This is a genomic window from Thioalkalivibrio sp. ALRh, assembly GCF_000381425.1.
GTDB lineage: Bacteria > Pseudomonadota > Gammaproteobacteria > Ectothiorhodospirales > Ectothiorhodospiraceae > Thioalkalivibrio.
Genome location: NZ_KB906520.1, coordinates 111383 through 167385, shown reverse-complemented (window position 1 = coordinate 167385; position 56003 = coordinate 111383). Strand labels below are relative to the sequence as shown.

General features: G+C 66.7%; 52 protein-coding genes and 1 tRNA gene (2 of these 53 running past the window's edge). 30 read left to right on the top strand and 23 right to left on the bottom strand.

Annotated features, from left to right (window positions below; translation table 11 throughout):
- Positions 1 to 187, bottom strand: partial view of a 50S ribosomal protein L27 gene (gene rpmA / locus F791_RS0108605; RefSeq protein WP_012983372.1) — the 5' portion only. It extends 74 nt beyond the left edge of the window; only the first 187 of its 261 coding nucleotides appear in the window; its start codon is at positions 185 to 187; the stop codon falls past the left edge of the window.
- Between the two features lie 33 nt (positions 188 to 220).
- Positions 221 to 532, bottom strand: a complete 312-nt coding sequence (gene rplU / locus F791_RS0108600) for a 50S ribosomal protein L21 (protein WP_012983371.1) — start codon at positions 530 to 532, stop codon at positions 221 to 223.
- 202 nt (positions 533 to 734) lie between these two features.
- Here rplU and ispB point away from each other — a divergent pair, with 202 nt between their 5' ends.
- From ispB to spoT, 5 genes are all read left to right on the top strand, one after another.
- Positions 735 to 1703, top strand: coding sequence for an octaprenyl diphosphate synthase (gene ispB / locus F791_RS0108595; protein ID WP_018175413.1), 969 nt, complete (start codon positions 735 to 737; stop codon positions 1701 to 1703).
- Positions 1704 to 1831: 128 nt separating this feature from the next.
- A tRNA-Pro gene (locus F791_RS0108590) sits at positions 1832 to 1908 on the top strand.
- An 85-nt stretch (positions 1909 to 1993) separates the two neighbouring features.
- On the top strand, positions 1994 to 2644 hold the full coding sequence (gene gmk, locus F791_RS0108585) for a guanylate kinase (RefSeq protein ID WP_018138640.1): 651 nt from the start codon (positions 1994 to 1996) through the stop codon (positions 2642 to 2644).
- Positions 2645 to 2678: 34 nt separating this feature from the next.
- The gene (gene rpoZ, locus F791_RS0108580) at positions 2679 to 2954 is read left to right on the top strand and encodes a DNA-directed RNA polymerase subunit omega (RefSeq protein WP_017925738.1); all 276 of its coding nucleotides are present in this window, start codon (positions 2679 to 2681) and stop codon (positions 2952 to 2954) included.
- 13 nt (positions 2955 to 2967) lie between these two features.
- Positions 2968 to 5139: a bifunctional GTP diphosphokinase/guanosine-3',5'-bis pyrophosphate 3'-pyrophosphohydrolase gene (spoT, locus tag F791_RS0108575; RefSeq protein WP_018649274.1), complete on the top strand. Its 2172-nt coding sequence runs from the start codon at positions 2968 to 2970 to the stop codon at positions 5137 to 5139.
- Between the two features lie 28 nt (positions 5140 to 5167).
- Here spoT and mutM read toward each other — a convergent pair whose 3' ends face one another.
- Genes mutM through F791_RS0108560 form a run of 3 tightly spaced genes read right to left on the bottom strand, consistent with a single transcriptional unit; the run spans position 5168 to position 8138 of the window.
- Positions 5168 to 5983, bottom strand: a complete 816-nt coding sequence (gene mutM / locus F791_RS0108570; protein ID WP_019592460.1) for a bifunctional DNA-formamidopyrimidine glycosylase/DNA-(apurinic or apyrimidinic site) lyase — start codon at positions 5981 to 5983, stop codon at positions 5168 to 5170.
- A complete protein-coding gene (locus F791_RS0108565) occupies positions 5976 to 6920 on the bottom strand; it encodes a hypothetical protein (protein ID WP_018138643.1) in 945 nt (314 codons plus the stop codon). The genes mutM and F791_RS0108565 overlap by 8 nt, the downstream gene beginning before the upstream one ends.
- 3 nt (positions 6921 to 6923) lie before the next feature.
- The gene (locus tag F791_RS0108560; protein WP_019592459.1) at positions 6924 to 8138 is read right to left on the bottom strand and encodes an EAL and HDOD domain-containing protein; all 1215 of its coding nucleotides are present in this window, start codon (positions 8136 to 8138) and stop codon (positions 6924 to 6926) included.
- Between the two features lie 74 nt (positions 8139 to 8212).
- On the opposite strand from F791_RS0108560, the gene F791_RS0108555 reads away from it, so the two are divergent.
- The gene (locus F791_RS0108555) at positions 8213 to 8404 is read left to right on the top strand and encodes a hypothetical protein (protein WP_026333017.1); all 192 of its coding nucleotides are present in this window, start codon (positions 8213 to 8215) and stop codon (positions 8402 to 8404) included.
- Between the two features lie 133 nt (positions 8405 to 8537).
- Here F791_RS0108555 and rpmG read toward each other — a convergent pair whose 3' ends face one another.
- From rpmG to F791_RS0108540, 3 genes are all read right to left on the bottom strand, one after another.
- Positions 8538 to 8708: a 50S ribosomal protein L33 gene (gene rpmG / locus F791_RS0108550; protein WP_012983362.1), complete on the bottom strand. Its 171-nt coding sequence runs from the start codon at positions 8706 to 8708 to the stop codon at positions 8538 to 8540.
- A gap of 10 nt (positions 8709 to 8718) precedes the next feature.
- Complete coding sequence (gene rpmB / locus F791_RS0108545) at positions 8719 to 8955, bottom strand: 50S ribosomal protein L28 (protein ID WP_012983361.1); 237 nt, start codon at positions 8953 to 8955, stop codon at positions 8719 to 8721.
- Positions 8956 to 9029: 74 nt separating this feature from the next.
- Positions 9030 to 10766, bottom strand: a complete 1737-nt coding sequence (locus F791_RS0108540; RefSeq protein WP_018994091.1) for a bifunctional diguanylate cyclase/phosphodiesterase — start codon at positions 10764 to 10766, stop codon at positions 9030 to 9032.
- A 182-nt stretch (positions 10767 to 10948) separates the two neighbouring features.
- Between F791_RS0108540 and F791_RS0108535 the strand changes: the two genes are divergently transcribed.
- The 11 genes from F791_RS0108535 to F791_RS0108485 all read left to right on the top strand — a co-directional run bounded on the left by F791_RS0108535 (position 10949) and on the right by F791_RS0108485 (position 27748).
- Positions 10949 to 11908, top strand: a complete 960-nt coding sequence (locus F791_RS0108535; RefSeq protein ID WP_018649277.1) for a LysR family transcriptional regulator — start codon at positions 10949 to 10951, stop codon at positions 11906 to 11908.
- Positions 11905 to 12648, top strand: a complete 744-nt coding sequence (locus F791_RS0108530) for a type 1 glutamine amidotransferase (protein ID WP_018138648.1) — start codon at positions 11905 to 11907, stop codon at positions 12646 to 12648. Before F791_RS0108535 ends, F791_RS0108530 begins: the two co-directional genes overlap by 4 nt.
- A 14-nt stretch (positions 12649 to 12662) precedes the next feature.
- Entirely contained in the window at positions 12663 to 13139 is a 477-nt protein-coding gene (locus F791_RS0108525; protein ID WP_018138649.1) for a hypothetical protein, read from the top strand.
- On the top strand, positions 13136 to 14254 hold the full coding sequence (locus F791_RS0108520; RefSeq protein ID WP_018138650.1) for an AI-2E family transporter: 1119 nt from the start codon (positions 13136 to 13138) through the stop codon (positions 14252 to 14254). The genes F791_RS0108525 and F791_RS0108520 overlap by 4 nt, the downstream gene beginning before the upstream one ends.
- Before the next feature lie 81 nt (positions 14255 to 14335).
- Positions 14336 to 15862 carry a ribonuclease G gene (gene rng, locus F791_RS0108515; protein WP_018138651.1) on the top strand — a complete coding sequence of 509 codons (1527 nt, stop codon included), beginning with the start codon at positions 14336 to 14338 and terminating at the stop codon, positions 15860 to 15862.
- A 153-nt stretch (positions 15863 to 16015) separates the two neighbouring features.
- Complete coding sequence (locus F791_RS0108510; RefSeq protein ID WP_019592457.1) at positions 16016 to 19918, top strand: YhdP family protein; 3903 nt, start codon at positions 16016 to 16018, stop codon at positions 19916 to 19918.
- Positions 19919 to 19929: 11 nt separating this feature from the next.
- Positions 19930 to 20760 carry a carbon-nitrogen hydrolase family protein gene (locus F791_RS0108505; protein WP_038038394.1) on the top strand — a complete coding sequence of 277 codons (831 nt, stop codon included), beginning with the start codon at positions 19930 to 19932 and terminating at the stop codon, positions 20758 to 20760.
- Positions 20761 to 20863: 103 nt separating this feature from the next.
- Complete coding sequence (gene tldD, locus F791_RS0108500) at positions 20864 to 22306, top strand: metalloprotease TldD (RefSeq protein WP_018138653.1); 1443 nt, start codon at positions 20864 to 20866, stop codon at positions 22304 to 22306.
- Between the two features lie 46 nt (positions 22307 to 22352).
- Positions 22353 to 22616, top strand: coding sequence for a hypothetical protein (locus F791_RS0108495; protein WP_012983351.1), 264 nt, complete (start codon positions 22353 to 22355; stop codon positions 22614 to 22616).
- An 86-nt stretch (positions 22617 to 22702) separates the two neighbouring features.
- Complete coding sequence (pmbA, locus tag F791_RS0108490) at positions 22703 to 24076, top strand: metalloprotease PmbA (protein ID WP_018138654.1); 1374 nt, start codon at positions 22703 to 22705, stop codon at positions 24074 to 24076.
- A 183-nt stretch (positions 24077 to 24259) separates the two neighbouring features.
- A complete protein-coding gene (locus F791_RS0108485; RefSeq protein WP_019592456.1) occupies positions 24260 to 27748 on the top strand; it encodes an EAL domain-containing protein in 3489 nt (1162 codons plus the stop codon).
- A 254-nt stretch (positions 27749 to 28002) separates the two neighbouring features.
- On the opposite strand, the gene F791_RS0108480 is transcribed toward F791_RS0108485, so the two are convergent.
- Genes F791_RS0108480 through F791_RS0108445 form a run of 8 tightly spaced genes read right to left on the bottom strand, consistent with a single transcriptional unit; the run spans position 28003 to position 36439 of the window.
- Positions 28003 to 28833, bottom strand: coding sequence for a symmetrical bis(5'-nucleosyl)-tetraphosphatase (locus F791_RS0108480; protein WP_018994085.1), 831 nt, complete (start codon positions 28831 to 28833; stop codon positions 28003 to 28005).
- Between the two features lie 8 nt (positions 28834 to 28841).
- Entirely contained in the window at positions 28842 to 29234 is a 393-nt protein-coding gene (gene apaG, locus F791_RS0108475; protein ID WP_012983348.1) for a Co2+/Mg2+ efflux protein ApaG, read from the bottom strand.
- A complete protein-coding gene (locus F791_RS0108470; RefSeq protein WP_019592455.1) occupies positions 29231 to 30217 on the bottom strand; it encodes an ROK family protein in 987 nt (328 codons plus the stop codon). The genes apaG and F791_RS0108470 overlap by 4 nt, the downstream gene beginning before the upstream one ends.
- A gap of 40 nt (positions 30218 to 30257) precedes the next feature.
- Positions 30258 to 31049, bottom strand: coding sequence for a 16S rRNA (adenine(1518)-N(6)/adenine(1519)-N(6))-dimethyltransferase RsmA (gene rsmA, locus F791_RS0108465; RefSeq protein WP_018175425.1), 792 nt, complete (start codon positions 31047 to 31049; stop codon positions 30258 to 30260).
- Between the two features lie 8 nt (positions 31050 to 31057).
- Positions 31058 to 32122 carry a 4-hydroxythreonine-4-phosphate dehydrogenase PdxA gene (gene pdxA / locus F791_RS0108460; RefSeq protein ID WP_019592454.1) on the bottom strand — a complete coding sequence of 355 codons (1065 nt, stop codon included), beginning with the start codon at positions 32120 to 32122 and terminating at the stop codon, positions 31058 to 31060.
- Positions 32088 to 33515 (bottom strand): peptidylprolyl isomerase, encoded by a 1428-nt coding sequence (locus tag F791_RS0108455; protein WP_026333016.1) that lies wholly within the window; start codon positions 33513 to 33515, stop codon positions 32088 to 32090. Before F791_RS0108455 ends, pdxA begins: the two co-directional genes overlap by 35 nt.
- Positions 33499 to 35754, bottom strand: coding sequence for an LPS-assembly protein LptD (locus F791_RS0108450; protein WP_019592452.1), 2256 nt, complete (start codon positions 35752 to 35754; stop codon positions 33499 to 33501). The genes F791_RS0108455 and F791_RS0108450 overlap by 17 nt, the downstream gene beginning before the upstream one ends.
- 37 nt (positions 35755 to 35791) lie before the next feature.
- Positions 35792 to 36439, bottom strand: coding sequence for an adenylate kinase (locus tag F791_RS0108445; RefSeq protein WP_018649281.1), 648 nt, complete (start codon positions 36437 to 36439; stop codon positions 35792 to 35794).
- A 262-nt stretch (positions 36440 to 36701) separates the two neighbouring features.
- Between F791_RS0108445 and ppa the strand changes: the two genes are divergently transcribed.
- The 9 genes from ppa to lipB all read left to right on the top strand — a co-directional run bounded on the left by ppa (position 36702) and on the right by lipB (position 45549).
- The gene (ppa, locus tag F791_RS0108440; RefSeq protein ID WP_018138663.1) at positions 36702 to 37238 is read left to right on the top strand and encodes an inorganic diphosphatase; all 537 of its coding nucleotides are present in this window, start codon (positions 36702 to 36704) and stop codon (positions 37236 to 37238) included.
- Positions 37239 to 37342: 104 nt separating this feature from the next.
- Positions 37343 to 39223: a penicillin-binding protein 2 gene (gene mrdA, locus F791_RS0108435; protein ID WP_018138664.1), complete on the top strand. Its 1881-nt coding sequence runs from the start codon at positions 37343 to 37345 to the stop codon at positions 39221 to 39223.
- Positions 39220 to 40338, top strand: coding sequence for a rod shape-determining protein RodA (rodA, locus tag F791_RS0108430; RefSeq protein ID WP_018138665.1), 1119 nt, complete (start codon positions 39220 to 39222; stop codon positions 40336 to 40338). The genes mrdA and rodA overlap by 4 nt, the downstream gene beginning before the upstream one ends.
- On the top strand, positions 40335 to 41360 hold the full coding sequence (mltB, locus tag F791_RS0108425) for a lytic murein transglycosylase B (protein ID WP_019592451.1): 1026 nt from the start codon (positions 40335 to 40337) through the stop codon (positions 41358 to 41360). The genes rodA and mltB overlap by 4 nt, the downstream gene beginning before the upstream one ends.
- The gene (locus F791_RS0108420) at positions 41317 to 42321 is read left to right on the top strand and encodes a septal ring lytic transglycosylase RlpA family protein (RefSeq protein ID WP_038038390.1); all 1005 of its coding nucleotides are present in this window, start codon (positions 41317 to 41319) and stop codon (positions 42319 to 42321) included. Before mltB ends, F791_RS0108420 begins: the two co-directional genes overlap by 44 nt.
- 104 nt (positions 42322 to 42425) lie before the next feature.
- Complete coding sequence (locus F791_RS0108415) at positions 42426 to 43673, top strand: D-alanyl-D-alanine carboxypeptidase family protein (protein WP_018138668.1); 1248 nt, start codon at positions 42426 to 42428, stop codon at positions 43671 to 43673.
- Positions 43674 to 43685: 12 nt separating this feature from the next.
- Positions 43686 to 44570 carry a D-amino acid aminotransferase gene (locus F791_RS0108410; RefSeq protein WP_026333015.1) on the top strand — a complete coding sequence of 295 codons (885 nt, stop codon included), beginning with the start codon at positions 43686 to 43688 and terminating at the stop codon, positions 44568 to 44570.
- Complete coding sequence (locus tag F791_RS0108405; RefSeq protein ID WP_017925710.1) at positions 44567 to 44836, top strand: YbeD family protein; 270 nt, start codon at positions 44567 to 44569, stop codon at positions 44834 to 44836. The genes F791_RS0108410 and F791_RS0108405 overlap by 4 nt, the downstream gene beginning before the upstream one ends.
- On the top strand, positions 44833 to 45549 hold the full coding sequence (lipB, locus tag F791_RS0108400; RefSeq protein ID WP_018994080.1) for a lipoyl(octanoyl) transferase LipB: 717 nt from the start codon (positions 44833 to 44835) through the stop codon (positions 45547 to 45549). The genes F791_RS0108405 and lipB overlap by 4 nt, the downstream gene beginning before the upstream one ends.
- A gap of 834 nt (positions 45550 to 46383) precedes the next feature.
- Here the strand turns inward: lipB and lipA are convergent.
- The 6 genes from lipA to F791_RS0108370 all read right to left on the bottom strand — a co-directional run bounded on the left by lipA (position 46384) and on the right by F791_RS0108370 (position 51165).
- Positions 46384 to 47340, bottom strand: coding sequence for a lipoyl synthase (gene lipA / locus F791_RS0108395; protein WP_018138068.1), 957 nt, complete (start codon positions 47338 to 47340; stop codon positions 46384 to 46386).
- Between the two features lie 66 nt (positions 47341 to 47406).
- Positions 47407 to 48606 (bottom strand): HDOD domain-containing protein, encoded by a 1200-nt coding sequence (locus tag F791_RS0108390; protein WP_019592449.1) that lies wholly within the window; start codon positions 48604 to 48606, stop codon positions 47407 to 47409.
- 11 nt (positions 48607 to 48617) lie between these two features.
- A complete protein-coding gene (locus F791_RS0108385) occupies positions 48618 to 49829 on the bottom strand; it encodes an HDOD domain-containing protein (RefSeq protein WP_026333014.1) in 1212 nt (403 codons plus the stop codon).
- Positions 49830 to 49924: 95 nt separating this feature from the next.
- Positions 49925 to 50509 (bottom strand): hypothetical protein, encoded by a 585-nt coding sequence (locus F791_RS13780; RefSeq protein ID WP_018175436.1) that lies wholly within the window; start codon positions 50507 to 50509, stop codon positions 49925 to 49927.
- Entirely contained in the window at positions 50506 to 50910 is a 405-nt protein-coding gene (locus F791_RS0108375; RefSeq protein ID WP_018994079.1) for a hypothetical protein, read from the bottom strand. Before F791_RS0108375 ends, F791_RS13780 begins: the two co-directional genes overlap by 4 nt.
- 15 nt (positions 50911 to 50925) lie before the next feature.
- Entirely contained in the window at positions 50926 to 51165 is a 240-nt protein-coding gene (locus tag F791_RS0108370; protein WP_018138073.1) for a BolA family protein, read from the bottom strand.
- Positions 51166 to 51395: 230 nt separating this feature from the next.
- Between F791_RS0108370 and F791_RS0108365 the strand changes: the two genes are divergently transcribed.
- From F791_RS0108365 to F791_RS0108355, 3 genes are all read left to right on the top strand, one after another.
- Positions 51396 to 52148: an MBL fold metallo-hydrolase gene (locus F791_RS0108365; RefSeq protein ID WP_018138074.1), complete on the top strand. Its 753-nt coding sequence runs from the start codon at positions 51396 to 51398 to the stop codon at positions 52146 to 52148.
- A gap of 96 nt (positions 52149 to 52244) precedes the next feature.
- On the top strand, positions 52245 to 53072 hold the full coding sequence (gene mazG, locus F791_RS0108360) for a nucleoside triphosphate pyrophosphohydrolase (protein WP_018175438.1): 828 nt from the start codon (positions 52245 to 52247) through the stop codon (positions 53070 to 53072).
- The gene (locus F791_RS0108355) at positions 53069 to 53797 is read left to right on the top strand and encodes a ferredoxin--NADP reductase (protein WP_018138076.1); all 729 of its coding nucleotides are present in this window, start codon (positions 53069 to 53071) and stop codon (positions 53795 to 53797) included. The genes mazG and F791_RS0108355 overlap by 4 nt, the downstream gene beginning before the upstream one ends.
- A gap of 143 nt (positions 53798 to 53940) precedes the next feature.
- On the opposite strand, the gene nadB is transcribed toward F791_RS0108355, so the two are convergent.
- On the bottom strand, positions 53941 to 55581 hold the full coding sequence (gene nadB, locus F791_RS0108350; protein ID WP_018138077.1) for an L-aspartate oxidase: 1641 nt from the start codon (positions 55579 to 55581) through the stop codon (positions 53941 to 53943).
- 144 nt (positions 55582 to 55725) lie between these two features.
- Here nadB and rpoE point away from each other — a divergent pair, with 144 nt between their 5' ends.
- On the top strand, positions 55726 to 56003 hold the 5' end (the start) of the coding sequence (gene rpoE, locus F791_RS0108345; protein ID WP_018138078.1) for an RNA polymerase sigma factor RpoE. It continues 304 nt past the right edge of the window; only the first 278 of its 582 coding nucleotides appear in the window; its start codon is at positions 55726 to 55728; its stop codon lies beyond the right edge, outside the window.

Below are 56003 nucleotides of genomic sequence, written 5' to 3'. Positions count from 1 at the left end.
CCTTCGCGAACAGCGTGTGGTCCTTGCCACAACCCACGTTCTCGCCGGGATGATACTGCGTCCCGCGCTGACGGACGAGGATGTTGCCGGCGCGCACGACCTGGCCGCCAAAGCGCTTTACGCCCAGGCGTTTGCTCTCGGAATCGCGCCCGTTGCGGGTACTCCCGCCTGCCTTTTTATGTGCCATGGATTCGTTCTCCTGAAAAAGTGCGCCGGCGCGTCAGCCGGCGATGCCGGTGATGCGCACGGTGGTGTAGTGCTGGCGGTGCCCCATCTGCTTCTGCGAATGCTTGCGGCGCCGGAATTTCATGATGTGGACCTTCTTGGCACGGCCATGGTCCTCGACCTTCGCGGTCACCTTGCCGCCGTCGACCAGCGGGGCCCCGACGCGAACATCGTCGCCCGAACCGACCATCAGCACCTGGTCGAACTCGACCTCGGAGCCGGCTTCGGCCTCAAGCTTTTCGATGCGGATCACGTCACCTTCGGCGACGCGGTACTGTTTACCACCTGTTGCGATGATCGCGTACATTTCCCTGGGACTCCGTTGCGATACCTGTGTGGACCGGCCCGTAAAGTCTGGAACTGAAGACCGGTCTCGCGAAAGGGCGGAAATGCTAGCAGCGAGTCGCGTTCGGGTCAATGCCATTCGGCGGTGCGCGCTTGACACCCCACCGGGGCCTTCCTAGCATGCCAGCGCCTACCAACTTCCTCATACTGGCGCGCCTACCCGCATGTCCATCAACGCAATCCGAGAGCTGGCTGCAGACGACATGCAGGCGGTCGACCAGTGCATCCGTGACCGGCTCAGTTCGCCGGTGGTGCTGATCAACCAGCTGGGTCACTACATTATCCACTCCGGGGGCAAGCGCCTGCGGCCCCTGCTGGCGACCCTGTCGGCGCGCGCCTGCGCGGTCGAGGGCGAGGAGCCGGTGGTGCTGGCCGCAGTGGTGGAATTTATCCACACCGCGACCCTGCTGCATGACGACGTGGTCGATGCCTCCGAGATGCGCCGGGGCAACGAGACTGCGAACCACATCTTTGGCAACGAGGCCGCGGTGCTGGTCGGCGATTTTCTCTACTCGCGCGCGTTCGAAATGATGGTCGAGGTCGGTTCGATGCGGGTGATGGAGATCCTGGCCCACGCGACCAACGTGATCGCCGAGGGCGAGGTGATGCAGTTGATGAACTGCCACGATGCCGATGTCGACGAGGCGCGCTACATGAACGTGATCCAGTCAAAGACGGCCAAGCTGTTCGAGGCCGCCTGCCAGCTGGGCGCCATCCTGGGCGAGCGTCCGCGGGCCGAGGAAGAGTCGCTCGCCCGCTATGGTATGCATCTGGGTACCGCCTTCCAGCTGATCGACGACGTGCTCGACTACTCCTCCGACGATGCCGTGACCGGCAAGCGCATGGGCGATGACCTGGCCGAGGGCAAGCCGACGCTGCCGCTGATTCAGGCGATCCGGGTCGGTACGCCGGAGCAGCAGACCATTGTGCGCCAGGCGATCGAGGACGGCGGGCGCGAACAGGTGGATGCAGTGCTCGAGGTTGTCCACGCCACCGGGGCCCTGGACTACGCCCGCGAACGCGCGGCCGCGGAGACCGAGGCAGCGATTGCCGCGGTGTCCGTGCTCCCCGAGTCGCCACACCGCCAGGCCCTGATCGACCTCGCGCGCTTCGCGGTGGGCCGCGATCACTGACCGGGCGCGGCCGCGGGTCGGTGCACTCGCGGCCGCGCAAGCGCATCGGGCGTTGCCCGGATCACGTATTCCGTTGGCCGAGGGCATGGACACGCCCGGAGTGGCTCGGCATAATAGCGGGCTCGGTTCGGAGTGTAGCTCAGCTTGGTAGAGCACTGCCTTCGGGAGGCAGGGGTCGAAGGTTCGAATCCTTTCACTCCGACCAACTCTATTTCCCTGGTGTGCCGGGTCGTATCTGGCCGGCAGCCAGCCGATGATTCCATTCCTGTTCTGCTCCTGCGGACGCGTTCATGACCGCCACTTCCCAGGCCGTTCGCGGCACCCTCTACATCGTTTCCGCGCCATCGGGCGCAGGCAAGACCAGCCTGGTCGCCGCTTTGCTGGAGCGGGTGGAGCAGGTCGAGGTCTCGGTCTCGCATACGACGCGCAAGCCGCGCGCTGGCGAGGTTGACGGCGAGCACTATCACTTCGTCTCGGCCGAGGAATTCCTCGGCATGATCGAGGACGGCCAGCTGCTGGAACACGCGAAGGTGTTCGACAACTTCTATGGCACCGCACGCGCCAGCGTCGAAGAGCGCCTGGATGCCGGCATGGACGTGATCCTGGAGATCGACTGGCAGGGTGCGCGTCAGGTGCGTGCGGCGGTGCCGGATGCGCATTCGATCTTCATTCTGCCGCCGTCGCGCGACGAGCTGGAACGCCGCCTGCGCGGACGCGGGCAGGACAGCGAAGAGGTTATCCAGCGGCGCCTGCGCGACGCGGAGTCTGATTGCACGCATTTCCGCGAATATGACTACACGGTCGTCAACTCGGATTTCGAGCGGGCGGTCAGTGATCTGGCCAGCATCTTCCGTTCCAACCGTCTGCGCACGGTAGAGCAGGAGATACGCTCCGCATCGACGATACGGAATCTGTTGGCGAGCACGCCGGGCACGGCGTAACATGCAGTATTAACGACTCATAACCGGAGTACCCATGGCACGCGTCACCGTCGAGGACTGCCTCGAAAAAGTGGACAATCGCTTCGAACTGGTGCTGATGGCGGCCCGCCGGGCCCGTCACATCGCACACGGCAAGGAGCCCCGTGTATCCGAGGACAACGACAAGCCCACGGTCATCGCCCTGCGCGAGATCGCCGAGGGGCTGGTCGGCACCGAGGTGTTCGACGAGCACGATGAACGGCCCCAGAACCAGATGCTGGACTTCAGCACGATCCGCCATCTGGAGCAGCTGGAAGCCGACGAACGCTAGGGGTCGATAACTCATGGCCGCTGGGCAGCCAGCCGCGCCCGGGGCCGCATCGCCGGTTCCCGGTGACTCGACCCGATTCCTGATCAGCGATCTGTGTTCCGAGCTCGAGTCCTATCTCGAGCCGGACGAAGTCGAGGAGGTCTATCGCGCCTATCTGCTGGGCGCGGAGGCCCACGAAGGCCAGACCCGCAAGACCGGCGAGCCGTATATCTACCACCCGCTGGCCGTGGCCCGGACCATGGCCGAGATGCGGATGGACCACAAGGCCATCTGCGCCGCGATCCTCCATGACGTCATGGAGGACACCGCCACCAGCAAGGACCGTATCCACGCCGAATTCGGCGAGGAGGTGGCCGAGCTGGTGGACGGCGTCTCCAAGCTGACCCACCTGCAGTTCCAGTCCAAGGCCGAGGCGCAGGCGGAGAACTTCCGCAAGATGATGCTGGCGATCACCCGCGACATCCGGGTGATCCTGATCAAGCTGGCCGACCGCCTGCACAATATGCGCACCCTGGGCGTGATGCGCCCGGACAAGCGCCGCCGCATCGCCAAGGAAACCCTGGAGATCTACGCGCCGATCGCCCAGCGCCTGGGGATGAACGCGATCCGCCGCGAGCTGGAGCAGCTCGGCTTTTCCGCCAAGCATCCCTGGCGCGCCGCCGTGCTGGAGCGCGCCGTGCAGCGGGCCGGGGGCAACCGGCGCGAGCCGATGAAGAACATCGAGCAGGCCATCTGCTCGCGCATGGAGGCGGCGGGGATCGTCGGGCGCATCTCCGGGCGCGAAAAGAGCCTGTACAGCATCTATCGCAAGATGCGCGACAAGCACCACTCGTTCGAGGAGGTGTTCGACGTCTTCGCCATCCGCATCATCGTCGACGATGTTGACACCTGCTATCGCTCGCTGGGCGTGGTGCACAACCTCTACAAGCCGGTGCCGGGGCGCTTCAAGGACTACATCGCGATCCCCAAGTCGAACGGCTACCAGTCGCTGCATACCATCCTGTTCGGGCCGCAGGCCATCCCGATCGAGGTGCAGATCCGCTCCACCGAGATGGATCGCGTGGCCGAGAGCGGGATCGCCGCGCACTGGCAGTACAAGGCCGGGGGCGAGTCCGCGCGAACCGCGCAGAGCCGGGCCCGCGAGTGGCTTAAGGATGTGCTGGAGATCCAGAACAGCGTCGGCAACTCCATTGAGTTCCTGGAGAACGTGAAGGTCGATCTGTTCCCGGACGAGGTCTACACCTTCACCCCCGGGGGCGACATCTTGGTTCTACCGCGCGATGCGACCCCGATCGACTTCGCATATGCGGTGCATTCCGATGTCGGCAACCGCTGCGTGGCCGCGAAGATCGATCGCCAGCTGGCGCCGCTTTCGGTACGCCTTCAGAGTGGACAGACGGTCGAGATTGTCACCGCGCCTGGCGCGCGCCCCAACCCTGCCTGGCTGTCCTTCGTCGTCACAGGAAAGGCCCGCTCTGGTATTCGGCATTGCCTGAAGTCGATGCAGTCGGATGAGGCCCGTGCCCTCGGCGAGCGCCTGTTGGAGAAGGCCCTGAGCGCGCTGGACGCTACGCTCAAGCAGATCTCGCCGGCGCGTCTGGATCAGCTGCTGGACGCGATGCAGCTACAGGACCTGGACAGCCTGCTGGTGGATATTGGGCTGGGCAACCGCATGGCCTCGCTGGTGGCCCGCCAGATGGTGGGCAAGGAAAGCGCGGACGCCGACAACACGACTCAGACTACCCTGGCGGTCAAGGGTACCGAGGGTCTGGTGCTGAACTACGCCCGCTGCTGCCACCCGATCCCGGGTGACCCGATTATCGGCCAGTTGAGCGCGGGGCGTGGGCTGGTCGTGCACCGGGAGAGCTGCCGCAACGTGCTGCACGAGAGCCGCGACCGGGCGGACAAGACGATCGCGCTGGAGTGGTCGCACGAGCCGGAACTGCAATTCACCGCGGCGGTGCGCACCCGCACCGCCAACCGGCGCGGTGCGTTGGCCGACATGGCGGCCGTGATCGCCGATCACGGCTCGAATATCGAGCACATCTCGTTCAACGAGCAGGATGGCCACTCCACCGCGATGACCTTCCTGTTGACCGTCAGTGATCGTCAGCACCTGGCCCAGATCATGCGCGGCCTGCGGCGTCTTCCGGATGTGCTGCGGATCGCGCGTCAGCGCGGCTAGTTAGCGTTTCCCGGGCGTGTGCGGCTCGCTACCGTTGGCAGGTCGGGCAGTACGCCGAGGTGCGCTGCCCGATGCGCCGGTTGCGCAGCGGTGTCGCACACTCCAGGCACGGCTCTCCGGCGCGCCCGTAGACCCGCAGTGATTGGCGAAAATACCCGTGTGTCCCGTCCTCGCGCAGGAAGTCGCGCAGGGTTGTGCCGCCCTGTTCGATCGCCGCGCCCAGCACCGTGCGGATGAATCCGGCCAGTCGTTCGTATTCCGCCCGGGTTACGCGCCCGGCGGCCCGCCCCGGACGGATCCCGGCCAGGAAGAGCGCCTCGGTCGCATAGATGTTGCCCACCCCGACCACGATATCCTGATCCATGATGAAGGCCTTGACCGGGCCCCGGCGCCCGCGGCTGCGGTGGAACAGGTAGTCGCCGTTGAATGTGGCATCGAGTGGTTCCGGCCCCAGGGCGGCCAGCAGAGGGTGCACCTCACCGGTCTCCGGCAGCGGCAGACAGCACCCGAAGCGGCGAGGATCGTGAAAGCGCACCTGCGAGCCATTCGTCAGATGCAGGATCAGGTGATCGTGCGTGCGCAGCGGGACGTCGGGCGTGCAGTGGCGCAGCGAGCCGGACATACCGAGATGCAATAGTGCCCCGCCACGGTCGGTGTCCAGCAGCAGGTATTTGGCTCGTCGCGCCAATGTCGTGATGCGGGCCCCGGCCAGACGCCCGGGCAGCTCCTCCGGCACCGGCCAGCGCAGGCGTCCATTGCGTACCTCGAGCCGTTCGATGGTCTGGCCTTCAAGAAGAGGTGACAGGCCCCGCCGGGTGGTCTCGACCTCGGGGAGCTCAGGCATGAACGCCCTCGATTTCCAGCAGGAGTTCTGGCCGGCAGATGTCGCCCCGGGCCCACTGGATGACGGGGCCCGGCTTCATTGCCTTGTAGTGGTCGGCGATCACCCCTGCAACGGCGGTGCGATCTTTGGGACGCCGCAGGTAGACCCGCAACCACGCGGGGCCGGGGAGTTCGCGCCCTGCCGTGTCGTGCAGGGCCTGGAGGTTGGTTACCGTCTCGCGCGCCTGGGCCACCACATCGTCCGGGTGGCGGCTTTCGTGACCGACGATACTGGCCGTGCCGGAGACCATCAGCATGGGCCCGGTCGCGGTCAGCAGCAGCGTGGCGCGCGCGAAGGCCGGGCTTCTCGGGCTGTAGCGTTCGGGGTAGTGGTAGGCGCTGACCTGGCGCGGATTTTCGATCGCACGGGCCGGGGCACGGGTGGCAAGCAGGTAGACGAACAGGCCCGGTTGCCGGGTGCCGATTGCGGTGGCTGCAGGCATGCTGCCCAGCGGGACTTCGAGCGCCCCCAGCGCCTCGGCGCGCCCGATACAGAAGGCCTGGTAGCGTTCCTGGCCCTGTTCGTCACCGTGGATGTCGGAAAAATAGTTCCAGATGCGTGCCGGGTGCTCGAAGCCGCGTTCCCTGCAGGCGTTCAGGAGCTGGCGGTAGGCCTGCTCGGTTTGTTCGCGCAAAGGTCGGTCCGGGCCCTGCCAGGCGGCGAACAGAACATCATCGAACTCCAGCAGATGCAGGGGCGTGGCGTTCGTGGAACGTGCTGGGCCGTTTCCACACCAGCTCTCGATATAGAGATCCGGGGCCAGGGCCTCGAGGCCGGGGGCGACCTCGATCCGGCCGGCCCCGGCCTGGATCCCCACGGGGGCATCCAGTCGCACGTGGAGGCCGTCCTGGAGCGTCGTCCCGGGCGAGACGAGTCGGTTGTACAGGTGGGGTGCCATCAGTCAGGTCCTGGACAGCGCGTCGAGTATGTCCTCGGTCCAGCGTACCGATTCCAGGTAGAGCCGGCTGGCAACCTGTGGCGCCACCGGGGATTCGCCGGCGGGGGGCGGGTTTGCCGGTCCCTCGAACGCCTCGATGGTCTCCAGCCAGGGGGCGAGCGGGCCTTTGTGTTCGATCAGCGCCTGTTCCGTCTCTGGCACCAGATGCAGTTCGTTCAGGATGCGACGCAGCGGGATGCCCAGTACGCGGTCCAATCCCGAGAGCATCCCCAGCGAGAAGTGGCACTCGCACTCCGGGGCTGTCAGGTTGCACGCCCGGGCGAGCAGCATCCCCATGCGGGCGCGGATCATGACCTGTTCGACCGCGGCCGAGGGTCCGGCCGCATTGTTGAGCACCAGCAGCATCCCGATGCGGCGGATTCGCCCCTGTCCCAGACGCTCGATCGCCGAAGCCAGATCGACCGTGGGCTGTTCCGCGCGGTACGCGGGGCTGTTGGCGATGCGCAGGATCTGGGCGGCCAGATCGGGTTCAGCGCCAATGAGACGTTCCAGTTCCGACGGTTCGGGATCGCGGTCCTGCAGTGTCTTCAGCAGCTTCAACAGCGCGACTTCCAGGCTCTCCAGGCGCTGGCCTTCGATCACGTGCGGGTGTGACAGGTGGTAGCCCTGGAAGTAGCGAAAACCCAGTTGCTGGCAGTGGTGGTAGCACTCGGCGGTTTCGACCTTCTCTGCCAGCAGCTCTACGCCGAATGCGCGCAGCGTCTCGACCTCGCGCGCCAGTGCCTCGGTGGACAAAACCAGCACATCGAGCTTGACGATGTCTGCCAGTGCCACCAGCGGCGAGTGGTGGACCTGAAACTGGTAGTCATCCAGCGCGATGCGAAAACCGCGTTGCTTCAGCCTTTGTACCGCGGCGACGACCTCGGAATCGATCTCGATGTCCTCGAGGATCTCCAGGACCACCTGTTCGGGCGGCAGGCTGGTAATGATGTCGTCGTCGAGAAAGGACCGCGTCAGGTTGACGAAGGCCAGATGCGGACCGACAAGATGGGGCAGGCCGATATCCACGAACGCGCTTCGCAGCAGGTCCGAGGTGGCCTCGTCGCCATTGGTCACCGCCGCTTCGCGACGGTGGCCGGCGCGAAACAGGAGTTCGAAGCCGACCAGGTGCTCGTGCGCATCGAAGATGGGTTGCCGGCCGACAAAAATAGGGTGCATGCTTGCGCTTTGCCAGTTGATGAACGAGGCGGCCCGATCTGCGCGTGGCCGGCCCGGGAGAGAGCGAACACATCATGGAGTCGATTGATGCGCCGTTTGGTGAGGTCGTGGAGTTGCGGCAGATCCTGCACGACTCGGGAGTCCCTCTCCTGAGAGTTATTATCCGCGATGGCGGCCGTTACACCAAGATCGAACTGGATCCGTCAACCGCCCATCAGTGGGGACGCATGATGATGCGCTGGGCCGAGACAGCGTCGCAACAGTGAGGTGCCGGGGGGATCGGTTCCCCCGTGAGGTGTAACCTCGATGATGCGCCGTTTCGAGGCCACAGGAAATAAAAAAGCCCGGCCAAGCCGGGCTTATAGCTCTGCCATCAGGCGCTCTCGCGCCGGGCAGGGACTACTTGATCTTGGCTTCCTTGTACATCACGTGCTTGCGGATGACGGGATCGAACTTCTTGATCTCCATCTTTTCGGGCATGTTCCGCTTGTTCTTCGACGTGGTGTAGAAGTGACCGGTGCCGGCGGAGGACACCAGGCGGATCTTGTCGCGTGCGCTCTTCGCTGCCATGGGTAGCTCCTTACACCTTTTCGCCGCGTGCGCGGCAGTCCGCGAGCACCGCATCGATGCCCAGCTTGTCGATGATCCGCATGCCCTTGCTGCTCACGCGCAGCCGCACGAAGCGGTTCTCGCTCTCCACCCAGAAGCGGTGGGTGTGCAGATTGGGCAGGAAACGCCGCCGCGTCTTGCGGTGGGCGTGGGATACGTTGTTACCAGTCGCCGGGCGCTTGCCGGTCACCTGACATACTCGGGCCATCTCGGGGACTCCGGAAATTGGGTCTAGCAAAAGACGGCGGATCTTAGCCCAGTCGGCGGCCGGGCGCAAGATCATCACGGATCGTCCTGCTCCAGTGCGCACTCGCGCCGCAACGAGGGCTCGACCGTCTGATGGCGTGCCCATTGCAGTGCCTCGCCGAAGGGCATGGGGCGGGCGACCCCGAAGCCCTGGACGGCGTCGCAGCCCAGTTCGCGCAGCATGGCGAGGGTCTGGCTGTCTTCCGCGCCTTCGGCAATCACCTTCAGGCCAAGGTCGTGTGCGAGGCCCACGGCCGCGCGGGTGATCTGCTCGTCCACCCTCTGAGTGGCCATGTGGGAGACGAAGGTTTGATCGACCTTGAGGGTCGTCACCGGGAGTCGCCTCAGGTAGGCAAGAGAGGAATATCCGGTGCCGAAGTCGTCGATGGAGAGTGCGAGCCCGCGCTCTGTCAGACGCCGCAGGGCCTCGATGACTTGATCAGGATCGGCCATCAGGGCCGTCTCGGTGAACTCGATTTCCAGCGCGCAGGGCGGGAGACCGGCGGCTTCTATGCGCTCGATAATGGTTTGTGCAAAGTCGGGATCGAGGAAGTTGCGCGCCGAGACATTGATACTGACCGGGGCCTGGATGCCTTGCTCGCGCAGCACGAGGAGGTCGGCGATCGCCAGGTCCAGCACCTTGAGCGTCAGGGCGTGGATGAGCCCGGTGCGTTCGGCTTGTGCAATGAACCGGTCCGGCGGTACCTGTCCTCGGTGCGGGTGCTGCCAGCGTAACAGGGCCTCGAAGCCGCACAATTCGTCACGCCGCAGGGTGACCTTGGGCTGGTAGTACAGCTGGAACTGGTCGTCCTCCAGGGCGCTTTGCAGCTCGCCCAGAAGCTCCACGGTCTGGCGGCCGGCGTCGTTGCTGCGTCGGTCGTAGGTGCGGTAGCGCCGGCCCGACTGACTGGCCTCGTGCATCGCCATCCAGGCCTTGGTCAGCAGGCTTTGCGGGTCGTCCTGTTCGTGGAACGGAAAAGAGGACACCCCGGCGTGGGCCCCGACGTAAACCGGCAGCCCGAGCACCTCGAACGGCGCCTGCAACTCTTCCACGGCCTCCTGTGTGGTGGCCAGGCACTCCTGGCGGCTGCGGTGGGGCAGCAGCAGGGCGAAGTGGTCGTCGTGGATATGGTAGACGAGCGTGTCCGGACTCCCGGCGACGGCCTGAAGTCGTTCGGCAATCCCCATCAGCAGGGGTCTCTCCGCGGCGAAGCCCAGGGCGCTGATCGTGTCCGCATAATTGTCCATTTGCAGGCTGATCACGAATACCCGGGTCGCGGGCTGCTCCGAGCCCTCCGCCTGGGCCATCAAATGGCGGATATGCTGTTCCAGTGACTCGCGATTGGGCAGGCCGGTCACGGGGTTGTGGTAGGCCTGATCGAACAGCCGCGCTGCGTGCTGGCGCAGCTGGGAGAACAGCCAGCCGCTGAACCCGCCCAGCACCAGATAGATCCCTGCCCGCGTTGCCCAGTTGAGGGTCGGCTGTGCAATACCTTCGTCCACGTTCAGGGGCATGAGAGGCCCCAGCAGAAGCCCGGCGAGCAGGCCGAAGGCCAGTCCGCCCCACAGGCCCATCAGGGCGGCGCCCAGCAGTACCGGGATCAGGATGAAGTTGAGATAGGCCGTGCTGGTGCCGCCAGTCTGATAGACCAGCAGTGTGATGCCGGCCATCAGGATCAGGACCAGGCCCACGCCGGTCAGGCGCCAGGCGCCGGTTACCCCGAGCCAGGATTCGGGACGCCAGGGTCGGTCAAACTCCGAAAGCTGCTCCATGCGCGTTCCTTGCTGGAATGAGTTTTGTCAGCCTGTCCCTCTTTAAAAATTGATTCCCGTGAGACTGGTGAGTTCATTCCCCGGTCACTGGTGGGTGCCAGTCGCTCATGGGTGTGCGTCTGGCTGTCCCCCTTGCGAGTGGCTTGGTAGCATGCCGAATCGTACGGGTTGCGGAGTGGTGCATGGCCGATAGACGCTTGCAGGTCTTTCTTACGGTGGCGCGCCTCCTGTCCTTTACCAGGGCGGCCGAGGTCCTGCATATGACCCAGCCGGCAGTCACCTTCCAGGTGCGCCAGTTGGAGGAGCAGCTGGAGACGCGGCTGTTCGACCGTAACCACAATCGGGTGACCCTGACCGAGGCCGGGCGTCTGGTGCAGCGCTATGCCGAGCGCATCTTCGATACCTACGGCGAGCTGGAGGCCGCGCTGCGCGAGCTGAAGGGTGCTGACGGCGGGGCGATCGTGATCGGCGCGAGCATGACGGTGGCCGAGTACATGCTGCCGGCCCTGCTCGGCGCCTTCCGTCGGGCACACCCGGATATCGGTATCCGGCTGCGTGTCGGCAACACCGAGAATGTCGTCGCGATGGTTGAAGAGGGCAGTGTTGACCTGGGGATCGTCGAGGCGCCGGTGAGCCATCGCACCCTGCTGGTACAGCCCTGCACGGTGGACCAGTTGCGCCTGATTGTGCCGCCGGAGCACGAACTGGCCAGCCGCAAGAATGTGCGGGTCGCGGAGTTCGTCGAGCAGCCATTCATATGCCGCGAGGAGGGTTCCGGGACCCGCGAGGTCATCATGGAGTACCTTGGGCGGTCCGGTTACGACCGCAATACCCTGCGCGGGTGTATGGAACTCGGCAGCCCGGAGGCCATCAAGGGCGCCGTGGCGGCGGGCATGGGCGTGTCGGTACTGTCCGAGGCCGTGGTCGCCAAGGAACTGACACTGGGCGAGCTGGCGGCGATCCCGCTGGACCCGCCGCTGGAACGCCCGATCTCGCTGGTGCATGCGCGCCAGCAGTTCCGCGTGCCGACGCTGGAGGTGCTGATGCAGTTCCTGCGCGGCTACTGCACGGGCCTGGGGCCCGGCGCTGCCGAGGGTGACCCCGCGAACACAGAATCCAATCGAATAGAAGACGCGACATGAAGAATTACTGCGTAGTGCAGCATAGCTATTCCGAGTTTCTCGGCCTGATCGAATCGCAGCTCGAAAAGCGCGATATCGGCTTTTCCTATTACCGGCCTTTTGTCGGCCAGGACCTCCCCGGGTCGGCGGCCCAGTTTGACGGCCTGTGGCTGCTCGGTGGTGCCTGGCCGACCGCGGACCATGAAGAAAACCCGCAGGTCCCCGACGAGCTGGCGCTGATTGATATCTTCCGCCGTTCGCAGCGCCCGGTCGTGGGGCTGGGCATGGGCGGGCTGCTGGTAGCCGAACAGGCTGGCGGCACCGCGCATGAGGACCCGATGTACCGGGCCCGTTTCGTGACTGCGCACAAGACCGCGGCCGGCGAGGGCGACGACCTGGCCGAGGCCCTGGACGGGCGTCGCGTGCTGCAGCTGGTCAACGGCCGCGTGGATCTGCCGGAGGGGCTGGAGCCGGTCCTGGTGGACGACGATGGTGACTGGCTGGCGGTCCGGCCGGACAAGCTGACCTACGGCCTGCTGTTCCGGCCGGAAATGAAGCCGGGCATGCTGGAAGACATCATCATGGAGGCCAAGCACAACCCGCCGCCGAACATGGGCGAGTTGCTGGGCGAGGCGCGCATGGAATGGGGTGACATGCAAAAGGTCACCGAGGACGTGATCGTTGCCCTGGTGAAGGAGCTCGGCCTGATGCAGGAGCGGCGCAAGATGCCCGTGTTCAGCCTGAAGATCGAGAACGAGTAGGCATGCTCCCTCCGATGGGCAGTCCCGGCGGGCTGGGCGGGGGCGATGTCGCCTCCGCCCTGGCCCGTGGCAAGAAGAAAAAGGACGACCCGGCGCGCGAGCTGGCCGAGATCGCGTCACGCTTGTCGCCCGAGGATCAGGCCAGCCTGCTGAAATTCGCGCGATTCCTTGAACAGGAGTCGCCGGCCCCGGCACCGGAACCGGTGCCCGAGCCGGAGCCGATTCCGCGCCCGGAGCAGGAGTCGGTGGTCAAGGCGATGCGCCGGCTGTCGGCGACCTATCACATGCTGGATCGCTCCAAGCTGCTCAACGAGACTTCGGCGCTGATGGCCCAGCATGTGATGCAGGGGCGTTCGGCGGTGGAGGTGATCGACGAGCTGGAGGTTGTGTTCCAGACCCACTACGAAAAGGTACTGGCCGAGGACCCGATGCGCCAGGGCGAGGATACTCAGGCGAACGGTGGTTCGGCTGACGGGGACGAGTCGCGATGATCGACGTCCTGCGCGAGTGGTACCGGCGGCACTTCACCGACCCTCAGGTAGTGATCCTGGCGTTCCTGCTGCTGGCGGGGTTCCTGATTATCGTCTTCGCCGGGCGCATTCTCGCGCCGCTGCTCGCTTCGCTGATTATCGCCTACCTGCTGGAGGGGGCGGTGCAAAAGCTGATACGCCTGCATGTTCCACGCCTGCTGGCGGTCACGATCGTGCTGATCGTTTTCCTGGCGCTGACGGTGGCTGCCCTCTTTAGTGTCGTGCCGCTGATGTCGGCCCAGGTGACGCAACTGGTGCGCGAACTGCCGGGCATGATCCGCGAGGGGCAGGCGCTGCTCCTGCAGCTGCCCGAGCGATATCCGCAACTGATTACGGACGAGCAGGTGCGCGATCTGATGGGCGCCATCCAGGCCGAGGCCACCATGCTGGGACAGCGCGTCGTCTCGTTCTCGCTGGCCAGCGCCCGGCATCTGGTGGATGTTGTGATCTACCTGATCGTGGTGCCGCTGATGGTCTTCTTCATGCTGAAGGACCGCGACCTGATCCTCGACTGGGTACGCAGCTTCATGCCGCGCGACTCGCACCTGGCCAGCGAGGTGTGGCGCGAGGTCAACGTGAAGATCGCCAGCTACGTGCGCGGCAAGTTCATCGAGATCCTGATCGTCTGGGCAGTGAGCTTTTTGACCTTCAACTGGTTCGGGCTGGAATACGCCGTGCTGCTGTCGTTCATGGTCGGCATCTCGGTGATCATCCCGTATATCGGGGCGGCAGTGGTGACGATCCCGGTGGCCGCGGTGGCCTACTTCCAGTTCGGGCTGTCCAGCGAGTTTGCGTGGCTGCTGATCGCCTACGGGGTGATCCAGTTCCTGGACGGCAATGTGCTCGTCCCGCTGCTGTTCTCCGAGGTGGTCAATCTGCACCCGGTCGCGATCATCGCGGCGGTGTTCGTGTTCGGTGGCATCTGGGGGCTGTGGGGCGTGTTCTTCGCGATCCCGCTGGCGACCCTTGTGCACGCGGTGATCAAGTCCTGGCCGCGCACCGACAAGCTCGAGGCCAGGCGCGAGGCGGAGCAGCAGGCCGCAACGCCCGAGCCCGCCGAAGCCGACTCCAAGTAGTCCCGCCGCGCCGACGTCCCACGGCTGCGCGGGACGTCGGCGCGGCCTGTACATTCACAACAACAAGAAGAAAAACCCAGCATGACCGGTACCGAAATCCTGATGAACGTCACCCCCCAGGAAAGCCGCGTGGCCCTGGTCGACAACGGCGTTCTGACCGAACTGCACCTGGAGCGGGCCCGTCGGCGCGGGATCGTCGGCAACATCTACAAGGGTCGTGTCGTGCGCGTGCTCCCGGGCATGGACGCGGCCTTCGTGGACATCGGCCTGGATCGTACGGCCTTTCTGCATGCCTCCGACGTGGCCCCGGTGGAGCGTGAAGAGCTTAATGGCCCAGGAGTGGGCAATGGGGCGGGCAATGGCGCCGGAAACGGCGGCGGCAATGGTTCCGGCCGTGCCGAGACCATCCGCGAGTTGCTGCGCGAAGGCCAGGATGTCCTGGTGCAGGTGATCAAGGACCCGCTGGGCACCAAGGGCGCCCGGCTGACGACCTACATCACCGTGCCGTCCCGCCATCTGGTGCTGATGCCGAATCAGAGCAATGTCGGCGTATCCACGCGTATCGAGGACGAGGGCTCGCGCAGTCGTCTGCGCGAGAAGGTGGAGGCGCTGCGCGACGAGATCGCCCCGCAGCATGGCTTTATCGTGCGCACCGCGGCGGAGCTGGTGGACGACGAGGCCCTGGAAAACGACACGGCCTTCCTGAAGAAGGTCTGGGACAGCATTCAGCTCGCCGCCGCCGAGGCCAGTGCGGGGGAGGAGGTCTACGCCGACCTGCCGCTGGTGCTGCGCATCCTGCGCGACATGGTCGGGGTCGAGATCGAGCGCATCCGTATCGATTCACGCGAGACCTACCAGAAGGTGTGCGAGTTCGTCGCACAGTACCTCCCGGAGCTGGTCGGGCGGATCGAGCATTACCCTGGCGAGCGCCCGATCTTCGATCTGTTCAATGTCGAGGAGGAGATTCAGCGGGCGCTGGAGCGCAAGGTCGAGCTGAAGTCCGGGGGCTACCTGATCTTCGACCAGACCGAGGCGATGACCACGGTGGATATCAATACCGGCGGTTTCGTCGGGCATCGCAAGCTGGAAGAGACGATCTTCAAGACCAACCTCGAGGCGGCCCAGGCGATCGGGCGCCAGCTGCGCCTGCGCAATCTCGGCGGGATCATCATCATCGATTTCATCGACATGCAGGACGACGAGCACAAGCGCCAGGTGATCCGCGCGCTGGAGAAGGCGCTCGAACGCGATCACGTGAAGACGCAGATCTGCGATGTCTCGCCACTGGGGCTGGTGGAGATGACGCGCAAGCGAACGCGCGAGAGCCTGGAACACCAGCTCTGCGAACCGTGTCCAACCTGTGCGGGGCGCGGCTATCTGAAGTCGGCCGAGACCGTTTGCTACGAGCTGTTTCGCGAGATCCTGCGCGAGGTACGTCAGTACGACGCGCGCGAACTGCGCGTGCTCGCCTCGCAGAACGTGATCGACCTGCTTCTGGACGAGGAATCGGCGAGCCTGGCGGAGCTGCAGAGCTTTGTCGGTATCCCGATCCGTTTCCAGGTGGAGACGCTATATACCCAGGAGCAGTTCGACGTGGTTTTCATCTAGGTGGTTTTGTTCTAGCCAGGGAAACGCTGGGTAAACGAGCCCCCAGCCAGGAACGGAGGAGGAAACGGACGGCGTGACAGCGATGCACGGGCCCAGACAGCGCAGGGGTCCCGGCACACCGGGCCGGCGGTGTTGCGGCCGGTCGGGGCTGAAATGAGAGCCCTGTCACACTCCGTTCGTGTCGCTGTTGGCGTCCTCCTGCTGCTGATTGCGCTGGCTGCGCTTGCCTTGCTGTCTCTGCGCCTGACGGTGGCCCACTGGGACGGGCTGGACGAGTGGGTGGAGACCACGGCCAGCGCACAGCTGGGCTACCCCGTTCGCACGGACGAGATCGATCTGGGCTGGTCCGGCTGGTCGCCGGCGCTGGTTGCCCGGGGCGTGCGTGTCGACCTGTCCGGCGAGGAACCGCTGCATCTCGAACGTCTGCGCCTGTCACTCAGCGCCGGTGCGACGCTGCGAAGCCGTTTTCCGTCGATGCAGATCGAAGTGGCCGGCACCGAGGTCCGGGTGGTCCGCGAGGCCGATGGCGCGATTCACGTACACGGCTACGAGGTGGGGCTGGGCGACGGCGCCTTGCTGGAGATCCCGGTGGAGCGCTGGCCGGATCTCGAGGCGAGCGAGGTGCGCGTCACCTGGGAGGACCGCGGGGCGGCGCTGGAGTCGGTCCTGGACGTGCGGCGCCTGGCCGTGCGGACGGATGCCCGGGGCCGGCTGCGAGTCTTTCTCGATGGCGCCATGCAGGGGGCGGCCGACGGTGACTTCATCCTGGGAGTGGAGGTGCCGGATGCGACCGCCCGCGATGCACGTTTCTTCCTCGATACCCAGCCGGTGGCACTGGGCGCCTGGTCTCCCTGGCTGGTGCGCCTGGGCTGGGAGCCGCCTCCCGGCACGACCGCTCTGCGCCTTTGGGGCGAGATCGACGATGGCCGTGTGGTCGCGCTGCGCGGCGAGCACGACACCCAGCTGGACGGAGCCGGGGGCGAGCCGGGGGGTGCCTTTGGTCATCGCTTCGACTGGCGGGTGCGCGGCGCCGCCCATGAATCCAACTGGACCGCCACGCGCCCGGGGTCGGGCGATCTGCGCCTGCGCTATACGCTCGGGGGGGAACCCGAGGCCCTGATCGTCGAGGCGCTGGAACTCGCGGCGCGGGACCTGGAGGTGGAACCCTATGCCCCCCTGTTGTTCCTGGTAGAGCAGCGCGCGCCCGAGCTGGCCGACCCCCTGCGCGAGGTGCGCCCGCGCGGACGGCTTGGCGATGCCTGGGTGCGGGCACAGCATGACGGGGAACGCCTGGAGCCGGTGGAGGCGCTGGCGCAACTGCGCGATCTGCAATGGCATGCGGGCGATTACGGGCCGGGCGTGCAGGGGTTCGACGGGGAGGTCTCCTGGCGCGAGGGCGGGTTGGAGCTCGACCTCGACAGCCGCAATGTGCGCTTCGAGATGCCGACCCTGTTTGATGACCCCCTGTGGGTCGAGACGGTGCGCGGGCGGCTGCGGGCCGAGCGCAGCGAGGCGGGTGATTGGCGCATCGCCGGGGAGGGGCTCGATGTCGCGAACGAGCACGCGGCGGCGCGCGGACGCATGCGGCTGTTGTTCGACGGACACGAGTCGGGCCCGCGCGTGGACCTGGCGCTGGATATCCTGCGCGCCGACGGCGACTACACCCAGCGTTATCTGCCCATCCACCTGTTGCCATCCAATACCTACCAGTGGCTGGCGGAGAGCATCCAGACGGGGGTCTCCGACGGGGGCGGTATGGTCTATCGCGGCCGTGGCCGCGACTTCCCGTTTACGGATCAGTCGGGTGTGTTCGACCTGTGGGCGGATATCGAGGAAGGCCGGCTCGATTACGAGCCCGGCTGGCCGGTGGCGGAGGACTTGCGCGGGCGCCTGCTGTTCCACAACGCGAGTTTCCGCGCGACCGATGTCTCGGGACGCATCCTCGATACGGCGGTCCACGGCACCGAGGTGTGGATCGACGACATGATGGACACCCCGGTCCTGGAAATCGAAGGGACGGGCGACGGCACCGCACAGGACCTGCTGCTGTACCTGCGTCAGGCCGGGTTGCTGGAGGACGCCGCCGAGATTCGCGATGCGGCCATGATCGAGGGGCCCACGCGTCTGGCCCTGGGCATTACCCTGCCGCTCGACGAGGACCGCCTGCAGGATGTCCGTGTGCAGGGACAGCTGGACCTGCTGCATACGCGGGCCGAAGTCGCCGGCTGGCCGACCGGCTTCGAGGCCGTGGAGGGTGCGGTGCATTTTGATACCCACGACCGGGTATGGGCCGATGATGTGCAGGCACGAGTCCATGGAGAGTGGATCAATGTCAGCGCCGACTGGCCGCTGAACGGCGAGGAGGCCACGATTCGCGCCCATGGCCCCCAGCCGCTGGAACCGTGGCTGGAGGAGATACCCGCCCTGCAGCCATATCTGGAGGGGCGCGCGACCTGGGATGCGACCCTGCGGCTGGGGGATGCCATCGATGGCGTGCGTCTCGACCTGAGCTCGGATCTGGTCGGCGTCGGGATCGACTGGCCCAGCCCGATTGGCAAGGAACCCGATGAGCGGCGCCCACTGGAGGTAACGCTCCCGTTCGGTCACAGCCGGGCGGGCATCGGGCATGTGCGGCTGGGCGAGACCTTGCGGGCCCACCTGCGCCTGAGCCCAAGTCAGGCACCGGACGACCCGGATGCGCGCGGGGTGGATCCACAGACCGCTGCGGCCGGAACGGACGTGCAGGCCATGGCGCTGGAGATAGGCATCCCGGCCGCAACCCTGCTCTCGCTTCCGGGCGAGGGCCTCTCGGTGCGGGCGCGGTTGCCGGAGCTGGAGGTCCAGCCCTGGCTGGAGGCGCTGGCCGAGGCGCCCTGGGCGCGGGATGTGGATCTGGGGGATGTGGAAGCCGCAGATGGCAGCGGCGGCCTCAGCCTGCAGCGGATCGAGCTGGACGTGCGCGATCGTATCCGCTGGGGCGAGCTGGAGATCCCGGGTACGCGCCTGCAGGGGCAGCGTCGTGACGAGGGCTGGGACCTGGAGGCCCAGTCTGCCTGGCTGGCGGGAAGCGCCTCCTGGCGTGCGTCCGGCGATGGCCGTGACCGCTGGCAGGCGCGCCTGCGTCATTTGATCCTCGAGGACGTGGAATTTGATGGCGAGCCGGACAGCGATACGACCGTTCGGGCTGTCGAGGGAGGGGGGCTGGAGGACCCGCGGGAGTGGCCGGGGGTGGATCTGATCCTGGACCGGCTGCAAGTCGGCGAGTACCGCCTGGCCGATGTCCACCTGGCACTGGAGCCCGTGGACCAGGGTCTGCGGGTGGAGAGCCTGCGCGCCCGCGGCCCGGACGGCGATTTGCGGGCGCAAGGGACTGGCCATTGGCATGTCCTCGCCGACGGACGGCCCGACAGCCGTCTGGATGTCCGGCTGTCTGGTGATGACTGGGGAGGGGCCCTGTCATCGGCACGGCTCTCCCGCGCACTGGTGGGGGGCGAGGGGGAGGGTCGACTGGACCTGTCCTGGCCTGGTCCGCTGTATGCACCGCGCCTGGCGTTACTGGCCGGGACGATGGAGCTGGAACTCGAAGATGGCCGCCTGGCGGATGTCGAGCCGGGGGCAGGGCGCCTGCTGGGGCTGGTGAGTCTGGATGTGTTGCCGCGACGTCTGCGGCTCGATTTCCGTGACGTGTTCACGGAAGGACTTTCGTTCGATCGGCTGGAGGCGACCGCGACGCTGCAAGATGGCAATCTGCACGTCCCCGATCTGGAGATGCGGGGCCCATCCGCGCGCGTACGACTGAGCGGTCGCACCGGCCTGGTCGCGCGCGATTACGATCACCACATCGTGGTGGTGCCGAGTCTGCGTACCGCACTGCCGATCGTCGGGGCCCTGGTCGGCGGTCCGGTAACCGGGGTGGTGGTACTGTTGGCGGAACGAGTGCTGGGGATTGGGGATCAAATCGAAGAGGCCGCTCGCGTGGAATATCGCGTCACCGGTCCGTGGGACGACCCGGAGGTGCAGACCCTGGTTCAGCCCGCCACTGACAACGACGACTAGCGGATGTACCGATGACACAGGTAGCGGCAATACAGATGGCCTCCGGGCCTCAGCCCCAGGCAAACCTGCTGGAGGCCAAGCGCCTGCTGCAGGAGGCCGCGGACAAGGGGGCCCGTCTGGCGGTGCTGCCCGAGAACTTCGCGTTCATGGGGATGCAGGAGTCGGACATCCTGGGCATCGCCGAGGTCGCCGACGGGGCGGGGCCGCTGCAGGCCTTCCTCGCCGAGCAGGCCCGTCGCCTGGGGTTGTGGATTGTCGGTGGCACCGTGCCGCTACAGACCGAGGACGGGGGGCGCGTGCGCTCCGCCTGCCTGGTGTTCGACGACCAGGGCCAGCAGGTCGCACGTTACGACAAGATCCACCTGTTCGACGTGCAGTTACCAGACAGCAGCGAGGCCTACACGGAATCGAAAGTATTCGAACGGGGCGACGAGGTGGTGGTCGTGGATACCCCTGTGGGGCGCATGGGGCTCGCGATTTGCTATGACCTGCGCTTCCCGGAGCTGTTTCGGGCCCTGCTGGACCAGGGGGCTGACTGGGTCGCGCTGCCGGCGGCGTTTACCGCGCAGACCGGCCAGGCTCACTGGGATGTCCTGCTGCGTGCCCGCGCGATCGAGAACCAGTGCTATATGCTTTCGTCGGCCCAGGGCGGGTTCCACGTGAACGGTCGCGAGACCCATGGGCACAGCGCCCTGGTCGACCCCTGGGGCCGGGTCGTGAATCAGTTGCAGCGCAACCCGGGTGTGCTGCTGGCCGATCTGGATCATGCCCAGGTCGAGCGCATCCGCACCGTGTTCCCCACCATCGAACATCGGCGCCTGGCCTGCCCGGGGACGGTCTAGTCCGAATGTCTGCGGCGGGCATAACCGCGTGGCGCGCGGGCTTGAAAGCCCGGCGCGGGCCCCAAGCTCCATACTGAACGCATTCCTGAACCCCGAGGATTCCATGATCGACAGCCTTGCCCAACAAACCCTGCTCGACCCGGCCGGTCTGGGCGACCACGAGCTGACCACCCTGCTCGGCACGACCTTTGGCCGCGGCGTGGACGGGGGCGACTGCTACTTCCAGTTTGCCTGCCAGGAGGGCTGGTCGCTGGAGGACGGCATCGTCAAATCGGCCAGCTTCAATATCGAGCGCGGCGTGGGTATCCGCGTGGTGCGTGGCGAGCAGACCGGTTTTGCCTATTCGGACGACATCGCGATGCCGGCCCTGCTGGATGCGGCCCGCACCGCGCGCAGCATCGCCGATGCGGGCCAGAGCGGGCGGGTCGCGGTCGCGAGCCGCATGCCGACTCGTCCGGCGCTTTACGCCCCCGAGAACCCCATGGATTCGCTGGACGAGCAGTCCAAGATCGACCTGCTCAAGGAAGTGGACGCCGCAGCACGCGCCGCCGATCCGCGCGTGACCCAGGTGATGTGCTCCCTCGCCGGGGTGCACGAGGTCGTCCTGGTACTGAATGCGCGTGGCGAGTTGACCACCGATGTACGCCCGCTGGTCCGCCTGAGCGTTCAGGTAATCGCCCAGCAGGGGGATCGCCGCGAATCCGGTAGCTCCGGGGGCGGCGGCCGCTTCGGTTATCGCTACTTCCTCGAGAATGACCGCGCGGCTGGCTATGCCCGCGAGGCGGTGCGCCAGGCCCTGGTGAATCTGGAGGCGCGTGACGCGCCGGCCGGCACGATGAAGGTCGTGCTGGGCCCGGGCTGGCCCGGTGTGCTGCTGCACGAGGCGATTGGCCACGGCCTGGAGGGCGACTTCAACCGCAAGGGGACCTCGGCCTTTTCCGGGCGTATCGGCGAGCGGGTGGCCGCAAAGGGCATCACCATCGTCGACGACGGCACGCTGGAGGGGCGCCGCGGTTCGCTGAACGTGGACGACGAGGGCACTGCGACGCAACAGACCGTGCTGATCGAGGACGGTATTCTGCGTGGCTACATGCAGGACGAGATGAATGCCCGACTGACGGGCGTCCAGTCGACCGGCAACGGCCGGCGCGAATCCTACGCCCATCTGCCGATGCCGCGCATGACCAATACCTACATGCTGGCGGGCGAGGCTGACCCGGAGGAGATCCTCGCCTCGGTGGAGGACGGCCTGTATGCGGTCAACTTCGGCGGCGGGCAGGTGGACATCACCTCCGGCAAGTTTGTCTTCTCCGCCTCCGAGGCCTATCGCGTCGAGAAGGGCAGGGTGACCTACCCGGTCAAGGGCGCGACCCTGATCGGCAACGGCCCGGACGTGCTCACCCGCGTCTCGATGGTGGGCAACGACATGCGCCTGGACCCCGGGGTGGGGACCTGTGGCAAGGAAGGACAAGGCGTGCCGGTAGGCGTGGGGCAGCCCACCCTGCGTATCGACGGCATGACCGTGGGGGGCACCCAGGCGGCCTGACGCCGGCCCGGCGTGCCCGCGGACGAGCAGCGACAAGGAGGCTTAGATGAAGCTGGATTTTCTGGATCAGGAACATTCCCTGCCCGAGGGACACGGCCACGACAAGATCGTGCAGTGGCATGTCTTCCGCGACCGCGAACGGGCCGAGCATTTCGCCGATCACGTCGAGCTGGGCGAGGGCCAGGAATTGGTTGGTGGCTGGACCCGTGACAGCGTTGGCAAGCTCTACTGGGTCGGCGTGCACGTCGAGGACCTGGAACGCTGGGGCAACGTTGGCGCCGTACACAAGCACACGGGCCGCCCCTCCTGAAGCCCCGCGGGGCTTCGCACACCACGGCGGGCCGGGATGAACCCGGCCCGCCGATTCTGTTGATCTGAAGGCAAACGGACGTCTGTATGAGCACATCCCCCGAACGCATGGCGCCGGATCTCGAGATCCAGGCCCTGTCCCATTCCGCCGACTCCCTGCAGGATCGCGTCCAGCGGACCCTGGACGTGGCCCGCGCGCAGGGGGCTTCGGATGTGCAGGCGGTGGTCAGCCACAGCGTCGGTCTGGAGCTCTCCGTGCGCAAGGGCGAGATCGAGACGCTGGAGTACGAACGCGACCAGAGCCTGTCGCTGATTGCCTACTTCGGCCAGTCGAAGGGGGCCGCCTCGACCACCGATTTCGGCGAGCAGGCCCTGCTGGATACGGTCGAGGCCGCCTGCCGCATCGCGCGCTACACCGAGCCGGACCCCTATGCCGGGATGCCCGATCCCGCGCTCAAGGCCGGGGAGTGGGATGACCTGGACCTCGACCACCCCTGGGACTGCGATGCCGAGCAGGCGACCGAACTTGCGCGTGCGATCGAGGCCGCGGGCTTTGCCGCCGATTCGCGGATCGAGAACTCCGAAGGCGCGAGCGTCAGCACCCGCCGGGCGATCGCCTTTCTCGGCGACTCGCAGGGCTTCATGGGCGGGTATCGCAGTACGCGTCACTCGATGTCCTGTGCCCTGGTGGCGCGCGACGATGCCGGCATGCAGCGCGACTATGCCTACACCGTGGCCCGCCACGCGGCGGATCTCGACGCCTGCGAGGCTATCGGGCGTCAGGCCGCCGAGCGCACCGTGCGGCGCCTGGGCGGGCGCAAGCTTTCCACGCGCAGCTGCCCGGTGCTGTTTGCCCCGGAGATGGCGCGCACGCTGATCGGCAGCTTTACCCGCGCGATCTCCGGCCCCGCACAGTACCGCCACAGCTCGTTCCTGCTGAATGCGGTCGGGGAGTCCGTGTTTCCCGACTGGATGCAGATCGAGGAACGCCCGCTGACGCCGCGCGCGCTCGGCAGTGCCCCGTTTGATGGCGAGGGCGTGCGTACGCGCAACCGTCCTCTGGTGTCTGATGGCGTACTGCAGAGCTATACCCTGGACAGCTACGCCGCCCGGCGCCTGGGGCTGGAGAGCACTGGCAACGCGGGTGGCGCGCGCAACGTGACCGTGAAGCCGGGCGAGCGGGACTTTGCCGCCCTGCTGGCCGAGATGGGCACGGGCTTTCTGGTGACCGAACTGATCGGCCAGGGTGTGAACGCGGTCACCGGCGACTACTCGCGCGGGGCCGCCGGCTTCTGGGTGGAGAATGGCGAGATCCAGTACCCGGTGGAAGAGATCACCATCGCCGGCAATCTCAAGGACATCTACCAGCGCATCGTCGCGGTGGGGACCGACGTCGATCGCCGGGGCAACATCCACACCGGCTCGATCCTGGTCGAATCGATGACCGTCGCCGGCGACTGACGACAGCGGCGCGCCCTGTCGTTTTCTGCTTCGCCTGGCCGCGACCCGGGCTCGGCCCGGGACCGGTGTTACCGGAATTTCTTTCGTGGTTAACTTGGCTCTGTTCACGGCCAGGGCGTTTTGTTGACGTTGATACCCTTCTTTCACCCGCGTACCCATGCTTCCGGACGCTATTCGTTCGCGGTGATCGTACTGGTTTTTGGCGGCGTGCTGACGCTGCTCGCGGCGCTTCAGGTCAAGCAGGTGCTGGATGCCGAGGCGACTGATCGCTTTGCGTTCGCCGCCGATCAGGTGACGATCCGGATCGAGGAGCGACTGGATGCCTACGCCCTGGTGCTGCGCGGGGCCGCAGGATTGTACGACGCCTCCGAGGAGGTCACGCGCGAGGAGTGGCGCGACTACGTGCGCAAGCTCCGGGTATCCGACACCCTCGAGCGCGTGCAGGGGATCGGTTTTTCACGCCTGTTGCGGCCCGACGAGCTGGCCGCACACATCGAGGAGATTCGGGCCGAGGGCTTCCCGGACTACACCGTGTTTCCGCCGGGTCCGCGCGAGACCTACTCCTCGATCGTCTACCTCGAACCTTTCGACGCCCGCAATCAGCGGGCCTTCGGCTATGACATGTTCTCGGAGCCGGTGCGCCGCGAGGCGATGACCCAGGCCCGGGATACCGGGCGTGCGGCGCTGACCGGGCGTGTGCAGCTGGTGCAGGAGACCGAGGAGGACGTGCAGGCCGGTACGCTGATGTACGTGCCCATCTATCGCATGGATATGCCCATCGATACGCCGGGGCAACGGGCCGAGGCCCTGAAGGGCTGGGCCTACAGTCCGTACCGCATGACGGACCTGATGACCGGCATCCTTGGTGACTGGGAACTGATGGAGGGCGAGGGCGTTGGGCTGCGCATCTATGACGGGCCCCAGGTGGATGACGACCGCCTGCTGTTCAGCAACAGCGGCATCGACTCGGAGGTCCCCAGCCGGTTTGCCCAGTCCCGCGAGATCGAGTTCAACGGCCGCATCTGGCGGCTGCAGTTCGATCACCAGGACCCGGATGCGGCGGTGGCCTACACCAGCGCCTGGGGCACGCTGGTGGCCGGGCTGGCGCTGAGCGGCCTGCTGTTCGGGCTGATCCTGTCGATCTCCGGCACCCGGGTGCGCGCCGAGGAGATCGCCCGGCGCCTGACCGACGAGCTCCGCGGGCAGGAGCAGCAGCTGCGCGAGAGCGAATTTCGCTGGCGCTTTGCCCTGGAGGGTTCGCGCAGTGGCCTCTGGGACTGGGATATCGCGCGGGACACGCTCTACTTCTCGCCCCGCTGGCGCGAAATCATGGGGGTGGTCGAGGCCGAACTCGGGGCCTCCCTGGAGGAATGGGAACGGCGCATCCATCCGGATGAAAAGGAGTCGGTGAAGGCCGCGCTGCGGGCCTATCTCGAGGGCCGGCGCGAACGCTACGTCCAGGAGTACCGGGTCCGGCACGCGGATGGTCACTGGATCTGGCTCGAGGATCGCGGCCTGATCGTCAGTCGCGATGCGGAGGACCGCCCGTTGCGGATGATCGGTACCTGCACCGACATCAGCGACCGCAAGAACGACGAGCTCGCCCTGCGCGCGGCCCATGCCGAGTCACAGCGCTTCCGTGATGCGCTGGACTATGTCTCCTCCTACATTTACATGAAGGACCCGCAGGGCCGATACACGTTTGCCAACAAGCCCTGCCGGCGCCTGTTCGGCGCGACGGAGGAGGATCTGCCCGGCAGCACCGACAGCCGTTTCTTCCCTCCAGACACGGTGCGCCGGTTGCGCAAGATCGACCACCGTGTGCTGGACGGCGACCAGACCACCGAGGAGATCGAGGTCATCGAGGAGGATGGCGGCCGCCGAGTGTATCTGGAGATCAAAACCCCGATCCGGGACGACAACGAGCCGGGCCAGATCATTGGCCTGCTGGGGATCTCGACTGATATCACCACCCTCAAGGAGCACGAGCGGCAGCTGGAACGGATCGCCCATTTCGATGCACTGACCGGTCTGCCCAATAGGGTGCTTCTGGCGGATCGCCTGCAGCAGGCCATGGCCCGCTCGCGGCGCCATGGCGAGCACCTGGCGGTCGTCTATCTGGACCTCGACGGGTTCAAACGAATCAACGACACCTTCGGGCATGCGGCCGGGGACCGGATGCTGGTGGAGGTCGCTGCGCGCATGAAGGCGGTCATGCGCTCGGAAGACACCCTCTCCCGCCTGGGTGGGGACGAGTTCGTCGCGGTGCTGATCGACGTCGGCGATCTGCACGGCTGCGAGGCCCTGCTGCAGCGGCTGCTGCAGGCGGCCGCGGAACCCATGCTGCTGGAAGACGACCGGTTGCAGGTCTCCGCCAGCCTCGGGGTGACCTTCTACCCGGAGGCGGACCAGGACCTGGATGCAGACCAGCTTCTGCGTCAGGCCGATCAGGCGATGTATCAGGCGAAGCTGTCGGGCAAAGGGCGCTTCCATGTGTTCGATGCCGAGCGCGACCGCTCGGCGCGCAGCCACCACGAGACCATCGAAGACATCCGCCGCGCGCTGGGGAACGAGGAATTCGTCCTGTTCTATCAGCCCAAGGTGAATATGCGCAGCGGCACGGTCATCGGGTTCGAGGCCCTGATCCGCTGGCAGCACCCGGAGTATGGCCTGCTGTCGCCCGGGGATTTCCTGCCCGAGATCGAGGACCATCCGCTGGCCGTTGATCTCGGCGAGTGGGTGATCGACCGGACCCTGCAGCAGCTGCGGGCCTGGGAGACCGTCGGGCTGTCCACACAGGTCAGTGTCAACATCGCGGCCTACCAGTTGCGCCAGCCGAACTTCGTCGAGCGCCTGGAGCGGCTGCTGCAGCACCATCCGGATCTCGCGCCCGGGCGCCTGGAGTTGGAGGTCCTGGAGACCAGTGCGCTGGGCGACATGGTGGAGATCTCCCGCCGCCTGGAGGGTTGCCGGGCCCTCGGGGTGGGCGTGTCGCTGGACGACTTCGGCACCGGCTACGCCTCGTTGACCTATCTCAAGCGCCTGCCGGCGGGGATGGTCAAGGTCGATCAGAGCTTCATCGGCGATATTCTGGATGATCCCGAGGATCTGGCGATTCTGGACGGGGTCCTGAGCCTGGCCGGGGCCTTCGGCCGGGAGGTGATCGCAGAGGGGGTGGAGACCATTGCCCATGGCGACATGCTGCTGGGCATCGGTTGCGATCTGGCCCAGGGCTACGGCATTGCGCATCCCATGCCGGCGGACCGGATCCCGGCGTGGGTGAACGAGTGGCAGCCACCGGCCCACTGGGCGGACCTGGCTCGGATCCATCGCGAGGCCATGCCTCTGATGTATGCCGCAGTCGCCCACCGGGCCTGGGTCATGCGTGCGGAGGCCTATCTGCAGGGGCAGACTTCTCAGCCGCCGTTATTGGCCGAGGATCGGGACGGATTCGTTCGCGGCCTCGAGCGTGCGGGCTCGCGGCGGGTGGACGAGGCCGAGGCCCTGCTTCAGAGGCACCAGGAGGTCCATGACCTGGCCGGCGAGCTGTTCGCCCTGCGTGAACGCGGTGAGGATAGCCGGGCTCTGGCGCGCCTGCACGAACTGCATGCGGCCCGCGATCGTCTGTTGGACGAACTCTCGGCGTATCTGCACTCGGTCCACGCGGGTTAGAGAAGCACTGACCCAAGTACAAGTCGCATCGGTGCCCGGGTTTTCCGAGGCAAGGCGTCTCGTGGAGCGCGTTACCCGCCCATTGTTGATCAAAAACGGGTGTGCGCACGGTGCTGCGGCTCCCTTGTGCAGATCGATTGCACGGTAGTCACCGCGCCTTGTTCGCACGCGAAAGCGACTCAAGTGCGAGCATGTGCATTGCTCAGTGTTTCCCTGGCGGACGCTCTTTGCGCCGCCGATGGCCACGCTGCGCCTTATTGGCTGCAGGCGGTCTGCCAGGTGCGTACCCGGAAGGGGTCGCGGGTCTCGTCGAGGCGCGCGATCGTCATTGTCCTGCCCCAGACGCAGCCACTGTCCAGTGACAGCCAGCCGGGTCCTCGGCGGTGACCGAGCGCGGCCCAGTGACCGAACACCAGGGACCAGCCTTCGCTTGGGCGGCCCGGCCAGGCAAACCACGGTGTCAGCGTTTCCGGGGCATCTTCCGGTGGCCCATTGCCTGAGAATTCCAGTCCGCCATCGGGCATCAGGTAGCGCATGCGGGTAAAGGAGTTGATCGTGAAGCGAAGGCGATCATATCCGGCCAGCTCCGGGTCCCAGTGGGCAGGCTCGTCGCCGTACATCACCTCGAACAGCGCATGGCGTCGCGCGGGGTCGCGCAGCTCGGCCTCCACCCGCCGGGCCTCGGTCTGCGCGGTTTCGAGATCCCAGCCCGGCGCAATGCCGGCATGCACCAGGGTCCAGCCAGCCGCGGGATCAGTATGCAGAAGGGGGCGCTGCGCCAGCCAATCCAGCAGCTCGGCGGCATCCGGGGCGTCCAGCACGGGGCGCAGGGTGTCCTTGTTGCCGGGGGTGCGGACACCCTCGGCCGTGGCCAGCAGGTGCAGGTCGTGATTGCCCAGCACGGCGGTCGCGGCATCGCCCAGGGCGCGTACGTAGCGCAGGCACCCAAGCGAGTCTGGTCCCCGGTTGACCAGGTCACCCACCAGCCAAAGGTGATCCGTGGCGGGGTCGAAACGGACCTGCTCCAGCAGGCGTTCCAGCGGGTCCAGGCAGCCCTGGAGGTCACCAACCGCGTAAAGGGCCATGCCCTGGCCTAGTGAAGCGTACGGGGTACGGAGAGGGTGAAGGGCGGGATCGGCGCCTCGAAGGTGTTGCCGCGTTCGTCCTGCATGCCGTAGCTGCCCTCCATGGTGCCGACCGGCGTCTCGATCACCGTGCCGCTGGTGTACTCGAAGCTGTCACCGGGCTCGATGCGCGGCTGCTCGCCCACCACGCCCTCGCCGCGCACCTCCTGCGTCTGGTCGCGGCCATCGCGGATGATCCAGTGGCGATTCAGCAACTGCACGGTCAGCGCGCCGGAGTTGCGGATCGTGATGTGGTAGGCGAACACGTAGCGGTCGTCATCGGGCTCCGACTGGTCCTCGACATAGGCCGTGGCGACCTCGATCTCGATGGCGTGTTCTTCGGTTTCGCGAGGCGAATTCATTCGGTTGCAGCTCCTGTCTGGAACCAGGCGCTGACGGCAGCGCCCAGCAGGCCGGGTTCAGGGTGCATGATAAGGGACACGGGCAGTCGCTCAAGCAAGTGGGTCATCGGTGGGCGATTATGCAGGGCCCGCAGAAACGTCGTGTCCTGGAAGTAATCGGCCCAGCGCGGGGCGATCCCGCCGGCCAGGTATAGCCCACCGGTGGGCAGCGCAGTCAGGGCCATGTCGGCTAGTTGTCCCGCATAGATCGTTACAAAACGCTGGACGACCGCGAGGGCCGCTGCATGGCCGGCATCGGCCAGGTCACTGATGGCGGCGGCCGGGTCGGCCGCGGTCAGCGCCCGCGCCAGCTCGCCATCGTCCCGGCGTGCCAGCTCGAAGCGTGCAATGCGTGCAATGCCGCGGCCGCTGAGCAGGTGCTCGCGGGTGCAAAGCCCTTCCTCGGCGCTGACGAACGCCGCGAGTGCCGCCTCGTTGGCGTCGGCCGGGGAAAAGCGTGCGTGCCCCCCTTCGCCGGGATGGATGGCGGGCTGCTGGCGCGGGCCGACCAGGCAGGTCCCGAGACCCGTTCCGGCCCCGACCACCAGGCGCAAACCCTCTGGATCGGCCGCTGCGTTCTGCAGGGTGATCCGGTCTCCGGGTTCCAGGGCATCCAGGCAGGCGCCGACAGCGGCGAAATCGTTGATCAGGGCGACCGGGATACCCAGTGCCTGTTCGAGGGCATGCGCATCCAGTTCGGGCCAGTCGAGGTTGGTCGCGCGGGCCCGACCGCTCTGAACGGGGCCGGCCAGGGCCAGTCCGGCAGCGGCCAGCGGCTCGGCCGGTTCGACCTCGTTGCGCCAGACCTCGAGGATGTGGTCCAGGTCGGGAAAGTCGCGGCTGGGGTAGCGGCGGATGTCGTGCAACGACCAGTGCGCGCCGCTGCGGCGCGCACGTGCGACCCGGGTGCGGGTACCTCCGATGTCGGCCACCATGAAGTCCATGGGTCCATCATAGCGGATCGCGGTCCGCTGGCGGGGCCGGTCAGCTGGGCGCGACCATTCGCGCCAGCGCTGCGAAGCCGTGGACGTCCACGGTCTCCGGGCGGGCGCCCGGGTCCAGATCGGCGGCCTCGATCCGGGAGGCATCCACCAGCCCGGACAGCCCCCGCCGCAGGGTCTTGCGGCGGTTGGAGAAAGCCTGATTCACGACCTTTGCGAACGCCGGATACAGTGCGCTGTCCACCAGCGGCGCCTCCAGTGGTGTGATGCGCACGACCGCGGAGTGGACCTTGGGCGGCGGGTGGAAGGCGCCGGGGGGAACCCCGAACAGCGACTGGGCCCGGGCGCGCGCCGCGAGCATGACCGTCAGTCGGCCATAGGTCTTGCTGCCGGGGGCGGCGGTCATGCGCTCGACCACTTCGCGCTGCAGGAGGAAATGCATGTCGCGGATGGCCTCCATCTGATCGAGCAGGTGGAATAGCAGGGGGGTCGAGATGTTGTAGGGCAGGTTGCCCACGACCCGCCAGCCACCCTCCGGTGTCGGGCCAAGGCTTGCCAGGTCCAGATCCAGCGCGTCGCCCACATGGAGCTCCAGGCGCTCCGGGGCAAAGGCGGCGCGCAGACCGGCCGCCAGGTCACGGTCAATCTCCACCGCGACCAGACGATTCAGGCGCTCCAGCAAGGCGCCCGTCAGGGCCCCCCGGCCGGGGCCGATCTCCAGCACCGGGTCGTCGGGGTGCGGGGCGATCGCGCCGACGATGCGCGCGAGCACGGCCTGATCATGCAGGAAGTTCTGGCCGAACCGCTTGCGGATCGGCGGCAGCGCGCTACCCATGTGCGGCATCACCCATGGGCGTGCGCGGCCTGTGCCTGCAGGCGATGGCGGGCCAGTTCCCGAGCCAGGCCCTCGGCCGCGAGGAAGCTGCCGACCTTTGCGCGGCCGCTGCCGGCCAGGTCGAGGGCCGTGCCGTGATCGACCGAGGTGCGCACGAAGGGCAGCCCCAGGGTCACGTTGACTGCATGCCCGAATCCTGCGTGCTTGAGCACCGGGAGCCCCTGGTCGTGATACATCGCCAGTACCGCATCGACCTCGGCGAGGGCGCGCGGGGTGAAGGCGGTATCCGCGGGCAGCGGCCCGCGCAGGTCCAGGCCCTCGGCGCGCAGCCGGTCGAGCGTGGGGGTGATGACCTCGATCTCCTCGCGCCCCAGTACCCCGTCCTCGCCGGCGTGCGGGTTCAGTCCGCACACGCCGATGCTCGGGCGTTCGATTCCGAAGTCCTCGGCCAGATCGTGGTGCAGTACGCGGGCGACCGCCTCGATGCGCTCCGGCGTGATCGCGTCGGGGACGTCGCGCAGGGACAGGTGGGTAGTCACCAGTGCGACCCGCAGGGATTCGGTGGCCAGCATCATCACGGGCATGGGCGCGCCGGCGCGTTCGGCCAGCCACTCGGTATGACCACTGAACGGGATGCCGGCACGGTTGATCACGCCCTTGTGCACCGGGCCGGTGACCATCGCGTCGAAGGTGCCATCGAGACAGCCATCGGCGGCGGCGGCGAGCATTGCCAGTACGCCTTCGGCGTGCCGGGGGTCGAGGGTGCCCGTCTGCACCGGGCCGCCGGCCGGGACCGCGACGATCTCCAGGGCCCCGCGCGGCGTAGCGGTGCGCGGTCGTTCGGGGTCGAAGGGGATCAGGTGGATCGATCGGCCCAGTTGCTGCGCCCGCTGCTCGAGTACATCCGGGTCCCCGATGGCGACGCGCTGGGCGCCACCGCCAGGCTCGTGGGCCAGGGCAATCAGCAGATCTGGCCCGATCCCGGCTGGCTCGCCGGCGGTCAGTGCCAGACGCGGGATTGCACCCGGCGTCCGGGCGTCAGGAGCCGAAGCCGTCAACGCGGTACTCGACATAGGCCTCGTCGCGCAGGCGCCGCATCCACAGCTCGATCTCTTCCTCGCGCTTGCGGTTTTGCAGGATCTCGCGGGCACGGGCGCGGATCTGCTCGCGCGAGGTGTCGACCTCGCGGTGGTCGAGGACCTCGATGATGTGCCAGCCGAACTGGCTCTCCACCGGCTCGCTGATCTCGCCCGGCTGCAGGGCGTTCATCGCCTCCTCGAACTCGGGCACTAGCTCGCCGGGGCTGATCCAGCCGAGCTGGCCGCCCTGGGCAGCGGAGCCGGGGTCGTCGGAGTTTGCGCGGGCCAGGGCCTCGAAGTCGGTGCCCTCGCGGATGCGGTTGTACAAGGACTCGGCCTGGCGGCGGGCCTCCTCGTCGCTGCGGACCTGGTCCGGGCTGATCAGAATGTGGCGTACCTGCGTCTGCCGGACGCGGGTCTGGTCGCCCCCTTCGCGGTCCACCAGCTTCATGACGTGGAAGCCATTCGGCGAGCGCAGCACGTCGCTGATCTCGCCGGTGCGCATCAGCACGGCCTCGCGGGCGAATACGGAGGGGATCTCGCCGGCGGTGCGCCAGCCGAGGTCGCCGCCCTCCAGGGCATCCGGGGCATCGGATTCGGAGATGGCCACACTGGCGAAGTCCTCACCCTCGCGCACCCGCTGGCGCAGTTCGCGGGCCTTTTCGCGCGCAGTGGCGATCTGGGCGGAGTCCGCGCCGCGCGGCAGCGAGACCTGGATGTGCGCGATGCGATAGCGCACGCCGCGGTCGATGGCGCCGCTTTCCGAGGCGATCAGGTCCGCGATTTCCTGGTCGCTGACGCGAATCTGGTTGTCGACCTGGCGACGCTGCAGCTGGTTGACGGTCAGCTCGTTGCGAATCTGTTCGCGGAAGGCGTTGAAGTCGACGCCGTCCTGCAGCAGGGCCTGACGCAGCTGCGGCAGGTTCATGCGGTTTTCGCGCGCGATGTTCTCCATCGCCCGGTTCAGGGTCATCTCGTCGATGTTGATGCCGACCCGCTCGGCCTCCTGCAATTGAACGCGCTCGACGATTAGCCGTTCCATGACCTGCCGGGCGAGGGTGTCACGATCCGGCGGGCGGGTGCCGCGCTCCATCATTTGCTGGGCGACCAGGTTCATGCGCTCGACCAGTTCGCGCTGGGTCACCACGTCGTCGCCGACCACGGCGAGGATGCGATCGGTGAACTGATCCCCCTCCGGTGGCGTGATGGGCGCGGCCGGCGCACCGGCCTCGGAGGCGGCCCCCGGGGTGACCGGGGCCTCGACGGCGTCCTCGGGCTGTTCGCCGCCGGGAACCTGCGCCTGTGCGGACAGGCCGAGGCTCATAAGCACGGCGCCCAGTAGCGGGAGCCAGGAGGCCCGGCGGTGTTGGTCAGGGGAGTGCGTCATATCCGGCTATACCCTCGCTCAAAAGCGAATCCACGCCGGAATCGAAACGTCCGAGTCCGTCCAGCGTGAGTTGGAAATAAATCGAGTTGTCGTAGGTCTCGTCGAAGTCGTAGGCGCGGCGGGCGACCACTCGGATGCCATAGCAGCAACTACGATACTGAAGGCCGGCCAGAAGTTCGAGATCACGCTCCTCCTGCAGGCTGTAATTCCAGCGCCCGATTGCATCGATGCGTGGGGTCACCGGCCACAGCACGGAGACATCGGTCTGGTCGATGGAGCGGTTGCCGGCCTCGCGCTGACGATACCCCACGTTGATGCGGGCGCGAGCGCTCGGGCTGTAGCTGACCGACAGTGCTGTGAGGGTGGTCTCGCCTTCGTCCTGGTTGTACAGGATGGAGCCCCGGCCGCTCCAGGCATCGCCGATGCGCACGCGGCCCTCAAGGGCGAGATCCGAGCGGGACTCCGTCAGCGGATCGCCGTCAGGAGCGCGGCGGACCTCGCGATCTTCGAAATAGCGAATCTGGCCGGCGGACAGGCTCATCCGTTCCTGGCCGGTCTGCTCGTCGAAGATGCGGGTGGTCAGCGCGGTGGTCAGCTGGTGCGTGTCGCCGACCCGGTCGGCGCCGACGAAGCGGTCGAGGCTGAACAGGTTGTCGAAGCTGAAGTCCGCCTCGCCGGTGTCGAAGACCGGGATATCGGTCTGGTCGACGAACGGGACATAGCCGTAGAAGATCCGCGGTTCCAGCGTCTGCAGGCGACGCCCGTCCTGGATCGGACGTTCGAAGACCAGACCGGTGTCGATCGATGCCCGCGGCACGGTGCGGCTGATCGACTCGGGTCCTGGCTCGCCCCGGCGGTCCAGTTCGTAATGGGTATAGCGCACCCCGGCACTGGGCTCAAAGAAGAAGCCCCCAGTATCGAAACGCCAGGAGGCCGTGGGGTTGAGGTCGAAGCGCGTGCCCAGGGGTTCCAGCGAGTCGCTCTCGCTGCGCTCGAAGCGCACCAGTTCAGTGTCCAGGTCCCAGGCCAGTCCGCGCCCCAGATACTCGCCCGCCTCCAGGGTGATCTGCGGCAGGCGCTGGTAGGGCTCGCGCTGGGCCCGCAACTCGGGGTCGATGATCTGGTAGTCCTCGATGCGGGTGCGCAGGCGGTAGGCCGGCTGGTTGTAGGTCAGGTCCGCCCGGCGGCGCAGATAGGGGGTGCTGCCGGAGTAGCGGTCCGCGCCACCGAAGTCGCGGAAATACTCGCTGTCGGAGGCGTCGGCGGCGTCCAGGCGAAAGCGCAGGTCCGAGGTCAGGCGGCTCTGGTGAAACCACTGCACGTAGTGCCGGTCGTCGCCGAATACGCGGTCGCTCGGCAGGTAGCGGATATCGGCCACGCCCTCGTGGCGAGGCTGCAGGTAGCGGAATTCGGTGCCGAGCTTCACCCCGCGGTCCGACATGACTCGCGGGGTGAACGTCGCGTCGTAATTCGGTGCGATGTTCCAGTACCAGGGCGTGCTGATGTCGAGCCCGTGGCGTGAACTGACCCCGGCGCTGGGCAGCAGGAAGCCGCTCTGGCGGCGGTCGTCCAGCGGGAAGTGGATGTACGGCGTGTAGGCGATGGGCACGCCCTTGAAGTCAATGCGGGCGTTGCGGGCAACCCCGATGCCGCGTTCGCGGTCCAGTTCCAGATCTCGTGTGCGCAGCCACCAGCTGTCGTTGTCGATCGGGCAGGTGGTGTACTCGGCGTCCTCGAACTCGTGCAGGTGGGGCGCGAGCTGGATGCCCACCCCGGCGCTGCCTCGTGCCGGCACGGACTGCACCAGGTAGTCGATGCGCCGGAATTCCCCGGTTTCTTCGTCCAGGCGGTACTCGCCACCGTCGGTGTGCAGCAGCAGGTCGCCGTCGAACAGCCGGGTGTCACCCTCGGTGCGAGCCACGCCCGTCGCCCGGTCGTATTCGAGGAATTCGGTATCCAGGCGACGTCCTTGTTCGAAGAGCTGGACGTTTCCGCGGGCGCTGATCAGTTCACCCTCTCGGCGTACGTAATCGGCGTCGATATCAGTGATTTCGGCCGCGAGCTCGCGCATCTCGGGCCACTCCATGCCGGGGGCGAAGTCGCAGCCCGGGGGGCGCTCCATCCGCTCGAGTCCGGCCTGTGCCGCCGTGGCCGTGACGCCGAGCACGCAGGCAATGATGGTCCGCGCCGTGGCCCGGCGGTGCAGTGGGCGTGCGTAGCCGTCAGGCGATGGCGTCATGCGGGTTTCAGTCTGGGGAAACACGGATCATGCTGGATCAGTGTTTCCCCAGCAGCTGGCGGACTTCGTCGAAGATCAGTGCAATGTCGCGGGTGCCATTCACATGCTTGAGCAGGCCGCGGCGGGCGTAGTATTCGATCAGCGGCTGGGTCTGTTCTTCATAGACCTTCAGTCGATTGACGACCGTCTTCTCGGTGTCATCGGCGCGGTGGACGAGTTCGCCACCGCACAAATCACAAACCCCTTCCTGCTGGGGCGGGAAGGTATGGGAGTTGAATACCGCGCCGCAATCGCCGCAGGAGACGCGTCCGGTCAGGCGCTGTTTCAGTTCATCGAACGGCACATCGATCTGGATCGCCTGGTCCAGCGGTGCGCCGAGCTTCTCGAGCATGGTGTCCAGGGTCTCGGCCTGGGCGACGTTGCGTGGAAAGCCGTCGAGGATGAAGCCCTTTTGTGCGTCCGGTTCCTGCAGCCGGTCGCGGATCAGGCCCAGGACCAGGTCGTCGGGTACGAGCTGGCCGGCGTTCATCGCGCTTTCGACCTGCTTGCCCAGTTCGGTCTGGGCGGCCATTGCGGCGCGCAGCAGGTCGCCGGTGGAGATTTGGGGGATACCGAAGGTGGCGACCATCTTCTTGGCCTGGGTGCCCTTGCCGGACCCCGGTGCGCCCATCAGGACGATACGCATGGCTGACTCCTGCTGCCGGGTGCGACGCCGAACCGCAGCACAAGCCGGGTACGAGGCGGCACGGTGAATGGCTATCGTGAAAGGGCCGCGGCGGTGCGGCGCAAACCGTTTCCCGAGCGCGGTCTTATACCGCCTGAGGGTAATCGGCCGCAACCGCTCAATACAGCCCGTGGCTCCCTGGCCTGACGGCGACGGGTGCCATTGCGGAGGCTCTCCCCTGTATAATGCCCCGCTCTTCAAAATAATCGGAATATACTCAAGCATGGACCTCAACCAGATCGAAGCCGGCAAGGATCTCCCCAACGACATCAACGTGGTGATCGAGATCCCCACCCAGGGCCAGCCCGTCAAGTACGAGATGGACAAGGACAGCGGGGCTCTGGTGGTCGATCGCTTTATGGCGGTCGCAATGTTCTACCCGTGCAACTACGGATTCATCCCGAACACGGAGTCGGAAGACAACGACCCGGTGGACGTGCTGGTGATCACCCCGGTGCCACTGTTGCCGGGCTCGGTCGTGCGCTCGCGCCCGATTGGTATGCTGAAAATGACCGACGAGGCCGGGGTCGACGCGAAGATCCTGGCGGTTCCGGTGAGCAAGCTGTGCACGCAGTCCGAGCGATTCAAGGGCCCGGAAGACGTGCCGAAGGAACTGCTGGACTCGATCAAGCACTTCTTTGAGCGCTACAAGGAGCTGGAGAAGGGCAAGTGGGTCAAGGTTGAGGGCTGGGTAGGCGCCGAAGAGGCCAAGGCGGAGATTGTTGCCAGCTACAAGCGTTACCAGAAGAGCAAGATCTGAGCCGGTAGCGGCCCGGCGTCAGCGCGTGGCGTGGATCGTCCCCGTATCCCCGGGGTCGGGGGTCGCCGGGTGCGCGGCGTTCGTTGTTGTGGCGGTCCGCTGAGATGGCCGGGCGCGATGACTACGGGCAGGAACAACAGGACCAGCAGCGGTATGCCGTGCGCATCCTGCTGGCGCTGGTCCTGCTCGCCGCGGTCCTGCTCCTGATCGGCTGGCGCCTGTCGGGGCTTCAGGTCGGCGCGCATACCCATTTCACCACGCTGTCGGAGAACAACCGGCTGCGGGTGGAGCCGATTGCGCCCAGTCGCGGTGTGATCCGGGATCGCAATGGTCAGTTGCTGGCGGGCAACCGCGCCTCCTACCAGCTGGAGGTGACGGTTGAACAGGCTGGCAACCTCGATGACCTCCTGGAACGACTGCATGACTTTGTCGAGCTCTCCGACGCGGATATCGAACGCTTCCGCCGCGGCGTGCGCCAGCGCCGACCCTTCCAGCCGGTGCTGCTCAAGGCGGGCCTGGACGACACCACGGTGGCCAGGATCGCGGTCTCGCGGCACGAGTTGCCGGGGGTGGAGATCGAGGCCCGTCCGATGCGCTTCTATCCGCTCGGTGACAAGTTCTCGCATGTGGTCGGGTACGTGGGCCGGATCAACGAGCAGGACCTGGCGCGGGTGGACCCGCGTGCCTATGCCGGCAGCTCGCATATCGGCAAGATCGGCATCGAGCGCTACTACGAGGACCTGCTGCACGGCCGCCCGGGCTACCGTCAGGTAGAGGTGAATGCTCAGGGACGGGTGATCCGCGAGCTGTCGGTGACACCACCGGAGGCCGGTACCGACATTACGCTCACCATTGACGCGGACCTGCAGCGTGCCGCTTACCGGTCGCTGGCGGGCCGGCGGGGTGCGATTGTCGCGTTGGACCCGAACAACGGCGAGGTGCTGGCGCTGGTCAGTGCCCCGGGATTCGACCCCGAGATGTTCGTGCACGGCATCTCCCAGGCCGCCTTTTCCGATCTTCAATCTGACCCCGCGCGGCCGTTGTTCAATCGCGCCCTGACCGGGCAGTATCCGCCGGGCTCCACGGTCAAACCCCTGGTGGGGCTGGCCGCGCTGGACGAGGGGATTACCACCGCGGATCGACGGATGTTCGCCCGTGGCTATTTTCAGATCCCCGGCCATGAGCGTCGCTATCGTGACTGGCGCCGGGAAGGGCATGGCTGGGTCGACATGTCGCGCGCCATCGCGGTCTCCTCTGACGTGTATTTCTACGACCTTGCGCATACGATGGGGATCGACCGCATGGTGCCGATGCTGGGGGCATTCGGGCTTGGGCAGCGCGTCGGTATCGACGCCACGGGCGAGCGCGCAGGTATCCTGCCCAGCCGTGACTGGAAGCGAGCGACGCACGACCAGGTCTGGTTCCCCGGCGAGACCCTGATCACCGCGATTGGCCAGGGCTACATGCTGTCGACACCGCTGCAGATGGCGGACTTCACGGCGACGCTGGCCGGGCGCGGGCAGCGCATCCAGCCGCGTCTGCTGCAGTCGATGGACAATGGCAACGGCGAACTCGAACGGCTGCTGCCGCAGCCTCGCGAGCCGGTGCAGGCGGCCCCGGAGCACTGGGACACGATTCACGAATCACTGATCGAGGCCGTACATACGCGCCATGGCACCGCCTGGGGTTCGATTGGCAGCCGCCCGCCGACGAACTACCGCATCGCGGGCAAGACCGGCACTTCGCAGGTCTTCGGGCTGGGCCAGGACGAGGAGTACGACGAGGACGAGCTGCCCCGGCATCTGTGGGATCACGCCCTGTTCGTGGGCTATGCGCCCGCGGACGATCCGCAGATCGCGGTGGCCGTGCTGGTCGAGCACGGCGGCTCGGGCGGTCGTGTGGCGGCCCCGGTGGCCCGCGAGGTGATGGACGCCTTCCTGAAAGGCGACGCCGGAATGACGCTCGACGTGGCGGAGGACGAATGATCAGCGTGACGGGGCGCGAGATGCCGCTAGGGCAGTGGGTGCTGGGGCGCCTGCGCCTGGATGGCGTGCTGCTGGTGCTGATCGGCATCTTGCTGCTGGTGGGGCTGGCGGTGCTGTTCAGTGCCTCCGGCGAGAGCATGATTGCCCTGGAGCGTCAGGCCATGCGCATCGGACTCGGCGTGACCGCGATGGTGCTGGTCGCGCAGATCCCGGTGCGCACCCTGCGGTCCCTCGCGCCTTGGCTGTTTGTGGCTGGTGTCGCGCTACTGCTGGCGGTCATGGTCGCCGGCGAGATCGGCAAGGGGGCGCGACGCTGGCTGGATCTCGGCTTCATGCGCTTCCAGCCCTCCGAGATCATGAAGCTGGCGGTGCCGATGATGGTCGCCTGGTACCTGTCCACTCGCAACGATCGGCCGCGTTTTCGCGACCTGCTGGTGACGGTGCCCCTGATCCTGGTGCCCGTTTTTCTGATCATGCGTCAGCCGGATCTGGGGACCGCGATGCTGGTGGGTGCCGCTGGTTTCCTGGTGATTTTCCTGGCGGGGCTGAGCTGGCGCTGGTTCGTCGGGCTGGGACTGGCCGCGGCCGCCGCGATCCCGGCGTTGTGGTTGCAGATGCATGACTATCAGCGCCAGCGGGTGCTGACCCTGTTCAATCCGGAGTCGGATCCGCTGGGGACCGGTTATCACATCATCCAGTCGAAGATCGCGATCGGCTCCGGCGGGCTGTACGGCAAGGGCTGGCTGAATGGCACGCAGTCGCACCTCGACTTTCTGCCCGAGCGTTCCACGGATTTCATTTTTGCGGTATACGCCGAGGAATTCGGGTTTATCGGTGTCGCACTCCTGTTGTTGCTGTATTTTGCGATCGTGGCGCGCGGGCTGTGGATCTCGGCCCTCGCTCAGGATCGCTTCGCCCGTTTGCTGGGCGGTAGCCTGGCGCTGACCTTCGCCGTCTATATGGTGGTCAACATCGCGATGGTGACAGGGCTTCTGCCCGTGGTCGGCGTGCCGCTTCCGCTGGTGAGCTACGGCGGCACATCATTGGTGACGCTTATGGTCGCCTTCGGTATTCTCATGAGCATTGCGTCGCAAAAGCGCCTGGTGAATCGATGACCCTGAACCTCCGCCCGCTGGGCACCCTTCGTTCCGTCCTCTTGCAGGCCGGGTTGATCCTGTCACTGGGGGCCTGCTCCCTGTCGAACGTCTCGGGGTCCGAGTTTCGCGCCGGTGATCCGCCGTACCTGGAGCGCGAGGAGGTCCAGGTCTTTATCGACGAGCAGGTCGAGGCGGGCATGGATCGCGACGAGCTGGAGAGTATGTTCGCCGAGGCCGATCCCCAGCAACGCATCCTCGACCTGATCTCGGCCCCTGCCGAGGCGCGCCCCTGGAAGGACTATCGCCCGATCTTCGTGAACGACCTGCGCATCGAGCGCGGCGAGCGCTTCATGGAAGAGCAGGCCGAGACCCTCGCGCGCGCCGAGGAGACCTTCGGCGTCGAGCAGGCGATGATCACGGCGATCATCGGCGTGGAGACCAACTACGGGCGCAACACCGGGGGCTTCCGAGTGTTCGATGCGCTGGTCACGCTGGGATTTGACTACCCGCCGCGCGCGGACTTCTTCCGCCGCGAACTGGGCGAGTTTTTGACCCTGGTGCAGGAGGAGGACCTGGATGTCCGCGAGACACGGGGCTCCTACGCCGGCGCGATGGGGCGCGGACAGTTCATCTCGTCCAGCTACCGTCACTACGCGGTGGACTTCGACGGCGATGGTCGCCGGGACCTGCTGAACTCCTGGCCGGATGCGATCGGCAGTGTCGCCAACTACTTCCGCGAGCATGGCTGGCAGACCGGTGAGCCGGTGGTGGCACGCGCCCGGGTCGAGGGCGATGCCCACGAGGAGCTGATCAGCCGCAATTACCAGGCCCGCTTTGATCTCGACGAACTCGCCGAGCACGGCATCTATCCCGACGAGTCCGTGGCCGAGGACGGGAAGTACTCGTTCATTCGCCTCGAGGGCGAGGACGGGTATGAATACTATCTTGGGTATCCCAATTTCTATGTGATCACCCGCTACAACCGGAGCCCGCTGTATGCGATGGCCGTCCACCAGCTGGCCGAGGCCTTTGCCGAGTAAACGGTGCCGCCCTGGCGCGGCCGCCGCCGCGCCGGCGGTGTTGTTCGCGCTGATGCTGGCCGGCTGCTCGTCGGCCCCCGATCGCAAGGCAGACCCGGATCGCCCGCTGGGCGATGCGGCGTATGACGCCTACCCGGACCCGGATGACATCCCGCAGGATCTGGCGCTGATCCCCGACGCAGTGCCGACCGACGAGCCCCCGAGTCGCTACGGGAACCCGCCCGAGTACGAGGTCTTCGGGCAGCGCTACCGTACCCTGCGCACCAGCACCGGCTTCGAGGAAGAGGGTTTGGCCTCGTGGTACGGGACCAAGTTCCACGGCCGGCGAACCTCCAGTGGCGAGCCCTACGACATGTATGCGATGACGGCAGCCCACAAGACGCTGCCGCTGCCGACTTATGTCGAGGTCGTGAACCTGGAGAATGACCGCCGCGTGATTGTGCGGGTCAATGATCGCGGACCCTTTGTGGATGAACGCATCATCGACCTCTCCTATGCGGCGGCGCATCGGCTGGACATGACCGATGCCGGTGTGGCCCCGGTGCGCATTCGTGCCGTGGGGCCGGAAGACGTCGATTCGCCGCGTGTGGCCGAATCGCGCCCGCCGGTGCCGGAACCCATCGTGCTCGCCGAGGCCAGCCAGGGGGGCGGCAGCAGCCCGGTCGCGACATCGTCTGATGACGCGCGCGCTGCTTCCGAAGCGAACGCCCCAGAGGCCGCCGCGAACAACGGCCGCTGGGTGCAGATCGGGGCGTTTTCCGAACGCCGAACGGCGGAGGAGATCCGGCGCGATCTCGAGGCCCTGGGCTTCGAGTCGATCGAGATCTCGACGCTGGAACGCGACGAGCAGGCGGATCTGCATCGGGTGCGTATCGGCCCGCTGGAAGAGGTCGAGCTGCAGGAGGCGACCGAGCGCCTGCAGGAGGCCGCCCACGTCGACTACCGCATCGTTGACGACTGACATCGCGTATCGCTCAGTTTTTGTGCCGCCGGGCCCGTTTGCGTTCATCTGCTCGGGCCCGGTCTGCTATCGTTAGCCATCTCTACAGGAGGCCTCGAACCACCATGATCCCCCCGCTCCATTCTGTCGCCCGCCGCGCCCTGATGACCCTCTCCCTGGCCGTGTGCGTTGCCGCCATGCCGGCGATGGCGGGTGAGCCCCTGCCGGTTCCGGGCAGTGGTGGGGCTATGCCAAGCGGGATCCCCAGCCCGCCCTCTGACGTGACGGCGAAGAGCTATGCGCTGATGGACTTCGATTCCGGTCTGGTGCTGGCCTCGCGCGAGGCGGATGTTGATCGCGAACCCGCGAGCCTGACCAAGCTGATGACGGCCTACGTCGTGTTCGGCGAGATTCGCGACGGGCGGCTGGGGCTCGAGGACACGGTGACCATCAGCGAGCGGGCCTGGCGCACGGGTATGCGGGGCGCGTCGCGCATGTTTATTGAGGTCGGCGACGAGGTGAAGGTCGAGGACCTGCTGCGCGGGATGATCATCCAGTCCGGAAACGATGCCTCCACCGCGCTCGCCGAGGCTGTGGCCGGTTCCGAGGGGGCGTTCGTCGACATGATGAACAGCCAGGCGCGTGAACTCGGGATGATGAACTCGTATTTCACCAACTCGCACGGGCTGCCTTCCGATGAGCCGCAATCCACCTCTGCTCAGGATATGGCGCTGCTGGCTCGGGCGCTGATTCGCGAGTTCCCCGACCTTTACGGCTATTACAGCGAGCGCTCGTTCGAGTTCAACGATATCTCGCAGAGTAACCGCAACATGCTCCTTTGGCGTGACGCCGGTTTCGATGGCCTGAAGACGGGCTGGACCTCCGCGGCCGGTTACAACCTGGTCTCGTCGGCGAAGCGCAGCGATCGCCGCCTGATCGCCGTGGTGCTGGGCATCGAGGCCTCCAACCACCAGGAGGGTGGTACGCGTCGGGCCAACGAGTCGCAGGCCCTGGTCAACTGGGGCATGCGTTTTACCGAACCCCAGCGTCTGTTCGAGGCGGGGACGCAGCTGGGCAGCCCGCGCATCTATCGTGGTGCGGATAGCGAGGTGTCCGTCGGGCTGGCCGAGGATTTCTGGGTGATCGTGCCCCCGGGCCGCGGTGACAACCTTGAGGCCACAATGGAATTGAACCAGCCGCTGGAAGCGCCGCTGGCCGCAGGGGCCGCCGTGGGCGAGGTGCAGGCCCGTCTCAATGGCGAGTTGATCGGGCAGCAGCCGGTCGTCGCCCTTGAAGAGATCGAGGAGGGCGGGCTGGTGCGTCGCCTATGGGATGGTGCTGCCTTGTCGCTGCGCTCGGTCTGGCCGTTCTGACTCGGGGCGAGTGTGAGCGTTGCGTATTTCAATGGCGACTTCATGCCGCTCGAATCGGTGCGTATCTCCCCGCTGGATCGCGGATTCCTGTTCGGGGACTCGGTCTACGAGGTAATCCCCAGCTACGCCGGGCAGCTGTTTCTGCTGACGGAACACCTTGAGCGGCTGCAGCGCTCGCTGTACGCCATCCGCCTCGAATCGCCGCTGTCGTTCGACCAGTGGCGGGGCATGCTGGAGGAGCTCGTCCGGCGCAACGAGGGGGATGTGCCCATCGATCTCGGGCTGTACCTGCAGGTCACGCGCGGGGTTGCCCCGCGCGACCACGCCTTTCCCGCCGGCGGGCCGCCCACGGTCTTTGCGATGGCGAATCCGATCGTGCCCCTGGCGGACACGATCCGCCAGGCCGGGGTCGCGGCGGTGACGGGGCCCGATACGCGCTGGTCCCGCTGTGACATCAAGGCCACTACGCTGCTGGCCAACGTGCTCGCGCGTCAGGAGGCCCGCGAACAGGATGCAGTCGAGGCCATCCTGTTGCGCGACGGTCAGGTGACGGAGGGTGCGGCCAGCAATGTGTTCGCCCTCGTCGACGGCACGCTGGTTACGCCTCCGCTGGCATCATCGCTGCTCCCGGGGGTAACAAGGGCCCTGGTCCTGCGCTTGGCCGCCCAGTGCGGTCTCGATGTTGTGGAGCGTGATCTGTCCGAGTCCCAGTTGCGTGCGGCCGACGAGATCTGGCTGACCAGTTCCACCAAGGAGCTCCTGCCGGTTTGTCGGCTCGACGGCCATCCGGTCGGAGCCGGGGTCCCGGGCCCGGCCTGGCAGGCCGTTCATGCCGCGTATCAGCAGGCAAAGCGCGACGCTCACCCGTCCCGGGCACCAGTCGAGGGGTGCGCATGACAGACGAGCGCGAAAGCCTGATCGAGTTTCCCTGTCGTTTTCCGATCAAGGTCATGGGCGACTCGCACCCGGAGCTCCTGGAGGCCGTGGAGGCCTGTGTGGCCGAGCATGTGCCGGACCCGGACGACGCCGTGATCCAGCAGCGCGCCTCCAGTGGCGGGCGTTTCGTCGGCATCACCATCACCTTCACCGCGACCAGTCAGGCCCAGCTCGATGACCTCTACCGGGCCCTGGGGCGCTGCGACCGGGTCCGCATGATCCTGTGACCGGTCCGCTCGTCCCCGTGGCCCGCCTGCTGGGTATGCAGCCCTACGTACCTGTCTGGCAGGCGATGCAACTCCAGGCCCGGGAGCGCGATGCGACCCGGCCGGACGCGTTCTGGTGCGTCGAACACCCCCCCGTCTTTACCCAGGGCCGTAATGGCCGCCCCGAGCATCTGCTGGACCCCGGCGCGACGCCGGTGGTCGCGATCGATCGCGGCGGGCAGGTGACCTGGCACGGCCCCGGGCAACTGGTCATCTACACGCTGGTGGATCTGCCGCGACTGGGGGTCGGGGTCCGGCGTCTGGTCGAAGGCCTGGAGCAGGCGGTGATCGATACGCTCGCGCAATGGGGTATCCACGCGCAGCGCCGGGAGAAGGCGCCAGGGGTATATGTGGACGGGGCCAAGATTGCGGCGCTCGGGCTGCGCATCCGGCACGGGCGCAGCATCCATGGGCTGGCGCTGAACATCGCCCCGGATCTGGCGCCGTTTCAGCGCATGAACCCCTGTGGCTATCCCGGCCTCGCCGCGACCTCCATGCAGCATCTGCTCGGCCCGGTGGACGCCACCCGCGTCCGCGAGCAACTGCTCGCCCATCTAGCCGAACAGCTGTTTCCCGCCGCGGTCGCGAGCATCAGGCATGAACCCTCTTTGCCGCCCGAGCTCGTCCGTGTGCTGGCGCTGGGGCGTTGTCCCGCGCCCTCAGGGTGGGACTAGTTCGGCTTCTGGAGTTTACGGTGCCTTCGGCCGGCCGCCTGCCAAGCGCTGTCTCGCCAGCGCGCCGCGAGGTACTTTCTTGCTTGCCCAAGAAAGTACCCAAAGAAGGGCACCCGGATTCCGCCCGGGGACCTTGCTCCAGGGCCCTCGGGCCGGCGGCGCTGAAACTCGCTACGCCTTCGGCTCCGCTCAGACAGTCAGCGCCCCCGTTTCTATTTTGAATCGTCCGTCCCGAGGACCCTTCCGCAAGGGGCTTCATACGGGGGGATGAAGGTCAAGACAACGGCGGTTCTGACGTTCGTGCCAATGGATGGAGGCTGGGTATTCCGACATCCGGGCACGCGCGGCCTGCGGCCTTGGCGTGACGCGCCCGCAAGCGGGCGCCAGACCCATCGTAGGATGCCGATGAGCGCAGCGAATCGCATCAGGGTTGCCCCGACGTTGGCATGGTGCGTTTCGCTGCGCTCAACGCACCCTACAGCGCGGGAATTAGGACAGGTGCGGGAACACCGCCCGTTTTGACCTTCCCTCCCGATATGAGCCCCTTGTGGAGGGCGTGACAGGCCGGGAGAAGGCGCTGACTGTCTGAGCGAAGCCAAAGGCGCAGCGAGTTTCAGCGCCGCCGGCCTGGCGCGTCCGGAGCAAGGTTCCCGGGCGAATCCCGGGCGTGTTTCTTGGGTACTTCTTTGCACGAGCAAAGAAGTACCTCGCGGCGCGCTCGCGAGTGAGCGCAGGCAGGCGGCAGACCGGAGCTACCGTAAACACCCAAGGTCGAACCAGGCCCCGCCTGAGGGCGCGGGGCGCCGCCCCGGCGGCAGGGGACGGCAGGGCGAGTCAGGCTGTTTCGAGGCCCTGGGCCTGGAGGTCGGCGTGGTAGGACGAACGGACCATCGGACCGCTGGCCACCTGCTTGAAGCCCATTTCGCGTGCGGCCTCGCCGAGGTCGTCGAACTCCTCCGGTGCCAGGAAGCGCGTGACCGGAAGATGATGGCGCGAGGGCTGCAGGTACTGCCCCAGGGTCAGCATGTCGCAGCCGTGTTCGCGCAGGTCCGCCAGGACCTCCAGCAGCTCCTCGCGGGTCTCGCCGAGCCCGAGCATCAGACCGGACTTGGTCGGCACCCCGGGGTGCTGTTCGCGGAAACGCTTCAGCAGCTCCAGCGACCATTGATAGTCGGCGCCGGGACGCGCCTCGCGGTAAAGCCGCGGGATCGTCTCGAGATTGTGGTTGAAGACGTCCGGCGGGGCCTGGTGCATGATCTCCAGCGCCCGGTCCATGCGGCCGCGGAAGTCGGGCACCAGGATCTCGATCTTCGTGTTCGGATTCAGCGTGCGGACCTCGCGGATGCAGTCCACGAAGTGGCCGGCGCCACCGTCACGGAGGTCGTCGCGATCCACCGAGGTGATGACCACGTACTTCAGGCCCAGCGCCTGGATGGTCTCCGCCAGGTGGCGGGGCTCGTCGGGGTCGAGGGCCTCGGGGCGGCCGTGGGCGACATCGCAGAACGGGCAGCGGCGGGTGCAGATGTCACCCATGATCATGAAGGTGGCGGTGCCGTGGGCGAAGCATTCGCCCAGGTTCGGGCAGCTCGCCTCTTCGCAGACGGTGTGCAGCTTCTGGTTGCGCAGGATGCGCTTGATACGCTGCACCTCGGGCCGAGCCTGGCTCTGGGCGCGGATCCACTTCGGTTTGCGCTGCGGCTGCTCGGTCGGGCTGATCTTGACCGGGATGCGCGCGACCTTGTCGGCGGCGCGTTGTTTTTCGCCAGGTTGGGGTCGTGTTCGAGTGGTCATAGGGTCTTCCCTGAATGGGTTGCGGTCGCTCCGCCCGATCAGGGGGCGATAGCGGCGCGATCGGGGTCAGGCGACCTCGCGGATCAGCGCGTCAATCTCGCGGCGGGCCGTGTCGATTGCCGGCAGCTGGCCGTCGTCGTCGAGCACAAAGCCGAATCGTGCCACGGCGTTCAACTTGGCCAGTGGCGTCCGGTCCGCCAGGGCGTCGTCGCCATCGCGCGTGCAGGCGCTGCGAGCGATGCGCACGATGTCGGTCAGGGGTGCTGCCGTAGCGGTTTCCGGGCCACCGGAATCGCGAATGGCCGCCATGATATCGGAAGCCAGGCCCCACTGTTGAGCAACCAGTTCGCCGATCAGGCCTTCCAGGCGATAGAGGATGCGCTCGATGTCCTCGGCACTGCGGTCGGGGTGGCTGCGGGCGACCTCGCCGATGATGGGCAATGCACCGACCCGATGCAGCAGCCCGGCCAGCAGAGCCTTTTGCGGATCGACTGCCTCGCTCTGGTCCGCCAGTACGCAGCTGATGGCCGCGACGCGGGCCGAACGCCGCCACAGGCGTTCCAGCAGGCCGTGGTAGGGGCTGTCGCGCCGAATGAAGACCTGGTGCGCAGCGAGCGCCATCACCAGTTGCCGGGTCCGTTCGAGGCCGAGACGGGAGACCGCATCGGCCAGTCGCGAGACCTCGCGCTGGCTCCCCATCGCCGGGCTGTTGGCCACCGACAGCAGGCGTGCGGCGACGCTGGGGTCTTCCTCGATGATGCGGGTGACGCGCTCGATATCGACGTCCGGGTCCTTCAGCGCCGCCTGCAGGTGCAGTGCCACTTCCGGCAATTGCGGCAGTTGCAGTTCGCCGGAGAAGGCGCGGGTGTAGATGCTGGTGAACAGCTCGCCCTCAAGGTCGGACAGCTCGATCTCGCTGACCTCCACACCTTCGCGCGCGCCATCGATCAGGTTTTCGTAGACCTTGCGGTCGAACAGGGCGATACGCCCGCTACTCGCCGCGATCGCGTGGCTGTGGTAATCGCGTTCGTTGAACAGTGGGTTCAGGGATTCCGGGCTGCCGCCCTTGAGGATGACCGACTGGCCGTCGTCAGACAGGATTACCCGGCCTTCAAGGAGAAAGATCAGATGGCGCCATTCGTCACGCGCATGCAGCTTCAGACCGGGCTTGATATCCAGGGTGCTGGCGTGCTGGAGGAGCCGGTGGCGCGCGCGCTCGCCCAGGTCGGCGAACGGGATCAGTTGTGGAAGACGTTCCTCGAGCACCAAATCCAGCCTTACAGTTCGAAGAGTTTCTGCAGTTCCGCCAGGTCGGCGGATCGGGCCTCCAGGAAGGCGATCGGTTCCCCGAGGGCGGGGGCATCGATGCCCAGGAGTTCGAAAGCCTTGACCTCGGACGGGGCCGGCAGTTCCTTGCCCTCGGCCTGCAGCGCGGCGTACTGGGCGACCAGCGCGATGCTGGCATAGTCGGCTTCCGCCGGCCGGTAGCCCCAGTCGCTGCTGTGTTCCGCGACATTGACCAGGTCTCCGCCCAGGTCCCAGTAGTTGATAACCAGTACGCCGGCCAGATTGCGCAGGCGGCGAACCAGACGGGCCACCCGCTCGGGCTCCGGGTGGTCCTCGCGTACCTCGATGAACTGGATGATCGGGACGGCCCCGATGCCGGCCACCAGGCCGGCGAGCAACGCGCGCTCACGGTCCAGCAGCTTCAGGGAGTCGGCCACCAGATAGGCATAGGCCGATTGCAGTACCCCGTGCTGCCAGACCGCCTCCATCGCCTCGCGTGTAGCCGCATGACGGGCCTTGAAGGCCTGTCGCATAGCCATGTTCATGGCCAGCATGCGGGTATTGCGAAAGCCCAGGCGCGTGACCGCGTCACGTACCGACTGGATCTGCTGCGAGCCGCGGAACAGCGGGCTGTTCGTGGCGTGCAACAAGGCCCCGGCGATGGTCCCGTCGCGCTGGATGACATCGGTCAGCTTGTCGATGTCCGCGTCTGGATCCTTGGTCAGCTCCTGGATGCGCAGGGCGACCTCGGGCATGGTCGGCAGCTCCAGACGATTGCTGGTGATCAAGTCGTACAGCTCGCCGAAAAAGGCGCCTTCCGTGTCATCCAGCTCGGTGTCGTGCATTACCAGCGAGGCACTGTAGGCCTGCTCCAGCGCCCCTGTGGGCACCTCCAGCATGCGGCAGGGCTTTTCGGTGATGATGAAATCGTGCTGGCCGGCCCCGCCGTCGAACATCTGCAGGGGCGGCTCGCTGTTGCCATCGCTGACGGTAATGCGCGAAGGGGTGCCGCCGCTGACGCGTACCAGTTGGCCGCTCAGCAGAAACAGGTGCCGGTCCGCGACGTCCTTGGGCCGCAGCCGCTTGCCAGCGGGCAGCTCCGGGCTCGCGCATGCCTGGGCCAGTTCCGCGCGGGCGGATTCCGACAGGTGCGCGGTGAGGTCCATTTCCTGGAGCAGACTGTCGATGGTCGTCGTGTCCATGAGCGATTCCGTTGCCTGTGTTTCGATCATTCCCTGGTCCGGGCGGGGCGCCAGTGGGTTCGTGTGCCCCCGGCCCGCGGTGCCCGGCCGCGCAATCACCGCCCCGGATCTGGCCGGACATTTTGCGGGAGCGTTGCGTCTTGTGACGTGGGTCTCAGTGTAGCATCCCGCGCAGGCTCAAGGCCCCCGCGGCAGGCGAAGGAAGGACGCTCGTGCGAGTCGATCAGGCCCTCGGCGCGCAGAAAGGCCCGTGCATCGTCGGCGTCCCCCTCGAACCAGCGCGCGGTCGATCCCAGGCGGAAGCTGTAGCCCCAGGCGTCCATGTCCTGCATCAGCCGGTTGCGCCCGACCCCGGGCAGGGCATCGGCGAGCAGGATCTGCAGATAGCACACCCCGCATTCCTCCAGGTCGTCGCCTCCGGCGTTGGTATGCAGGGCCGCGCGGCGTTCGGGTTCCATGCAGATCAGATGGCCGGCCTCGTGCAGCGCCGAGTGCAGCGGGGTGTCCGGGCGTACATGCACGGCCAACCCGATGATCCCCGCCTCGGGCTCGCCCCACCAGGTCCCGGGCAGTGCGGCACCGGGCGGATGCATTACCAGTTGTAGCCCGTAGCGTTCGAGCAGGTCGCGTAGTGGGGTTTCGATGGTGGCATCGCCGCATTCGAGAACGGTTGAGGTCATGGGTCGGAGTTGCCGGGCAGGGCCTGGGTCTGGGCGCGGCTGCGGCGCGGGCATTCCTCCGGGTGCTTGCGGCACCAGGCATCCACCCGTTCGGCGAGGTCATCCTGAAAGCACAGGAGGTAGAAGCGGGCCTGCTCGCGGTTGGCGATGGCCGGTCGCCCGAGGGCGTCGACCACGCCGGTGCGCAATGCGGCGATGATTGCGTTGGCAGCCTTTTTTTGCGGCCAGGCGGTGATCTGGCCCCAGGCCTCGGGGCTGAAGTACAGACGTAGCAGGTCCGGGCGCGTGGTCAGCAGCATGCGCGTGACATTGCGCAGAGTCGTCTCGGCCTCGCCCCAGTCGTGGACCAGGCCGCCCTCCAGCAGGCGCTCGATCTCCTCGCGGCCCTTGGGTGAAAGCATTACCGCTCGCCGTGCCTAGGCGCTTGCGGCCTCTTCCGGCGTCAGGGCGCGGATGGACAGCGCGTGGACCTCGCCGGAGTCGATCTGGTCGCGCACGGTGGCGTAGACGGTCTGGTGCTTCTTGACCTTGTTCATTCCGGCGAACTGCGGGCTGACGACCAGGGCCTCGAATTTGCCCTCGCCCCCGGTCACCTCGACCTTCTCGGCCTCCGGCAGGCCGGCGCGGATGAGTTCGGCCACTTGATTGGCTTCCATGGTGAGTCCTTGATGTCGATGTGTATGTCGGCAGAGGCCGCATGATAGCCAGTGGCGTGGCGCTACAGAAGGGCGAGGTGGCCCGGCTCCGGGAACTCGTGGTAGTGGTGGGGTTCCGAACGGGAGATAGTCGCGGTACGCACACTGGCTTGGTGCCGGCAGCGACTACCGGTTAGTATTAGTAAATACTGATATAACGGACAGGCCCATATGGCCCTGGAGGACACCGCATGATTTTCAAGCAGCTGTTCGAGGAAGAATCGTCCACCTACACCTATCTGCTGAGCTGCCCGGACACGGGCAAGACCGCGCTGATCGATCCGGTGATCGAGACCGTGGACCGCGATCTGCGGGTGCTGCAGGAGATGGGGCTGAGCCTCGACTACGCGATCGAGACGCACATCCACGCCGACCACATCACCGGCGGCAAGATGCTGCGCGAGCGGACGGGCTGCCAGCTGGCCGGCCCGGCGCTGGACGAGCTGCCCTGTCGCGACGTCGGCCTGCGCGAGGGCGAGCCCTTCCAGGTGGGGAATCTGGTGATCAATCCCCTCTATACCCCGGGGCATACCGATTCCCATCATGCCTATCTGATGGATCACGTCGGCCTGAAGATGTTGTTCTCCGGGGACGCCCTGCTGATCGAGGCCTGTGGCCGCACCGACTTCCAGTCGGGTGACGCCAAGACCCTGTACCGGTCGATCCATGACAAGTTCTTCACCCTGCCAGACGAGACGCTGGTATATCCGTGCCACGACTACGAAGAGCGCCAGATCACCACCATCGGGCAGGAGAAGATGCGCAACCCGCGTCTGGGCAAGAACAAGCCCGAGGCCGAGTTCGTCAAGATCATGGAGGAGATGGACCTGCCGTATCCGAAGAAGATCGACTGGGCGCTGCCCGGCAACGAGGGCTGCGGGATCTGCCCGGACAACCTGCCGGACGAGAAAAAGCGCCTCTGCGAACCGGATCAGCAGGGCTGATCGAGGTGTCGGGGCCGATCACGCGGCCCCGACACTGGCATCGGAGTGTGGCGGACGGTTTTGCCCGCCCACCGGGACCCCTTACACTCCACCGTCATGACGGACACCAATCCCGTGGATCGCCTGCGCGCGATCATGGCGCGCCTGCGTGATCCCGAGCAGGGTTGTGCCTGGGACCGGGCGCAGACCGCTCAAACTATCGTGCCCCACACACTGGAGGAGGCCTTCGAGCTGGCCGATGCGATCGCTCGCGACGATGGCCGCGAGGCGGCCAGTCGCGAGCTGCGCGACGAACTGGGCGATCTCCTGTTTCAGGTGGTCTTCCAGGCGCGGATCGCGGAGGAGGCGGGGCGTTTCGACCTCGATGACATCGCACGTGCGATCGGCGACAAGCTGGTGCGGCGCCACCCGCATGTATTCGCCGATGCCGAATACTCGGATGATGCCGCCCGCGAGGCCGCCTGGGAATCGGCCAAGGCCGAGGAGCGCGCCGCGCGCGACCACCACAGCGCGATGGACGACATCCCGCTGGCGATGCCGGCCCTGGCCCGTGCCGCCAAGACCCAGCGCCGCGCGGCCCGGCTGGGCTTCGACTGGGGCGACCCGGCCCCGGTGCTGGAGAAGATCCACGAGGAACTGGACGAGGTCCGCGAGGAGCTGGCCAGCGACGCCGATCCCGAGCGCGTGGCCGAGGAGATCGGCGACCTGCTGTTTGCCGTGACCAACTGGGCGCGTCATCTGGGAGTGGAACCGGAGGGTGCGCTGCGTGGCACCACGCGCAAGTTCGAGGCGCGCTTTCGTACCATGGAGGCCCTGGCCCGCGCGCAGGGGCAGGCCTTGGAACAACTGGATTTCGACGCCCAGGAGGCTCTCTACCAGGAGGCCCGGCGGCGTGAACGCGACACCAACACGGACCCCAAATGACACACGCCGTTGAACTGCCCGAACACTTCATGCCGGCCCGGATCGAGGCGATCGAACAGGTTACGCCGCTGATCAAGGTCTTTACTCTGTCGGCCGACCCGGCGCGCTTTGCCAGCAAGGCCGGGCAGTGGCTGGATCTGGTGATCCCGCAGGCCGCCGGCAAGCCGTTTGTCGGGGGGTATTCGGTGGTCTCCGCGCCGCGCGATGACGGGCGGCTGCAGCTCGCAATCAAGTACGCCGATCACCATCACGCCACGCACTACCTGCACTCCACCGCACGCGAGGGAGATACGGTCTACATCACCCCCGGCCAGGGCAGCTTCTTCTTCGAGCCGGGTATGGCGCGGAACGTCGTGCTGCTGGGCGCGGGGATCGGGGTCACGCCGCTGTTCAGCATCCTGCGTGCGGTCAATGACGGCATGCCGGACGTCTACGCCCATCTCGTCTACAGCGTCGCTCACCAGGACGAGATGCTGTTCCCCGACGAGCTGGCGCACCTGGCCAAGGCCGAGAACATCGACGTAACGCTGACAGTGACGCGCGAGGCTGAGGACTGGCTGGGCCACACCGGGCGCATCAGCCACGAGCTGCTGGAGTCCCTGAACCTGCCGCGCGACGCCCTGTTCTACTTCTGCGGTTCGCGCGAGTTCATCGAGGATATGGCCACGCTTCTGGCCGAGTGGGGAATCCCCGAGGCGCAGCTCAAGTACGAGAAGTGGTGGTAGCGCCGCCGCGCTTGCCCCCCGTTATTGCGAGGAGCCGCAGGCGACGCGGCAACCGCCCGGAGCTGGACGTCGCTTTGGGGTTTGCTGGCTAGCGGATACCGCTTGCTTCGTCGCGAGGTTCCTCGCAATGACGGGGAGGCAGGTTACGGCCGGCGGCGGTCGCCGGGGCGCAGGGCGTTGTCCGGTGCCAGGATCGTCGGCTGGCCGTCCAGGGCCGGGTCGGTCTCGGGGTAGTCGCGAATAAAGTGCAGCCCGCGGCTTTCCTTGCGGGACAGGGCGCTGGTCACGATGATCTCCGCGACCATGGCCAGGTTGCGCAGCTCGAGCAGGTCCGGCGAGATGCGGAAATGGCTGTAATACTCGTGGATCTCTTCCTGCAGGATGCGGATGCGGCGCTCGGCGCGGTGCAGGCGCTCGCGGGTTCGCACAATGCCGACGTAGTCCCACATCAGGCGGCGCAGTTCATCCCAGTCGTGGGCGACCACGACCTCCTCCTCGGATTCCGTGACCCGTGACTCGTCCCAGGCGGGCGGTGCCGCGAGCTGCTCCGGCGCGGGCAGGTCGGTCTGCGAGAGGATGTGCTCGGCGGCCGCGCGGGCATAGACCAGGCACTCCAGCAAGGAATTGCTGGCCATGCGGTTGGCCCCGTGCAGGCCGGTATAGGAGACCTCGCCGGCCGCGTACAGGCCGGGCAGATCGGTCTGGCCAAAGTGGTTCACCATCACCCCGCCACAGGTGTAGTGCGCGGCCGGCACCACCGGCAGCGGCTCGCGGGTCATGTCGAAGCCGAACTCCAGGCAGCGCTCATAGATCGTGGGGAAGTGCTCGCGGATGAACTCTGCCGGCTTGTGGCTGATGTCCAGGTTCACGTGATCCAGGCCGAGACGCTTCATCTCGTGGTCGACCGCGCGGGCGACGATGTCACGCGGGGCCAATTCCGCACGCTTGTCGAAGCGCGGCATGAAGCGCTCGCCGTTGGGGAGCAGCAGCAGACCGCCCTCGCCACGCACCGCCTCGGAGATCAGGAACGACTTGGCGCGCGGATGGAACAGGCAGGTCGGGTGGAACTGCATGAACTCCATGTTCGCGATGCGACAGCCGGCACGCCACGCTATCGCGATCCCGTCGCCGGTGGCGCCGTCGGGGTTGGAGCTGTAGAGGTAGACCTTGCTCGCGCCGCCGGTCGCCAGGATCACGGTCGGGGCGAGGATGGTTTCCACCTCGCGGGTCTTGGCGTCCTGCACATAGGCGCCGACCACGCGCCGGGTTCCGTCCACGGGCTGGGTGATCAGATCCACTGCCACGTGGCGCTCGAAGACCTCGATGCTGGCCTGCCCGGAGGCGCTCTTCACGAGGGCATCCTCGATTGCGCGGCCGGTCGCATCGGCGGCATGGGCGACGCGCCGGGCGCTGTGCCCCCCCTCGCGGGTCAGGTGCAGGCGGCTGCGCCCCTCCAGGGCCTCGCGGGTGAACGGCACGCCGAGGTTCAGCAGCCACTGGATTGCCTCGGGGCCGGCGGCCACGGTGCGCCGGACCGCGTCCGGATCGCACAGGTCGGCCCCCGCATCCAGGGTGTCGGCGATATGGGCATCGAACGAGTCGGCGCGGTCGAGAACGGCGGAGATCCCGCCCTGCGCATAGCGGGTCGAGCCCTCGTCCACTGGACCCTTGCTGATTACGGTGACGCGGCGATGCGGGGCCAGATGCAGGGCAGCGGAGAGCCCCGCTGCGCCGCTCCCGATGACCAGTACGTCGGCCAGGCGAGGTTGTTGTACTGTTCCCATGGCTCAGGTAACGTGCTGCGCTTGTTGCCCGAGCAAATCGTGGCCCTTTCGCAACAGTGTTGTGCGGAAAGCGAACTTAATGCGAGTCAGGCGGTCCATGCTTCATAGATTACCGGAGACCGGTGCCCTGGCGGGAGCCCCCGCATGAGCGAGAAGGCTTCCGACGAGGCTCTGGTCAAACGCGTACAAACCGGCGACAAGGCGGCTTTCGACATCCTGGTGCTGAAGTATCAGCACAAGATTATCAACCTGGTCGGGCGCTACGTGCATGATCAGGCTGCCGCCCAGGATGTGTCCCAGGAGGCCTTTATCAAGGCGTACCGGGGACTGGCGAACTTTCGCGGCGAGAGTGCGTTCTACACCTGGCTCTACCGCATCGCGATCAATACGGCCAAGAACTACCTGGTTTCCCAGGGACGGCG

Excerpts from the sequence above, each read along its gene's own strand:
- rplU (WP_012983371.1), bottom strand. The coding sequence starts at position 532 with ATGTACGCGATCATCGCAACAGGTGGTAAACAGTACCGCGTCGCCGAA.
- ispB (WP_018175413.1), top strand. The coding sequence starts at position 735 with ATGTCCATCAACGCAATCCGAGAGCTGGCTGCAGACGACATGCAGGCG.
- gmk (WP_018138640.1), top strand. The coding sequence starts at position 1,994 with ATGACCGCCACTTCCCAGGCCGTTCGCGGCACCCTCTACATCGTTTCC.
- rpoZ (WP_017925738.1), top strand. The coding sequence starts at position 2,679 with ATGGCACGCGTCACCGTCGAGGACTGCCTCGAAAAAGTGGACAATCGC.
- spoT (WP_018649274.1), top strand. The coding sequence starts at position 2,968 with ATGGCCGCTGGGCAGCCAGCCGCGCCCGGGGCCGCATCGCCGGTTCCC.
- mutM (WP_019592460.1), bottom strand. The coding sequence starts at position 5,983 with ATGCCTGAGCTCCCCGAGGTCGAGACCACCCGGCGGGGCCTGTCACCT.
- F791_RS0108565 (WP_018138643.1), bottom strand. The coding sequence starts at position 6,920 with ATGGCACCCCACCTGTACAACCGACTCGTCTCGCCCGGGACGACGCTC.
- F791_RS0108560 (WP_019592459.1), bottom strand. The coding sequence starts at position 8,138 with ATGCACCCTATTTTTGTCGGCCGGCAACCCATCTTCGATGCGCACGAG.
- F791_RS0108555 (WP_026333017.1), top strand. The coding sequence starts at position 8,213 with ATGGAGTCGATTGATGCGCCGTTTGGTGAGGTCGTGGAGTTGCGGCAG.
- rpmG (WP_012983362.1), bottom strand. The coding sequence starts at position 8,708 with ATGGCAGCGAAGAGCGCACGCGACAAGATCCGCCTGGTGTCCTCCGCC.
- rpmB (WP_012983361.1), bottom strand. The coding sequence starts at position 8,955 with ATGGCCCGAGTATGTCAGGTGACCGGCAAGCGCCCGGCGACTGGTAAC.
- F791_RS0108540 (WP_018994091.1), bottom strand. The coding sequence starts at position 10,766 with ATGGAGCAGCTTTCGGAGTTTGACCGACCCTGGCGTCCCGAATCCTGG.
- F791_RS0108535 (WP_018649277.1), top strand. The coding sequence starts at position 10,949 with ATGGCCGATAGACGCTTGCAGGTCTTTCTTACGGTGGCGCGCCTCCTG.
- F791_RS0108530 (WP_018138648.1), top strand. The coding sequence starts at position 11,905 with ATGAAGAATTACTGCGTAGTGCAGCATAGCTATTCCGAGTTTCTCGGC.
- F791_RS0108525 (WP_018138649.1), top strand. The coding sequence starts at position 12,663 with ATGGGCAGTCCCGGCGGGCTGGGCGGGGGCGATGTCGCCTCCGCCCTG.
- F791_RS0108520 (WP_018138650.1), top strand. The coding sequence starts at position 13,136 with ATGATCGACGTCCTGCGCGAGTGGTACCGGCGGCACTTCACCGACCCT.
- rng (WP_018138651.1), top strand. The coding sequence starts at position 14,336 with ATGACCGGTACCGAAATCCTGATGAACGTCACCCCCCAGGAAAGCCGC.
- F791_RS0108510 (WP_019592457.1), top strand. The coding sequence starts at position 16,016 with ATGAGAGCCCTGTCACACTCCGTTCGTGTCGCTGTTGGCGTCCTCCTG.
- F791_RS0108505 (WP_038038394.1), top strand. The coding sequence starts at position 19,930 with ATGACACAGGTAGCGGCAATACAGATGGCCTCCGGGCCTCAGCCCCAG.
- tldD (WP_018138653.1), top strand. The coding sequence starts at position 20,864 with ATGATCGACAGCCTTGCCCAACAAACCCTGCTCGACCCGGCCGGTCTG.
- F791_RS0108495 (WP_012983351.1), top strand. The coding sequence starts at position 22,353 with ATGAAGCTGGATTTTCTGGATCAGGAACATTCCCTGCCCGAGGGACAC.
- pmbA (WP_018138654.1), top strand. The coding sequence starts at position 22,703 with ATGAGCACATCCCCCGAACGCATGGCGCCGGATCTCGAGATCCAGGCC.
- F791_RS0108480 (WP_018994085.1), bottom strand. The coding sequence starts at position 28,833 with ATGGCCCTTTACGCGGTTGGTGACCTCCAGGGCTGCCTGGACCCGCTG.
- apaG (WP_012983348.1), bottom strand. The coding sequence starts at position 29,234 with ATGAATTCGCCTCGCGAAACCGAAGAACACGCCATCGAGATCGAGGTC.
- F791_RS0108470 (WP_019592455.1), bottom strand. The coding sequence starts at position 30,217 with ATGGACTTCATGGTGGCCGACATCGGAGGTACCCGCACCCGGGTCGCA.
- rsmA (WP_018175425.1), bottom strand. The coding sequence starts at position 31,049 with ATGGGTAGCGCGCTGCCGCCGATCCGCAAGCGGTTCGGCCAGAACTTC.
- pdxA (WP_019592454.1), bottom strand. The coding sequence starts at position 32,122 with ATGTCGAGTACCGCGTTGACGGCTTCGGCTCCTGACGCCCGGACGCCG.
- F791_RS0108455 (WP_026333016.1), bottom strand. The coding sequence starts at position 33,515 with ATGACGCACTCCCCTGACCAACACCGCCGGGCCTCCTGGCTCCCGCTA.
- F791_RS0108450 (WP_019592452.1), bottom strand. The coding sequence starts at position 35,754 with ATGACGCCATCGCCTGACGGCTACGCACGCCCACTGCACCGCCGGGCC.
- F791_RS0108445 (WP_018649281.1), bottom strand. The coding sequence starts at position 36,439 with ATGCGTATCGTCCTGATGGGCGCACCGGGGTCCGGCAAGGGCACCCAG.
- ppa (WP_018138663.1), top strand. The coding sequence starts at position 36,702 with ATGGACCTCAACCAGATCGAAGCCGGCAAGGATCTCCCCAACGACATC.
- mrdA (WP_018138664.1), top strand. The coding sequence starts at position 37,343 with ATGGCCGGGCGCGATGACTACGGGCAGGAACAACAGGACCAGCAGCGG.
- rodA (WP_018138665.1), top strand. The coding sequence starts at position 39,220 with ATGATCAGCGTGACGGGGCGCGAGATGCCGCTAGGGCAGTGGGTGCTG.
- mltB (WP_019592451.1), top strand. The coding sequence starts at position 40,335 with ATGACCCTGAACCTCCGCCCGCTGGGCACCCTTCGTTCCGTCCTCTTG.
- F791_RS0108420 (WP_038038390.1), top strand. The coding sequence starts at position 41,317 with ATGCGATGGCCGTCCACCAGCTGGCCGAGGCCTTTGCCGAGTAAACGG.
- F791_RS0108415 (WP_018138668.1), top strand. The coding sequence starts at position 42,426 with ATGATCCCCCCGCTCCATTCTGTCGCCCGCCGCGCCCTGATGACCCTC.
- F791_RS0108405 (WP_017925710.1), top strand. The coding sequence starts at position 44,567 with ATGACAGACGAGCGCGAAAGCCTGATCGAGTTTCCCTGTCGTTTTCCG.
- lipA (WP_018138068.1), bottom strand. The coding sequence starts at position 47,340 with ATGACCACTCGAACACGACCCCAACCTGGCGAAAAACAACGCGCCGCC.
- F791_RS0108385 (WP_026333014.1), bottom strand. The coding sequence starts at position 49,829 with ATGGACACGACGACCATCGACAGTCTGCTCCAGGAAATGGACCTCACC.
- F791_RS13780 (WP_018175436.1), bottom strand. The coding sequence starts at position 50,509 with ATGACCTCAACCGTTCTCGAATGCGGCGATGCCACCATCGAAACCCCA.
- F791_RS0108375 (WP_018994079.1), bottom strand. The coding sequence starts at position 50,910 with ATGCTTTCACCCAAGGGCCGCGAGGAGATCGAGCGCCTGCTGGAGGGC.
- F791_RS0108370 (WP_018138073.1), bottom strand. The coding sequence starts at position 51,165 with ATGGAAGCCAATCAAGTGGCCGAACTCATCCGCGCCGGCCTGCCGGAG.
- F791_RS0108365 (WP_018138074.1), top strand. The coding sequence starts at position 51,396 with ATGATTTTCAAGCAGCTGTTCGAGGAAGAATCGTCCACCTACACCTAT.
- mazG (WP_018175438.1), top strand. The coding sequence starts at position 52,245 with ATGACGGACACCAATCCCGTGGATCGCCTGCGCGCGATCATGGCGCGC.
- F791_RS0108355 (WP_018138076.1), top strand. The coding sequence starts at position 53,069 with ATGACACACGCCGTTGAACTGCCCGAACACTTCATGCCGGCCCGGATC.
- nadB (WP_018138077.1), bottom strand. The coding sequence starts at position 55,581 with ATGGGAACAGTACAACAACCTCGCCTGGCCGACGTACTGGTCATCGGG.